The sequence below is a fragment of the Bacillus sp. AFS037270 genome (assembly GCF_002585305.1).
In genome coordinates this window covers 57672-115342 of record NZ_NUNF01000024.1, presented here as the reverse complement: position 1 = coordinate 115342, position 57671 = coordinate 57672, and the positions used below count along the sequence as shown (strand labels likewise).

Annotated in this window: 45 protein-coding genes and 1 pseudogene (2 of these 46 cut by a window edge); 6 read left to right on the top strand and 40 right to left on the bottom strand. The window is 39.3% G+C overall.

Annotation, left to right across the window (positions count from 1 at the left end; all coding sequences use genetic code 11):
• The 18 genes from COD92_RS12860 to COD92_RS12775 form a co-directional block, all read right to left on the bottom strand.
• A protein-coding gene (locus COD92_RS12860) for an ArsR/SmtB family transcription factor (RefSeq protein WP_098531817.1) crosses the window boundary here: on the bottom strand, window positions 1-484 show its 5' portion. The gene continues 455 nt to the left of window position 1, outside the view; 484 of the gene's 939 nt are visible here — the first part of the coding sequence; the start codon lies at window positions 482-484; its stop codon lies beyond the left edge, outside the window.
• Between the two features lie 151 nt (window positions 485-635).
• Window positions 636-1484 (bottom strand): MBL fold metallo-hydrolase, encoded by an 849-nt coding sequence (locus tag COD92_RS12855; protein ID WP_098531816.1) that lies wholly within the window; start codon window positions 1482-1484, stop codon window positions 636-638.
• Window positions 1485-1528: 44 nt separating this feature from the next.
• A complete protein-coding gene (locus tag COD92_RS12850) occupies window positions 1529-2503 on the bottom strand; it encodes an aldo/keto reductase family protein (RefSeq protein WP_098531815.1) in 975 nt (324 codons plus the stop codon).
• A gap of 29 nt (window positions 2504-2532) precedes the next feature.
• The gene (locus COD92_RS12845; protein WP_098531814.1) at window positions 2533-3900 is read right to left on the bottom strand and encodes an MATE family efflux transporter; all 1368 of its coding nucleotides are present in this window, start codon (window positions 3898-3900) and stop codon (window positions 2533-2535) included.
• A gap of 145 nt (window positions 3901-4045) precedes the next feature.
• On the bottom strand, window positions 4046-5011 hold the full coding sequence (locus tag COD92_RS12840; RefSeq protein WP_098531813.1) for a glycoside hydrolase family 43 protein: 966 nt from the start codon (window positions 5009-5011) through the stop codon (window positions 4046-4048).
• Between the two features lie 34 nt (window positions 5012-5045).
• Complete coding sequence (locus COD92_RS12835) at window positions 5046-5999, bottom strand: glycoside hydrolase family 43 protein (RefSeq protein ID WP_098531812.1); 954 nt, start codon at window positions 5997-5999, stop codon at window positions 5046-5048.
• Between the two features lie 24 nt (window positions 6000-6023).
• Window positions 6024-7265, bottom strand: coding sequence for a sn-glycerol-1-phosphate dehydrogenase (locus COD92_RS12830; protein WP_098531811.1), 1242 nt, complete (start codon window positions 7263-7265; stop codon window positions 6024-6026).
• Between the two features lie 37 nt (window positions 7266-7302).
• On the bottom strand, window positions 7303-8355 hold the full coding sequence (locus COD92_RS12825) for an aldose epimerase family protein (RefSeq protein ID WP_098531851.1): 1053 nt from the start codon (window positions 8353-8355) through the stop codon (window positions 7303-7305).
• A gap of 113 nt (window positions 8356-8468) precedes the next feature.
• Window positions 8469-9980, bottom strand: coding sequence for an arabinosylfuranosidase ArfA (arfA, locus tag COD92_RS12820; protein WP_098531810.1), 1512 nt, complete (start codon window positions 9978-9980; stop codon window positions 8469-8471).
• Window positions 9981-10044: 64 nt separating this feature from the next.
• Entirely contained in the window at window positions 10045-10317 is a 273-nt protein-coding gene (locus tag COD92_RS12815; protein WP_142950580.1) for a DUF6171 family protein, read from the bottom strand.
• A gap of 22 nt (window positions 10318-10339) precedes the next feature.
• Window positions 10340-11827 carry an alpha-N-arabinofuranosidase gene (locus COD92_RS12810; RefSeq protein WP_098531808.1) on the bottom strand — a complete coding sequence of 496 codons (1488 nt, stop codon included), beginning with the start codon at window positions 11825-11827 and terminating at the stop codon, window positions 10340-10342.
• 146 nt (window positions 11828-11973) lie between these two features.
• Window positions 11974-13455 (bottom strand): L-arabinose isomerase, encoded by a 1482-nt coding sequence (araA, locus tag COD92_RS12805; protein ID WP_098531807.1) that lies wholly within the window; start codon window positions 13453-13455, stop codon window positions 11974-11976.
• A 111-nt stretch (window positions 13456-13566) separates the two neighbouring features.
• Window positions 13567-14262 (bottom strand): L-ribulose-5-phosphate 4-epimerase, encoded by a 696-nt coding sequence (gene araD, locus COD92_RS12800; RefSeq protein ID WP_098531806.1) that lies wholly within the window; start codon window positions 14260-14262, stop codon window positions 13567-13569.
• Window positions 14263-14536: 274 nt separating this feature from the next.
• A complete protein-coding gene (locus COD92_RS12795) occupies window positions 14537-16135 on the bottom strand; it encodes a xylulokinase (protein ID WP_098531805.1) in 1599 nt (532 codons plus the stop codon).
• A 212-nt stretch (window positions 16136-16347) separates the two neighbouring features.
• Window positions 16348-17814: an arabinan endo-1,5-alpha-L-arabinosidase gene (locus tag COD92_RS12790; RefSeq protein ID WP_098531804.1), complete on the bottom strand. Its 1467-nt coding sequence runs from the start codon at window positions 17812-17814 to the stop codon at window positions 16348-16350.
• A gap of 149 nt (window positions 17815-17963) precedes the next feature.
• The gene (locus COD92_RS12785) at window positions 17964-18806 is read right to left on the bottom strand and encodes a carbohydrate ABC transporter permease (RefSeq protein WP_098531850.1); all 843 of its coding nucleotides are present in this window, start codon (window positions 18804-18806) and stop codon (window positions 17964-17966) included.
• A gap of 81 nt (window positions 18807-18887) precedes the next feature.
• Entirely contained in the window at window positions 18888-19778 is an 891-nt protein-coding gene (locus tag COD92_RS12780) for a carbohydrate ABC transporter permease (protein ID WP_098531803.1), read from the bottom strand.
• A 142-nt stretch (window positions 19779-19920) separates the two neighbouring features.
• A complete protein-coding gene (locus COD92_RS12775; protein ID WP_255286731.1) occupies window positions 19921-21279 on the bottom strand; it encodes an ABC transporter substrate-binding protein in 1359 nt (452 codons plus the stop codon).
• Window positions 21280-21918: 639 nt separating this feature from the next.
• On the opposite strand from COD92_RS12775, the gene COD92_RS12770 reads away from it, so the two are divergent.
• On the top strand, window positions 21919-23049 hold the full coding sequence (locus COD92_RS12770; protein ID WP_098531802.1) for a GntR family transcriptional regulator: 1131 nt from the start codon (window positions 21919-21921) through the stop codon (window positions 23047-23049).
• Window positions 23050-23279: 230 nt separating this feature from the next.
• Here COD92_RS12770 and COD92_RS12765 read toward each other — a convergent pair whose 3' ends face one another.
• Window positions 23280-24386 carry a GerAB/ArcD/ProY family transporter gene (locus COD92_RS12765; protein WP_176541296.1) on the bottom strand — a complete coding sequence of 369 codons (1107 nt, stop codon included), beginning with the start codon at window positions 24384-24386 and terminating at the stop codon, window positions 23280-23282.
• 142 nt (window positions 24387-24528) lie between these two features.
• Here COD92_RS12765 and COD92_RS12760 point away from each other — a divergent pair, with 142 nt between their 5' ends.
• The 3 genes from COD92_RS12760 to COD92_RS12750 all read left to right on the top strand — a co-directional run bounded on the left by COD92_RS12760 (window position 24529) and on the right by COD92_RS12750 (window position 28256).
• Window positions 24529-26133, top strand: coding sequence for a spore germination protein (locus COD92_RS12760; RefSeq protein ID WP_098531800.1), 1605 nt, complete (start codon window positions 24529-24531; stop codon window positions 26131-26133).
• Between the two features lie 32 nt (window positions 26134-26165).
• On the top strand, window positions 26166-27338 hold the full coding sequence (locus tag COD92_RS12755) for a Ger(x)C family spore germination protein (RefSeq protein WP_098531799.1): 1173 nt from the start codon (window positions 26166-26168) through the stop codon (window positions 27336-27338).
• 318 nt (window positions 27339-27656) lie between these two features.
• Window positions 27657-28256: a YesL family protein gene (locus COD92_RS12750; protein ID WP_098531798.1), complete on the top strand. Its 600-nt coding sequence runs from the start codon at window positions 27657-27659 to the stop codon at window positions 28254-28256.
• Window positions 28257-28422: 166 nt separating this feature from the next.
• Here COD92_RS12750 and COD92_RS12745 read toward each other — a convergent pair whose 3' ends face one another.
• From COD92_RS12745 to COD92_RS12735, 3 genes are all read right to left on the bottom strand, one after another.
• On the bottom strand, window positions 28423-30396 hold the full coding sequence (locus COD92_RS12745) for a glycoside hydrolase family 127 protein (RefSeq protein ID WP_098531797.1): 1974 nt from the start codon (window positions 30394-30396) through the stop codon (window positions 28423-28425).
• Window positions 30397-30592: 196 nt separating this feature from the next.
• The gene (locus tag COD92_RS12740; protein ID WP_098531796.1) at window positions 30593-31873 is read right to left on the bottom strand and encodes a glycoside hydrolase family 27 protein; all 1281 of its coding nucleotides are present in this window, start codon (window positions 31871-31873) and stop codon (window positions 30593-30595) included.
• Window positions 31874-31992: 119 nt separating this feature from the next.
• Window positions 31993-32871, bottom strand: coding sequence for an AraC family transcriptional regulator (locus tag COD92_RS12735; protein ID WP_098531795.1), 879 nt, complete (start codon window positions 32869-32871; stop codon window positions 31993-31995).
• Window positions 32872-33124: 253 nt separating this feature from the next.
• On the opposite strand from COD92_RS12735, the gene COD92_RS12730 reads away from it, so the two are divergent.
• Window positions 33125-34540, top strand: coding sequence for a HEAT repeat domain-containing protein (locus tag COD92_RS12730; RefSeq protein ID WP_098531794.1), 1416 nt, complete (start codon window positions 33125-33127; stop codon window positions 34538-34540).
• A 28-nt stretch (window positions 34541-34568) separates the two neighbouring features.
• On the opposite strand, the gene COD92_RS12725 is transcribed toward COD92_RS12730, so the two are convergent.
• The 13 genes and pseudogenes from COD92_RS12725 to COD92_RS12670 all read right to left on the bottom strand — a co-directional run bounded on the left by COD92_RS12725 (window position 34569) and on the right by COD92_RS12670 (window position 50141).
• Window positions 34569-35399 (bottom strand): AraC family transcriptional regulator, encoded by an 831-nt coding sequence (locus COD92_RS12725; RefSeq protein WP_176541295.1) that lies wholly within the window; start codon window positions 35397-35399, stop codon window positions 34569-34571.
• 170 nt (window positions 35400-35569) lie between these two features.
• Window positions 35570-36505: a fumarylacetoacetate hydrolase family protein gene (locus tag COD92_RS12720; RefSeq protein WP_098531792.1), complete on the bottom strand. Its 936-nt coding sequence runs from the start codon at window positions 36503-36505 to the stop codon at window positions 35570-35572.
• Between the two features lie 46 nt (window positions 36506-36551).
• Window positions 36552-37322, bottom strand: coding sequence for an SDR family NAD(P)-dependent oxidoreductase (locus tag COD92_RS12715; protein ID WP_098531791.1), 771 nt, complete (start codon window positions 37320-37322; stop codon window positions 36552-36554).
• 38 nt (window positions 37323-37360) lie between these two features.
• On the bottom strand, window positions 37361-38155 hold the full coding sequence (locus tag COD92_RS12710) for an SDR family NAD(P)-dependent oxidoreductase (protein ID WP_098531790.1): 795 nt from the start codon (window positions 38153-38155) through the stop codon (window positions 37361-37363).
• A gap of 18 nt (window positions 38156-38173) precedes the next feature.
• Window positions 38174-39337, bottom strand: coding sequence for a UxaA family hydrolase (locus tag COD92_RS12705; protein ID WP_098531789.1), 1164 nt, complete (start codon window positions 39335-39337; stop codon window positions 38174-38176).
• Window positions 39331-39666, bottom strand: coding sequence for a UxaA family hydrolase (locus tag COD92_RS12700; RefSeq protein WP_176541294.1), 336 nt, complete (start codon window positions 39664-39666; stop codon window positions 39331-39333). The genes COD92_RS12705 and COD92_RS12700 overlap by 7 nt, the downstream gene beginning before the upstream one ends.
• 251 nt (window positions 39667-39917) lie before the next feature.
• A complete protein-coding gene (locus COD92_RS33605) occupies window positions 39918-40220 on the bottom strand; it encodes a glycoside hydrolase family 95-like protein (RefSeq protein ID WP_480254377.1) in 303 nt (100 codons plus the stop codon).
• Window positions 40221-40274: 54 nt separating this feature from the next.
• Window positions 40275-42292: pseudogene (locus tag COD92_RS33600) on the bottom strand (glycoside hydrolase family 95 protein); the annotation flags it as partial.
• 101 nt (window positions 42293-42393) lie between these two features.
• The gene (locus COD92_RS12690; protein WP_098531847.1) at window positions 42394-42822 is read right to left on the bottom strand and encodes an RbsD/FucU family protein; all 429 of its coding nucleotides are present in this window, start codon (window positions 42820-42822) and stop codon (window positions 42394-42396) included.
• 152 nt (window positions 42823-42974) lie between these two features.
• A complete protein-coding gene (locus tag COD92_RS12685) occupies window positions 42975-44903 on the bottom strand; it encodes a beta-L-arabinofuranosidase domain-containing protein (RefSeq protein WP_098531788.1) in 1929 nt (642 codons plus the stop codon).
• Window positions 44904-45160: 257 nt separating this feature from the next.
• The gene (gene melA, locus COD92_RS12680) at window positions 45161-46489 is read right to left on the bottom strand and encodes an alpha-glucosidase/alpha-galactosidase (RefSeq protein ID WP_098531787.1); all 1329 of its coding nucleotides are present in this window, start codon (window positions 46487-46489) and stop codon (window positions 45161-45163) included.
• A gap of 75 nt (window positions 46490-46564) precedes the next feature.
• The gene (locus tag COD92_RS12675; RefSeq protein WP_098531786.1) at window positions 46565-48871 is read right to left on the bottom strand and encodes a glycoside hydrolase family 95 protein; all 2307 of its coding nucleotides are present in this window, start codon (window positions 48869-48871) and stop codon (window positions 46565-46567) included.
• Window positions 48872-48959: 88 nt separating this feature from the next.
• Window positions 48960-50141, bottom strand: coding sequence for a serine hydrolase domain-containing protein (locus COD92_RS12670; protein ID WP_098531785.1), 1182 nt, complete (start codon window positions 50139-50141; stop codon window positions 48960-48962).
• A 371-nt stretch (window positions 50142-50512) separates the two neighbouring features.
• Here COD92_RS12670 and COD92_RS12665 point away from each other — a divergent pair, with 371 nt between their 5' ends.
• A complete protein-coding gene (locus COD92_RS12665) occupies window positions 50513-51541 on the top strand; it encodes a LacI family DNA-binding transcriptional regulator (protein ID WP_098531784.1) in 1029 nt (342 codons plus the stop codon).
• 414 nt (window positions 51542-51955) lie between these two features.
• Here the strand turns inward: COD92_RS12665 and COD92_RS33335 are convergent, their stop codons facing one another.
• The 5 genes from COD92_RS33335 to COD92_RS12645 all read right to left on the bottom strand — a co-directional run.
• Window positions 51956-53485 carry a TIM-barrel domain-containing protein gene (locus COD92_RS33335; RefSeq protein WP_368731451.1) on the bottom strand — a complete coding sequence of 510 codons (1530 nt, stop codon included), beginning with the start codon at window positions 53483-53485 and terminating at the stop codon, window positions 51956-51958.
• 41 nt (window positions 53486-53526) lie between these two features.
• Entirely contained in the window at window positions 53527-54378 is an 852-nt protein-coding gene (locus COD92_RS33330; protein ID WP_368731450.1) for a DUF4968 domain-containing protein, read from the bottom strand.
• A gap of 181 nt (window positions 54379-54559) precedes the next feature.
• Window positions 54560-56200 carry a type 2 periplasmic-binding domain-containing protein gene (locus COD92_RS12655; protein ID WP_098531783.1) on the bottom strand — a complete coding sequence of 547 codons (1641 nt, stop codon included), beginning with the start codon at window positions 56198-56200 and terminating at the stop codon, window positions 54560-54562.
• Between the two features lie 28 nt (window positions 56201-56228).
• A complete protein-coding gene (locus COD92_RS12650) occupies window positions 56229-57125 on the bottom strand; it encodes a carbohydrate ABC transporter permease (protein WP_480253646.1) in 897 nt (298 codons plus the stop codon).
• 32 nt (window positions 57126-57157) lie between these two features.
• Window positions 57158-57671, bottom strand: the 3' portion of a protein-coding gene (locus COD92_RS12645) for an ABC transporter permease (protein ID WP_255286734.1). It continues 422 nt past the right edge of the window; 514 of the gene's 936 nt are visible here — the last part of the coding sequence; the start codon falls outside the window, past its right edge — the gene reads right to left on this strand; the stop codon is at window positions 57158-57160.

Sequence of the window (57671 nt, the reverse complement as noted above, 5' to 3'; positions counted from 1 at the left end):
GCAAGAAGTTAGGCAGCTTATATTCCACATACCCTTTCCCAAACCACAAAATCTTGGCACTCATTCGGTCAGGATAGAGAAAATACCTTGGATCATCAAATTCTCCGATAATCGTGTCAGTGGTTGCAATTCCACAGGTTGGTTCGATGGAAAAATCAGTATAGTGACCAACTGACACTTCTGTTTCGTGAAATTTCTTTAGTTCACGTTCCTTTGATGGAAATAGTACTTCCATTTTTTCAGTCACAAGATAGCACTTTTTTTGTAATCCACCTTTACCAGAGACTAATTCCGACTGGATGATTCCCGCTTTCTCTAATTTCTTTACATGCATGGTCATGATGGCGCTGGTGAGTTCTAAGCTTTGCGCGAGTTCCTTTACATTTCGAGGCTGTTCCGCCAAAAGGTGAATAATTTTCATTCTTACCTTACTTGCAAGCGCTTCAAAAACAGGAAGTGATTGTTCAGATATGTCTAAATTCATGTAGTAATTCCACCTTAATAATCATTAATAAATTTATTAATAATTATAACATTACTACTAATTTCCTATATTTTCAATATAGGACGCGAAATTTATTTAGTTAATCTAATGAAAAAAATCATGCAAATGCCTGCATGCCCTTTTATGAAAATTATTTATGATAAATAAATCTTTCGCCTGGAACCATCATGTGGAATTTTTGGTTAGGGTAGTGATGAAACAAGTAATCCACAAAATAAGCAGGATTCTCTCGATTATTCGGAAACATATCGTAATGAATCGGAACAATCAAGTCTACCCCAACAGCTGCCGAAAAGTCTGCTGCTTCTCTGAAACTCATATTTCCAATAATTCCTCGTGAAGTGCGGAAATAGTCTCCGCCATTGATTGGCAAGAAAGCAACATGTGGTTTAAATTCTTTAACCTTTTCAATCAGTTCAGGTGTCACTACTGTATCCCCGCTGTGAAATAGACGAATTCCGTTGACCTCTATGAAATACCCTAAAAATGTATGATTTCCTAACGAATCCGTTTCGTATTCCGTATGAGCCGCAGGAATGGGTGTAATTTCAAATCCTTTAATAGTAAAGGATTCACCATCTTTAGCGGCGTGTATATATTTTTTTCCCACATGTTCTTGAACTAACGAGATGAGCGGTGTTGGGATTGCAAACATGGAGTCAGAACCTCTTGCAATCTCTTTAATGCTTAATAGATCTAAATGATCATCATGTCCATGTGTAACTAAAACACCGTCTAAATTTCTGAGCATTCCCGGGTCAACAACCGATGGAAAAGCTCTCTTAAATTCAGTCTTCGGGTCCCGTTCTTCAATACTTCTGCTTAAATAAGGATCGATACAAAGGAGCCCATTCTCTTCTGTTCCCTTTAAGAGGATACCGGCTTGACCTAAATTCCAAAAGGAAACAGATTCTCCGTAAATCTTTGTCTTCCTTACCTCATTCATTAATTCTTCTCCACTTTTATAAATAGCTTCCATAGATTCCACCTTTTTTCTATTAAAATAGTTTAATACAATGTCATCTACCTTAACGGAGCAAAATCTTTTACCTTTTCAAGTATGTTTTCGATCTCGTCCAATACATCCTGTGTTAATACTAAATCAACTGCTTTTACATTCTCCTCCACTTGCTGTGGACGGCTGGCCCCAATAATAGCCGAACTAATACTAGGATGACGAAGAATCCAGGCGAGTGCCAGCTGACTTAATGTTACACCTAACTCTTCAGCCACGCCATGCAATTGCTGTACACATTCTAGAACATCATTTCTGAAATAACTATTAATGACCCAGTTAGTCGAATCATTTGCTGCCCGGCTGTCTTCAGGCTTTTCTGTATTAGGTTTATACTTTCCTGTTAAAACCCCTTGGGCTAACGGTGAAAAGACAATTTGTCCAATACCTTTTTCCGTACAAACCGGCAGGACTTCCTTTTCTATATATCTCTCCAACATGTTATAGATTGGCTGATTTGAGATAATCGGCCGTAAGTGATTGGCCTTACCGATTCCCACAGCATTTTCAATTTGTGCAGCACTCCATTCACTGACGCCTGCATATAATATTTTCCCTTGCCTAATTAAATCATCTAAAGCATATAGTGTTTCCTCAACTGGTACCTCTGGATCAAAGCGATGACATTGGTACAAATCAATATAGTCTAGGCCGAGCCGCTTGAGACTGGCATCACATTGTTCAACGATATGCTTCCTTGATAGACCGCGCTCATTTGGCCGATCCCCCATTGGGAAGAATAGTTTTGTGGCGACTACATAACTGCTCCGAGGGATTACTTTTAGTGCTTCACCAAGGACCTCTTCTGCCTTCCCCCCTTCGTAAGCATTTGCCGTATCAAAAAAATTAATACCTAGTTCATATGCTTTATGGATGCAGTCATGTGCCGTATTGTCAGTGACAGCCTTCCCATATGTTAACCAGCTTCCTAAACCAATTTCACTAACCTTTAATCCGCTGTTTCCAAGTCTGCGATATTTCATTATTTAAATCCCCTTCACTTTCATTAATATTAACGGGCTGTTGCCGTTTTCGAATTAACAACCAATACTTTTTTCTCCCATGCCCGGCTTCTCCATCTGAAATACATGACAATGCCTCTTTCCCATTCATCGACGATAAAGGCAATCCAAATTCCAGCCAAGCCTAATCCCAAATGAATCCCTAAAAAATAGGAAATGGGTACAGCAACCCCCCACATGGATAGCACGCCTATTTTTACTGAAAACGCGGCATCACCGGTTGCGCGGAGTGAGTTTACGACCAAGATGTTAAAGGTCCGGCCCGGTTCAAGTATCAAACACAATAGCAATAACTTACCACCCGTATGGATAATTTCTTTATCATTCGTAAAGATGCGCATAATATCTTCTCTAAAAATAGCAACTAAAATTGAGATGAAAATGGTAATAACAAAGCTGTATTTTAAACTTTTCAGTAATTGACGATAGGCACCTTCAAAATCTCCTGCTCCTACTCTATATCCGATGAGAATTTGCGTTCCCTGCCCCATCGCTAATCCAAATAACATGATGAACGACATGATATTCCAGGTATACACTCGAGTGGAAAGAGCGGCTGCTCCAATAATCGCGGTAATAGCAGTCATCGCCATCTGGCTCGTATTATAGCTAATTTGTTCACTGGCAGCTGGTATGCCAATTTTTAAAATTTTTTTAATTTGCGATATTTGGAAGTTAAAATAATCTTCTTTTTTTATAGCTATTGGAAGCCTTCTATACATAAGGATAAATGCAATAAGTAGAGCAGCAGCCCGGCTTAATGCAGTTGAAATTGCAACACCCTTAACTCCCAGCACCGGGAATCCAAATAATCCAAAAATAACAATACTATTGCCCGCTAAGTGAATCACATTCATCATCACAGAGACAAACATGGCCTCTCTTGTAAAGCCGTGTGCTCTTAAGATAGAGGAAACTGTAACGAGGACAGCTTGCAAAAACAGGGTCCCGCCCACAATAGATAAATATTCATAACCTATTTCTGCAATATCCGGTTTAAGATGGAACATTGCTAAAAGCGGCCCCTTAAATATGACCATTAACAAACTAACAACTAATCCGATGACTAGATTAATAGATATGGATATAGCTGATGCTTGCTTTGCGTCTTTTCTCATTCCCGCACCTAAATATTGTGAAACTAGAACCGCCGTTCCTGTTGCAGTAAAACTGAAGATTAGTATCGTAAAAAAGACAAGCTGATTGGCAACACCAACAGATGCTACCACGTGATCAGAAATATGCGAGAGCATAATGGTGTCGGTACTGCCCATAATCGTTTGCAAGAATAACTCTATGAAAATAGGCCATGTGATAGTTCTTAAGCTCATGTTTCTTTGATCAATTGAAGTTGCCATTTTCCTGTCCACCTTATTAATTTCACATCATAAAAGCTCTAAGCCAATACCAGCCGGCCTCTTCATTACGTTCGCTTTATTTACAGAAAAAGATTCATATCAAGAAAAGATATGAACCTATTCTGCTAATTATTATTAGATTTAACTAACTAGGAAAACCTAGGTTTGGAGTACCGTCCGGATTCCAGGTAAACTCTTTCGCACAAGTGTGGCGGTTTGGATCATATAGTGGATCTCCAACAATTTCTGTATAGTTTCTTACGTGATAGACAAGAATATCCTTGCTTCCATCTTTAGAGACTGTGAAGCTGTTATGTCCTGGACCGTATTGGCCAGCTTCATAATTGGTTTTAAATACCGGTGCTTCCGATTTACTCCATGAATTTGGGTCCATCACATCACTTGATTCTTCCGCAGTCAAAAGGCCCATGCAATAATTCTCATCCGTTGCACTTCCGGAATAGGAAATAAAGATTTTACCATTTTTCTTAAGTACAGCTGGCCCTTCATTTACCCAGAATCCAATCGTTTCCCAATCATATGCCGGTTTAGCAATCATCACTTGCGGCCCTTTAATCGTCCATGGGTTTTCTAATGGGGCAATGTATAGATTAGAATTACCTCTGATGTTAGGGTCCTTTTGAGCCCAGACAAGATATTGCTGTCCTTTATGCTCGAATGTTGTTGCATCTAATGCAAATGATTCCCAATCTGTTTTAATTTGTCCCTTTTCCTCCCATGTACCTTCTAACGGATTAGCTGATTTGTTTTCAATCACAAACATGCGATGTTGAAAAAGTCCATCGATTATTTCTTTTGATGGTGCCGCAGCATAATAAATGTACCAACTGCCATTAATATAGTGAATTTCTGGTGCCCAAATCAGAGCACTCAATGGTCCTGTTTCATGCTTTTTCCAAGCGGTAACAGGTTCTGCATCAGCTATACCCTGGATGGTTTTTGAACGTCTAACCTCGATACGATCATATTCAGGAACAGATGCGGTAAAGTAATAATATCCATCCGTATGTTTATAGATCCATGGATCCGCTCTCTGCTCGATAATCAGATCCTGTGCTGTTTTTGCCTCTTCGACTGTTACTTTTACCATCGTAATCTTCCTTCCAAAAGATGTGAGCTATTCATTATTTTTTTGCATCGGCGACTGGGACACCAAAATTCGGTGTTCCATCTTCATTCCAAGTAAACACTTGAGCTCGAGTATGACGGTTTGGATCCCATAACGGGTCGCCCTCAATATCCCGATAGTTACGCGCATGATAGATAAGAATATCTTGGCTTCCGTCTTCTGATACTGTGAAACTGTTATGTCCCGGTCCGTATTGACTGTTTTCTAGATTTGTTTGAAATACAGGTGTTTCTGATTTTTTCCATGATGCAGGGTCTAATAAATCACTATTTTCATCAGCAGAAAGGAGACCCATACAATAATTGTAATCTGTGGCACTTGCAGAATAGGAAATGAAGATCTTTCCATTTCTCTTTAAGACTGCTGCTCCTTCGTTTACTAAGAAGCCAATGGTTTCCCACTCATACTTAGGATTTGTGATCATCACTTGTGGTCCTTCAATCGTCCAAGGATTGACCATTTTTGCGATGTAAAGGTTGGAGTTGCCAACAATTTCAGGGTCTCTTTGGGCCCATACATAATATCTTTTCCCCTTATGCTCAAATGTCGTAGCATCAAGAGAGAAAGACTCCCAGTCCGTTTTTACTTGACCCTTTTCTACCCAAGTTCCTTCCAGAGGGTTCTCGAAATCATTTTCAATAACATACATCCGATGGTCAAAAATCTCATCTGCCCTTGCAGCCGCATAGTAGATGTACCATTTTCCGTCAATGTAATGAATCTCAGGTGCCCAAATGTTTGCGCTCATTGGGCCTTCTTCATGTTTTCTCCAGGCAACGACTGGTTCTGCTTCAGCCAACCCCTGTATGGTTGCAGCCCTTCTGACTTCAATCCGGTCATATTCAGGAACAGACGCTGTGAAATAGTAGTAACCATCTGTATGTTTATATACCCATGGATCAGCACGCTGCTCGACAATGGGATTATTTAATGTTTCAATCTTAGGCATATTGTAATCACCTTTCTCTTTCATTTATCTCACTACTTCTTGATGATTGACTTTGATTACCTCATTTAGAAACTTTAACGCTGTAAAACGATTTCTTAAATGGTGGGCTTCGGTTAAACTTCTCATGATAAGGTCTCCGTCAATTCCCAGTTGGCTTGGTAGTATTTCTCCTCCAACTTTTTCGATAAGTTCACGCAGTTGAGAAGCTTTTGGAATAGCCGCGTATACCGCTTTAATTTCTTCAATGTTCTCTTTAATATTTCTAACGATACAATAGTCTTCAACTGTTTTTATCGTATCATCTAATTTTCTCAGTACAGAGATGGCTGGGATAAATTCTCTTTCATATACATCTGCTAGGAGCGCAACCGCCACCCCCACCTTGGCCCCGTGAAGGACTTGCGGGCGGTTTTGTCTTAAGAATTCCATCTCCCAATAGTGTGAGAGGTGATGCTCCCCTCCTGAAGCTGGATGAGATTGGCCAAATAGTAACATCGCTAATCCAGATTGAATAAGTGCTTCAATTAAAATGCGGATACCTTCTTCATCAGCGGCGGCAATTTTATCCGCTTTTTCAACACATAATTGAAGAGCCTCTCTCGTAATGTTTGCAACAAGGGGACAATATGGTTCACCATAAGTAAGATGCCCAAATTTCCAATCCGCAAGGGATGTATATTTGGCTAACATATCCCCAAATCCTGCCGCGATCATTTTCTTAGGCGCATCCCGTAGTATGCCTAAATCAGCAAATACAGCAATAGGCGCCATCATTTGAAAGGTTTTCTTCATCCCTCTCACAATTATTGGTGCTCCCATAGAGGTAAATCCATCAACAGAAGGAGCAGTAGGAATAGAAATGAACGGAATTTTCATTTTAGTACTTGTAAAGCGAGCAATATCGTGGATCGTCCCGGATCCTACCGCTAAAATGACTTCAGTATCTTGTGACGTTTCCAACTTTGCTTGTACTAAAGACTTTTCGTCTGCTACTACATTATTATTCTCGTCAGGCTGCAGCAAACAGGTAGAATAGACAACCTTTGTTGTTGATAAATGCTTGGATAGCTCTTCCCCAGCAGCACGAAAAGTCTGCTCGTCTGCAATGATAACTGCTTTTTTAAATGCTTTCTTTTCCAAATAAGCAGCGGCTTCCCCTAATACATTGTTCCCTACTAAAATGGTCTCAATCGGAATCTGATTATGATGATTGCCGCAGTCACAACTATTAGCTAGACTCATAATTTCAGTTATTATTTTTTCCATTATCGTTCCTCCTGCTCCTCCAACTATCCAAACCTATTTATTTAGCTGCAACACCGAATTTATACTTTGTCACAGATGTGTACTCTCGGTCTTTTTCTAAGACCCAGGAAGGAAAGTTAGGGTGGTGGATGGCATCTGGCAACCCTTGCGTTTCTAAACAAATGCCAAGGTATTTACGGGATGGAACACCGTAAATCTCACCTTCTGATTTCATTTGGTTTCCAGAATAGACAACGACTCCTGGCTCATCGGTTTCAATGGTCAATGTACGGCCGCTCTCAGAATCTGTAAGAATAATTTCTTGGTCATGGTTGGTTGATAGTAAAAAGGGATGATCATATCCTTGGCCTGCTAATTGATTTTGCGGATGATTGGATTCAACCCCCGATTGAATCAAACTTTCACTAGTAAAATCAAACGGTGTCCCAAGAACGTCCAGCAGCTCTCCGGTTGGAAGCAATTCATCATTTAATTCTAGGAACTTATCACTTTTAATCGATAGTGAATGATTGAGAATATCCCTTTTAATATTTCCACTTAGGTTAAAATAAGAATGATTGGTCATATTTAATAATGTCTTTTCATCCGAAATTCCTGAATAGTGGATGGTTAGTTCATTCTGATTATTGAGTGTATAAGTTACCTTTATATTTAAATTTCCTGGGTAACCCTCTTCACCATCAGGGCTCAGGTATGCAAATTGAACACTTACTTCTTCGTCATTCTCTTTTATTGAAGCATTCCAAATCACTTTATCGAACCCTTTATTCCCTCCATGGAGATGGTTGTTGTTTTCATTTTTTGCGAGGGTATAGGTTTTTCCGTCAAGTTCAAACGATCCGCCCTTTATGCGGCCTGCTACACGTCCGACAACTGTACCGAAGAAATAACTGCCACTTACATATTCTGCTAATGTATCATATCCCAAAACAATATTTTCAAAATTCCCGTTCTGATCGGAAGTAATGATTTTAGTAATAATACAACCATAATTAATACAAGTAAGCTCCATACCATGGTCGTTAACGAGTGTATAAGAATTAATCGTTTGATTGTTTAATTCACCAAACTTTTCTTGGATAACCTTCATATTAATCCTGCCTTTCATTCCTGTGTGATCGCTTAAGGGCATATCATTCAAATAAAAAATAGTCCATATCCTCTTAGTCTAGTTAACTAAAAAGATATGGAATATAAAGAGAATTACTTACGTTTCGCTAAACGGATTACATTCCAAGAAAGCTTGGGAAGAATAGCCGTTACGCCGCCATTCTCGGTCTTAGCATTTCCATTTGAATGAGGAGCTACAGGTGTTCCCTTAGCTGAATTCGTTTGCTTAATATCGTCATTTTCTAGGACAATATGCTCGACTACTTCGTAGCCTTCAAAATTACGGATATCCACTTCTAGGTCTAAGCCTTCTTGAAGGTGACGGTTTACTGCAAAGATGGTTAATGTTTCTTCTCCTTCATTGTAGACAGCTGTTGACTCTAAATATGGAACATCCGTGAAATCCTTGCTATCATATTTAGGACTTGAAATGATAGGATTTAGCGAAACTCCACGGCCAAATACAGATGTATGCATGTATGGATAGAAAATCGTTTGCTTCCATGCAGGTCCGTTATCTTCAGTCATAATTGGCGCAATAACGTTTACCAATTGTGCAAGGCAGGCAATTTTCACACGGTCCGCATGCTTTAGCAATGTAATCAGCATACAGCCTACTAATAGAGCATCTTCAAAGTTATAAATATCTTCTAATTGTGGTGGTGCAATGCTCCATGGTTCAATTCTTTTATCCTGCTCATTGCTGTGATACCAAACGTTCCACTCGTCAAAAGATAGATTAATATTCTTTTTGCCGCGTTTTTTCGCTTTAATGTAGTCAGCAATAGAAATGACAGATTTAATAAAATCATCCATTTCTAAGGAAAGGGCTAAATAGTTTGAAATGTCATTGTCACGGTTGCCATAATATTGGTGCAGAGAAATAAACTCAACATGATCATAGGTATGATCAAGAACAGTAGCTTCCCAATCTGCAAATGTAGGCATATTTCTGTTTGAGCTTCCACAGGCAACAAGCTCGATTGAAGGGTCCACCCACTTCATAACTTTTGCAGCTTCTTGGGCAAGACGGCCATATTCAGCAGCAGTCTTGTGACCAATCTGCCACGGACCATCCATTTCGTTCCCTAAACACCAGGTCTTAATGTTATAAGGATCTTTTACTCCATGGGAAATTCGTAAATCACTATAGTAAGAGCCGCCAGGATGGTTACAATACTCTACTAAATTTCGAGCAGCATCAATGCCGCGTGTTCCAAGGTTAACGGCCATGTTTACATCCGCGTTTACAAGCTGGGCCCATTTCATGAACTCATTCGTACCCATTTCGTTTGTTTCCGTTGTACGCCAGGCTAATTCTAACCGACGCGGGCGGCTTTCAACTGGTCCCACGCCATCTTCCCAATTGTATCCGGATACAAAGTTTCCGCCTGGATAACGAACAAGCGGTACTTGCAGTTCTTTTACCATTTCAATCACATCTTGACGGAAGCCATTTTCATCTGCTTGAGGATGACCTGGTTCATAAATACCGCCATAAACGGCACGTCCTAAATGTTCGATAAAAGAACCGTAAATACGATTATCGATCTCAGATACTTTAAAATCCTTTTCTAAAATCATTTTTGCCCTTTGATTGGACATGTTCATTCTTCCTCCCCTGTCATCTTAATAGTCTTATCAACGAGACAACTACTATAAATACTAGTTAACTGACTTTATCCCATTTTGGTTTACCTGCAAATGGACAGCTTTTGTTTTTAAACTTGGCCCGGTAGCGGACGATACATCCGCTATGTGCACAAGTGGTACCATATTGCAGGGAAGGACAGCTCTCACAAGTCTTTAATCTTGCTAGATAGACCTCGTCAGAAACAATAACAGTTGGGTTCTCTTCAGCTTCTTTGACTAATTCTTGAATGATCTCTTCCGTTACGATTACACTCTCCACGCAGCCCTTGCACAGACTTTTCTGATTCACTGTCATTCCCCGCCTTCTTCTTTTATTCAATAACTAATGTCACAACAGACATAGCTGGAAGTTTGATGGCCAATTTATTATTTTCAACAGCTACACCTGTGAATTCAACTGGTTTAACAACATCCGGTTGTTCAAATGTGTTATGAGCATTCATCGTGTCCGCAGTGATAATGGTGCCTGACACCTTTGTATTCGCTGCATTAATACCGCGCAGGTCTAAATCTAATTCAGCCCCGTTTTGGTGATCGATATTACATAAGCTTACATGGATTTTGCCTTCTGCATTTTTCGATGCAGATACTGTTACCTGCGGCAATGTTTCACCATTATACTCATAAGTTCCAAATGAAGAATCAACAGCTAAAACTTCTGCATCCTGGTGAACCTTGTACATATCAAATACATGATACGTTGGAGTAAGAATCATCTTCTCGCCTTCAGTCAGAATCATGGCTTGTAATACGTTAACCGTTTGAGCAATATTTGTCATTTGAACACGGTCCGCATGGTTATGGAAAATGTTGAAGTGTAAGCCAGCCACTAATGCATCACGAATCGTATTTTGCTGGTATAAAAATCCTGGGTTTGTACCTGGCTCAACATCAAACCATGTCCCCCACTCATCAATGATCATGCCAATGCGTTTTTGTGGATCATACTTATCCATAATCGTACTGTGTTTAGTAATTAACTCATCCATATGAAGAGCTTTTTTCATCGTAATGAACCATTCATCTTCTGGGAAATCAATGGCAGAGCCTTTTCCTAACCAGAAGTCTCCTGGAATGGTGTAATAGTGAAGGCTTAGTCCATCCATTAACCAGTGGGCATTTTTCATTAACACTTCTGTCCAGTTATAGTCATCGACATTCGCGCCGCCGGCAATTTTATAAACTTTGTTATTTCCATAGTTTCTTACATAGGTTTGGTATCTGCGATATAGATCAGCATAATATTCAGGACGCATGTTTCCGCCGCAGCCCCAGTTTTCGTTACCAACACCAAAATACTTTAATTTCCATGGCTCTTCACGGCCATTTTCACTGCGCCAGTTGGCCATTGGTGATTCGCCTTCAAAGGTCATGTATTCAACCCACTCTGACATTTCTTGAACCGTTCCGCTTCCAACGTTTCCGCAAATATATGGCTCACACTCTAGTAATTCACATAGAAGCATAAATTCGTGTGTACCAAAATGGTTGTTTTCTACGACACCGCCCCAGTGAGTATTAACCATTCGTTTGCGGTTTTCCCTAGGACCAATACCGTCTTTCCAGTGATATTCATCGGCAAAACAGCCGCCCGGCCAGCGAAGGACTGGAACCTTAATGTTTTTTAATGCAGCTAATACGTCATTCCGAATACCTTTTGTATTTGGGATTGAAGAATCCTCACCAACCCAAATCCCTTCATAAATACATCTTCCAAGGTGCTCTGCAAAATGACCATAGATATTTTTATTAATTTTTCCTTTTTGGATATCTGCGTTGATTATTACATTATTCCCCATCAATAAACGCCTCCATTTTTTGAATGTTAAAAACCAAATTACAAGAAATCTTATAGACGATCGTTAATCTTATTAATAGGGCTATTATGTCATAATAGCCCAGATCATTTTTATGAATGGTAATCCATGGTTTCTTCCGTCATCTATTAACGAAAGATAACGTCATTCCAACGGATTTCGTTATTGAAAGCGTGAGTGTTTGTATCATTATTGATTACTAGGAACTCAATTCCAGCTAGTTCAGCAAAGTCTCTAAGCTGTTCAGTTGTTACCTTATAAGAGAAGCCTGTATGGTGCGCACCGCCAGCCTGGATCCAGTTTTCAACCGCTTGGCTTAAAGATGGCTGAGTCTTCCATAATACGCGGGCAACAGGAAGCTTTGGCATTTCCTTTTCTAACTTGACCGCATCTACTTCATTTACAAGTAGACGGAAACGATGTCCAAGGTCAACGATGGTTGCATTCAATGCTGAGCAGCCGCCTTTTCCATCAAATACAATTCGGGCAGGGTCTTCTTTACCACCGATTCCAAGTGGATGAACCTCGATTTTCGGACGAGTGGCAGCGATGGTTGGGCAAACTTCAAGCATGTGAGAACCAAGAACCATTTCATTCCCTGGCTCAAAATGATACGTATAATCTTCCATGAAAGAAGTTCCTTCATTACCAGCAATAATTTTCATCAATCTAACAAGCGCCGCTGTTTTCCAGTCACCTTCACCTGCAAAACCATAGCCTTGTTCCATTAAACGCTGTACTGCTAAACCAGGAAGCTGACGGATGCCATGTAAATCTTCAAAAGTAGTCGTGAATGCAGCATAACCACCTTCTGTTAAGAATGCTTTCATGCCAAGTTCAATTCTAGCCTGATAACGGATGGAATCACGAACTGGACCATCTGTAAGTCCTTCTGGAGTAATATCATATTGCTCCTCGTATTCAGCCATTAACTGGTCAATTTCTTGTTCTGTTACATCATTCATGCGTTGAACGAGGTCACCCACTCCGTAACCGTTTACTGTCCAGCCAAACTTGATTTGCGCTTCTACCTTATCACCCTCTGTTACCGCTACTTCGCGCATATTGTCACCAAATCTTGCAACTTTAAGAGATTTGCTTTCCTGGAATGCAGCTGCTGTTCTCATCCAGCTGCCAACACGCTCTCTTACTTCTTGGTTTTCCCAATGACCAACAACAACTTTACGCTTTACTTTCATACGTGCTGCGATGAAACCATGCTCACGGTCACCGTGGGCTGCTTGGTTTAAGTTCATGAAATCCATATCGATTGAATCCCAAGGGATATCACGATTAAATTGTGTAGCTAAATGTAGATAAGGCTTTTGAAGAGAAGAAAGGCCTGCAATCCACATTTTTGATGGTGAGAATGTGTGCATCCAAGTAATGATACCTGCACAATTTTCATCGGCATTAGCTTCGAGGATCAATTTGCGGATAGAATCTGAATCCTTTACTACTGATTTAAAAATTAATTTATAAGGTACAGCAGATTCTAATCCATTAACAATCGTTTTTGAGTTTTCTTCAACCTGACGAAGAACATCTTCTCCGTATAATAATTGACTTCCTGTTACAAACCAGAATTCATATGCTTTTGTAGTTAACACTGTAATTCCTCCTAAGTATAGATATTAATTTAGTAATTTATTAAATTTGTACTCTGCAGCCAGTCATCCGTACAAGTTATCTAAGATTTCGGCATTTAGTATTCTATTAGACTACTTCTGTCCGTAATATGCGTTAGCACCATGCTTTCGAAGATAATGTTTATCCAGCAAGAATTGGTCGATCGGCTTAATTTGCGGGTTAAGCGTAAATGTATTTAACGCCATCTTGGCTACTTCTTCTAAAACAACCGCATTATGAACGGCTTGGTCTGCATTTTTCCCCCAAGCAAATGGAGCATGACCTGATAATAAAATTCCTGGCATTGCAACAGGGTCAAGTCCTTCTTTTTCAAAGGTCTCAATTATCACATTGCCTGTTTCAAGCTCATATCCACGATCAATTTCCACTTGGGAAAGGGTACGTGTACAAGGAATCTCTCCATAAAAATAATCCGCATGTGTCGTCCCAAGTGCTGGAATTGGACGTCCTGCCTGCGCCCAGCTTGTAGCACCTGGGGAGTGAGTATGAACAATTCCTCCAATTTGCGAGAATGCCCGATACAATGCAAGATGTGTTGGTGTATCAGAAGAAGGTCTTAAGCTCCCTTCCACGATGTTTCCGTCTAAATCTAGTACAACAAGATCATCGATTTTCAGCTCATTGTACGGAACACCACTTGGCTTAATTACAACCAGGCCTGTTTCACGGTCAATTCCGCTCACATTTCCCCAAGTAAACGTAACCAATCCATGTTCTGGAAGCGCTAAGTTAGCTTCCAGAACCTCTCTTTTCAAACGTTCTAACATACGGTTTCTTCCTCCTTATTCTCTAATAAGAATACGTTTACAAATCTAATAAAAATTTTTTTAATCTAAAAATAATTAATAGCTCTAATTCAGTCATTCTATTGAAATGAATTTATTATACGTACAAGATATTTAATAAGGGTGACAACCTTATTATTAATTCCTATAAGTTATGCGAACAACTTTAACTTGTACGTATAACCTTGATTTGATTTTACCATTTATTTGTTTTTTTTCAATGGTATTTTTATAATTAATTTACGTTTTTTAATATTTACTTTAGATTGGCTATTGCTGCTCTTTCGATTGCAAGTCCGTTGATATAACGCTTCATAAACTGCTCAAATCCCTCAACATCCTTTGGAACAGGAGACACAGTCGTACCAGCTCTTTCTGAAAATACTTTGTGGCTTAAATACTCTTCCAACGTTTCATTATCGGATTTGTTTATCATATAAGATGCAAGCAGGGCGATCCCCCATGCTCCGCCCTCTCCTGCAGTTTCCATAACGGAAACAGGAACATCGAGAGCAGCAGCCATGATGTTCTGTCCAACACCTTTTGTCTTAAACAGGCCGCCATGACCTAGGATTACATCTAGTTCCACTTCTTCTTGTTTAAGAAGAATATCCATACCAATTTTCAGCGCTCCCAATGCTGTATATAAATGTACACGCATGAAATTAGCCAGGTTGAAATTGCTATCAGAAGAACGGACAAACAATGGACGACCTTCTTCAAAGCGGGTAATGTGTTCACCGGAAAGATAACCATATGCAAGTAAGCCGCCGCAATCCGGGTCCCCTTGAAGGGCCAAATTATATAGAGTTCCGTACAATTTATTCATGTCAACATCCATACCCATTGCTTTTGAAAATTCTTCAAACAATCTGACCCATGCATTCAAGTCTGAAGAACAATTGTTGGAATGAGCCATTGCTACCAGGTTACCTGTAGGTGTGGTCACAAGGTCAATCTCGGTATAAACTTTGGAGAGTTCTTTTTCCAGTACAACCATTGCAAATACAGACGTTCCGGCTGAGACATTACCTGTACGCTTCGCTACGCTGTTTGTTGCGACCATGCCTGTTCCCGCATCACCTTCCGGCGGACAAAGTGGAATACCACCCTTTAGTTCTCCTGTAACATCCAGAAGCTTCGCCCCTTCTTCTGTAAGTACACCAGCGTTTTCACCCGCTACCAATACCTTAGGAAGAATATCTTCAAGTTTCCAAGGCAGATTATGAGGTGCAATCAATTCATTGAATTGTTTGATCATGGTCTGATTATAGCTCTTCGTATTCAAGTCAATTGGAAATACACCGGATGCTTCACCAACTCCCAGAACCTTTTCTCCTGTCAGTTTCCAATGGATATAACCAGCTAGAGTGGTCTGGAAGCTAATGTCAGCAATATGTTTTTCCTGATTCAAGATCGCTTGATACAGATGAGCTATACTCCATCTTTGAGGAATGTGGTAGTTAAACAGTTCGGTCAGTATTTTCGAAGCCTGTTCAGTAATATTGTTACGCCAAGTGCGGAAAGGGACCAGAAGCTCTCCATCTTTGTCGAAAGCCATATAGCCATGCATCATCGCACTAAAACCGATTGCTCCTACTGTTTGTAGGGTAACTCCATATTGCTGTTTTACATCCTTAGCCATTTTTTGATAGCTGTCTTGTATACCCTTCCAAATATCCTCAATGCTATAAGTCCAAATATTGTTCACATAGCTGTTTTCCCAGTCATGGCTGCCAGATGCGATCGGTGCATTATCTTCTCCAATGAGAACTGCTTTAATTCGGGTTGAACCTAGTTCAATACCAAGTACTGTATTACCACTTTGAATGGCATTTTTCACATCATAACTCATGTAATTTCCCCCCTATTTTATAGAAACCTCTTTAATTTGGTTGATAGAAATTATCCAGTTCATTTCAAGCATTAGTTTTGCTGCCATGATACCATTATTAGTTATCCTTACAACTCACTTAATCATCCGAACTTGTACGTATAACTCAATTTAAATTTTACCATCTATGAATTTTTTTTCAATGCCTTTTTATATTAATTTAATAGTTTTGACTATTTATTTATTATTTTCTTTCCCCAAATAACGGTACCTTCCTGATTCATTCCTGTGAAAACCAAAGTACCCCTCCAGTTCTCCCAATCCCAGGCCGGAATCACCTTTACAGTAAAATTCCAATAGTCTTTAGGCGCAACCCCGGGATCATATATGAACAACTGTAATGTGTTCTTTCCTGTCAATTTCCAATGGCTTTTCCCTTTGCCATTCATAATTTCCCCATTTGTGAGTAATTGGAGCTTTGTCGAACCTTCCATAGTATCATCAAAGCGATTCAAAACAATCTGCTGCCATTCTCCAATTAAATTGGACTCGCTCACTTTTTGCTCGGTTTCGCCTGCATATCGCTCAGGAGAAACAACCGGCCAGCCATCATCGGTCCAGACCATTTTTCTTACATGCAGATGCGACCAATACTTATCCTCTCCGGCTCTAGCATTGTGAATTAGATAATAGTTTTCTCCATCTTGAAGTAATCCATTATGTCCTGTTCCCAGCCAGCCTGGATCTTTTCCGAAAGAATAAGCTGCTACGATTTTATTTCCGGTATTAAAGGAGTCGTCACTCGGGTCAATCATGTCCTTGTGGTTATAGTCTAAAAAAGGTCCTGTGATGTTTTTAGAACGGGCAACCCTCACATTATACGTGTCTTCTAACCAATCATAAGAAACAGTTAAATAATAGTAACCCGTTTTTTTGTTATAGATTATTTCTGGACCTTCAATTCCAGCATTCATGTCCTTCCTTTGGGCGAGCAAGGTTCCTTGATCATTAGGATTTACTAATTTACCGGTATTTTTATCGACCTTTGTAATAAAGATCCCGCCAAAATAGGATCCATACACCATCCACGGCTGGCCATTTTTATCAATGGTTATGTCTGGATCGATCGCATTAACGGTATTTCCGTCGCCTTCTTTCGATTTAAAGACTGCTCCTTCATCCTTCCAGGGACCTTCAATTTTGTCGCTCGTCGCTAGGCCAATATAAGAATTCCTTTTCCCTACCTCAGAAACAGAATAATATAAATAGTATTTTCCATTCATTTGAATGACGTTTGGCGCCCAAAATGTTGTTCCATGCGTCCAGTCCCACGCCTCTTCAGAAACTTGATCAAATACACGGCCAACGAATTGCCAATGAATTAAATCCTTCGATTTCCTGATTTGAATCCCAGGAGTTGGCGGTGATCCTACCATATAATCAGTAGAAAACACATAATACCAGCCATCCGCTTTAATAATGGCCCCATCATGGGTGAAATTAGTCGTCCACTTTTTTTCATCATAAAGAACATCCGAGTTAACATTTTTAATCGGAGTTTTTGCCGGTGCTGAAGGCAGCTTTATTCCTGTAAAATCATTTTCCTTTGGCTGGTAGTGTCTAAACCCGAAGATTGCTGCCGGGATGATGATTACAGTTAACAACACCCCCATTAGGATCACTTTGGTTTTAGTTTTCATTCATATTCTCCCGGTCGATAAAACGACATTAGTATTTTTTGAGATAAGAAAAGGCACTTATCAAAACAAGTAGATAATAAGTGCCTTTAGTTAATTTTCTATTAAACTGTGAATGTTCATTATAAATGCACTAGCAATAATTTAATTGGTCAACCTTTTACACCGGAAATCGCAATTGATTCGATGATTTGTTTTTGGAAGATAATGAATACAATTAGCATCGGCAATAACGCTACCATAGATGCCGCCATAATCAGCGGGTAGTCACTTTGAATCGCGTATGATGCATTAAAGTTTGCAATAACTAGCTGCAATGTTTGTTTTTCTGGTGAGTTCAAATAAAGAATTGGACCTAAGTAATCATTCCAGATTCCCATGAACCATAGAATTAACTGGGCAGCTACCGCTGGTTTGATTAATGGGAAGATAATCTTATAAAAGATTTGGAAATAAGAGCATCCATCAATTTTTGCCGCTTCGATGATTGAATTTGGAATGCTCGTTAGGAATTGCCGTAAAAAGAAAATCATAAATATGTTACCAAACAATCCAGGGATAATTAATGGTAACAGGCTATCAACCCAGCCAATTTTTGAAAACATAATAAATTGCGGGATCATAAGAACAGGATACGGAATCATAACGGAAGCAAACAGCATGATGAAAATCTTATTCTTTCCAGCGAATTGTAATTTTGAAAAAGCAAACGCTGCTAAGCTGGATGTGAATGTTCCGATTACCGTAACTGTCACAGCTACAATTAAACTATTTCCGATACCAGATAAGAGCGGGCCCATATCCCAGATTTCGGCGTATTTACTAAAAGAAATTGTCTCAGGAATCCATACTGGCGGTAAAGCAAAGACATCTTCTTTTGATTTAAGGGATGTGGAAAACATCCATAATAACGGAGCTACCATGAAGATTGCCCCAATACTTAGTAAGGCAAAAACTAATATATTGGTAATTCTATTTTTCTTTTTCTCAGACATGGGTTCTGCTTTAACCGACTTTTTTGCCATTGCAACTTCCATTTTTCAAGCCCCTTTCTATAAACTCTTTTATTCCCGTTGTTAATCCAAATCAAAAGAATTTTTCTCGTTGATCTTAAACTGGATTAAAGTAACAATAAAGATGAAAAGTCCCAGTACCAAGGCCATTGCAGATGCATAACCTAATTGGAAGTTACCAAATGCTTTTTGCCAGATGTAGAATACAACCGATGCGGAGCTATATTCAGGACCACCTGTTGGGGTCATAACGTTAATTTCCGTAAAGATTTGAGCACCGCCAATAATATTTGTAACGATAATAAAGAAGGTTACTGGTTTTACCATTGGCAAAGTGATGTACCAAAAAGATTTTAAAGCATTTGCACCATCTAATTTAGCTGCTTCATAAAAGGATTTAGGAACACTCTGAAGTGCTGCCAAATACAATAACATCGTATAGCCTAGACCTTTCCATACTGCCATAATAATTAAGGCAGGTTTAACTGTGCCTGTATTTTGCAGCCAGTTTGGACCCTTAATACCAAATAGATCTAAAAATTGGTTAACTAAACCATAATCGCCATTGTAAGCCCACTGCCATAAAATCGAAATCGCAGCAAGTGAAGAAATAACCGGAATATAATAGAGAACTCGGAAGGTATTTGTTCCAGGGATCCCTCTATTTAAAGCTAAAGCAAGCAATAGTGCTAATACAATGCCAATCGGAATTCCCAGCATCATAAAGATGGTATTATACATAGACTTATAGAAATATTCATCTTGAAATAAATTCTTAAAGTTTTCTAGTCCGATAAAATTCATCTGTCCTAAGCCGTTCCAATCCGTAAACGCCCCGTAGATCGAATATAATAAAGGAACCAAAGCAAATATGAGGAATCCTAAAACCGGTGCCGCAATAAATAAATAGGCGTATCTTTGTTCCGTGCGATACAGCTTGGATGTTGTTTTCATCTTTCCCCACCCTTTCACATGTCTTGTCGAGACATCTCCCTTTCTCTAAATTTCTTATAACTAAAAAAGTTAGATAAAAGGAATAAATGGTGCTAGCAAACTTCCTCAAACTAGCCCCATTTACACTATGTCAAAAACGATATTATTTCTTTGCAGATTGTTTTTCTTGTTGAATAGCTGCGTCTAATAATTTTTGCATTTTTGGCTGTTCTTCTTTTACATACTGAGCAGCTGTTTTCTTGCCATCAAGTACAGGCTGAATGTTTTTAAAGAATTCATCATACCATTCACTAGTATAAGTGAACTCTCCTGGGAAGCTGCGGCCATAATCATTGATAATATCTAAGAATTCTTGCTTGTTTGCTGGCTTAATAGAAGTATTAGCAGCCCACTCTTCAGCAACTTTCACGCTGTTTGGAAGCTGGATTTGTGCATCAACTAATGCTTGTTGTCCTTCTTGGTCAGCAGATAGATAGGTAGCTAGTTCAGCTGCTGCTTTAGCATTTTTAGTAGTAGCTCCTACACCAATTCCAAGTGAACCGATCCATGCAGCAGTTTTTCCAGTAGAACCAACTGGCCATGGAATTAAATCATATTCAAACGGTAATGTTGCATATGTTGCCATATCCCAAGGACCTACAGGGAAGAATGCTAATTGACCTTTCATCCATCTTTGGTATGTGTCAAGTGTTTGTGCTTCAGAGATAGATGGAGTCACTTTGTATTTGGTTTGCTGATCTGCAAACCATTGTAATGCTTCAATAAATTTAGGATCATCGATCGTTACTTTTGTATGTGTTTTATCAATGAAATCTGCACCGTTGCTCCAAACGATTGGCTGTAACGACCATTGTACATTAAATCCTGTACCGTATTGATCAACTTTACCGTCACCGTTTGTATCTTTTGTTAACTGTTTTGCTACATCGATAAATTGGTCTAAAGTATATGGCTTATCTTTGTCAGGAAGTGGAATTCCTGCTTTTTCAAACATTGTTTTATTGTAGCCTAGTGCGAATCCGCTGATATCCTTTGGCAAACCGTAGATTGCGCCTTGGCCAAGTTCTTTGCCATCAAAACGGTATTTATTAATACCCTTTTCCCACATATCACTTAACTTAACATCTTTTGAACCTTCAACATATTTCGTGATATCTAGTAAGATTCCAGAGTTTACATATGCTTTAACTTGAGCTGGGTTATAGAAGAAAACATCCGGAATTTTGTGTCCTGCAATCGCAGCTTTTAATTTTGTATCGTATTGGTCAGGAGCGACAGAGACAACAGTTACTTTTACATTTGGATGTGACTCTTCATATTTCTTAACAGTCGATTTATAGGCTTCTAATTCTTTAGGTTGACCGCGGAACATAAAAGTAAGTTCTGTTTTGCCGCCGTCTTTACCTCCACTAGATTGATTTCCACATCCTGTAAGGATGGAACCAACCACCAAAATCGCTAGCAACAAAAGTGCGCTTAATTTTTTAGATGCTTTAAACAAGTAAATCCCTCCAATTAAATTGATTTAAAAATTGTGTAAAAATTAAAACCATTGGAAGCGTAATCACTTTTCAATAAAAAATAAAGTGTTAATGTTAGTAAACTAGTTAACTCTTTAATTTAGATGTACGGACATGTAAAAGTGATTAGATATGAACCCCTCCTAAAAAGCCCCTCTTTATTAAGATTATAAGTCTTAAGTATGATATTTTATAAGGCTTTTTTTATCGATTTTTGTAAAACCGTGAAAGCGTATTCCTTATATTTCAAATATTAATATACCTGTTCGTACATGTCAATCATTTTTCTATTAATTTTTATTTTTTGTACGTACGTGTCAAATGGTTGATTTATAAGCTTTTTATACGATAATAATCGATCTGCTTAGATTCTTTCAACAAAGCGCCAGATGAAATTCTTTTCAATGAACATTAGACTCATGATTTTTCGTGTTTATTAGTCACTTTTCTAATGGATTCGACACTAATTAACTTCTTTTATTAAAATTTTTATTATACTCGAAAAGATAAATAAAAATTTTTCATAGTTTTTTTTAATTATTTTTGTTACGATAATGTTATAAAACTGTTGTACGTATAAGTTGAAGGTTTTTCATACAAGTTGAAAGAAGGTGATATCAATGGCCCAGAAGACGAAATATAATATGGTAAAGGAAAAAATAACAGAATGGATCACAAGTGGGAAGGTACAACCTGGAGAAAAGATTTATTCTGAAAATGAACTGGTTAAAATGTTTGGGGTCAGCAGACATACCGTCCGTCAAGCCGTTGGGGATTTAGTACATGAAGGATGGCTTTACCGAGAACAAGGAGCAGGTACTTTTTGCTCGAATAAGATGTTACAACCAAATGTAGAATCTGAAATGATTTCTCCTATTAAAAGTTTAAATACAAATGGGAAAAATATTGGAGTTATTACAACATATATTTCTGATTATATTTTTCCATCTATTATCAAAGGAATTGAATCCTATTTAACAGCACAAGGCTATTCGCTAACGTTTGCTTGCACGGATAACGATGTAGAGAAAGAAAAACAATGCCTGCAAACGATGCTGAGCCGGAATATTGATGGTCTAATCGTAGAACCGACTAGAAGTAGCAATTATAACCCTAACATTCATTACTACTTACAATTAGAACAAAATAATATTCCCTATCTAATGATTAACCAGTTCTATTCTCAGCTGATGCCTCCACACATCATCATGAATGATGAACACGGCGGTTTTATTGCTACTGAACATTTAATCAATCTAGGCCACGAGAAAATAATTGGCCTTTTCAAAACGGATGACCTTCAGGGAGTCAATCGGATGCAAGGGTTTATCCGCGCATTTAGGGAACATAACCTCCCGTTTTTCCCGGATATGGTTATTACCTATACAACAGAACAAAAGGATAATAATCTAGTGGAGCAATTACAGCAATTTTTCACGACAGATGATAAGCCAACGGCAATTGTTTGTTATAATGACCAGTTAGCATTGCAGGTTTTATTCATGTTAAGAGGAATGGGCTTAAGCGTTCCTGAGGATGTTTCCATTGTCGGATACGACGACTCTTCCTTGGCGGAAGCTACAGATGTCAAACTAACATCCGTTACGCATCCGAAAATGGATATGGGGATTGAAGCGGCAAAATGGATTGTTTCTGCAGTAGAGAAACGAGGCAGCATTGAGCACTCAACCATTTATGAACCTGAACTGGTCGTCCGAAACTCTACCTCAGCATTAGATAAAAACCAATAAATTTAAAAGAAAGACACNNGTGTCTTTCTTTTAAATTTAAAATTTGTGCAATATCCTACTAGCTACTCCTTACGAACATCTTTCCTTTTTTTTCTTATCCACGTTATGATAGATAAAATAAAAGAAAGGCAAAAGAGGAATGTATAAAATACCCAAGGATCATCAATAACTACTTTTGACTGCCACGGCCAGAGATATTTCTCCATACATATGTTCAGCTCCTAATGCACCTACAATCCACTTCTAACTATTGATTTATTTGAAAATTTCCTGCGAATACAGGCCACGATTAATAAGAGAAAGGGAATAATAATCCACCATATTAAACCCATATATCCTAAATTTTTTATAGAATACCAATGTTCTGAAGTGCTCCTTGATATGGTTAATCCTAAAATAAATACGATCATCGATATAGGCATTACCAATACCCTGCTGTCACGCAGGTACAACAATAGCTGCACCCCCCGAATGACACCATAAAGTTGTAACGACACTTTAAAGAACGCCGTTCCCACAAAATACAATATTCCCAATGCATCAAGGTTTTCAAGAAAATCTGCAACAGATATAACTTTGACTAACCGGTACAGGGGGTAGGTACTAGTTGAAAAGGTACCCTCACCAAAGGTAAGAACAGCTAGTCCATCAAAAGCGGCAAGGAGGAATCCGTACAAAACAGAAGCTAAGAGAGTGGGTTTTATTATACGTTTCGAATCTATAACTAAGGTCCAGATCATCGCGAATTCAAGGGTTTCCGAAAATGACTGCTGGATCCCGTTCGGCCATACCGCTTTCCAAATACGTCCCCATCCTTCCCCTAAAACCGGCTGTAAATGCTTGATATCAATTATATCCGAGGCGAAAATTAAGACGATCTCTATTAAAAATAAAACTAAGATGACTGGTAAAATCAATTCGGCAAGCCGGGCTAGAACCTCAATCCCACTATACAAAGCATAAGAGATGGCAATCATAAACACAGCAAGTATGACCCAATTAGGAGTTCCAGGCAAAATGGTGGTGGGGATAAGATCCTTTATATCACCAAGTGTTCGTCCTGCGTTATATAAAAAATGAAGCATATAGAACCAAGCAAGGGGAACACCGATCCATTGGCCAAACTGGGCAGGAAACCATTCAACAAGAGTCAATCCCGGCTGAAGACGCATTAACATGAGATACATAATAATGAGGCATGTCCCAATCACCGTGCATATTAAAGTAGATAACCAAGCATCACTACCTGCTGCAGAAGAAAATCCAAATATTACCGAGGTACCAATCTGAAATACTAGTGTAAGCATAAATAATTGGCTAATTGAGATTCTCTCCATGGTTTCCCACCACCTGACCCATTTTTTGTTAAATCCGCTCAGTATTAACATAAACAAAATTTTTCCATCTATCCGCGAGATTTATTTTTATATCTGGTTAAAATAAGAAAAAAATTTAACCACTAGGGGGTGAGTTTTTAAGATGGGATTCATGAGCTGGTTTGGGAAGAAAACCTTCAATTCAAAACAAAGCCAAAACCCACAGTCATCTAACCATGAAAAAGATTTCTACGACCAACAGCTTAAAGGCAATGTTCACAATAATTTAGAGCAGTTGAAAACGATTTTTGAACGATCTTCGGATATTGTTTTTCGTGAATTTCAGCTGGCTGGGATACAAAATGGAGTTCTTATTTTTTTGGATGGCTTGGTTGATAATCAGATCATTGATTCCGACGTTATAAAACCCTTATTGAACGTGGGGAATAATGGGACGCTTCCGTACACGAAAATACCTTTGAAAGAGATGGAGTCTTTTCTTCGGGATCCACTGATTTATGTTTCACAAATAAGTATAGGGAAAACTATGAAGGAAATAGTGGATCACATTTTAAGTGGTGACACTATTCTATTATTGGATGGTATAAATCAAGCTCTTTTTATTAGTGCTCAAGCATGGGAAATGAGATCCGTCGAAGAACCAGCAACCGAAGCGGTGATTAGGGGGCCTAGGGAAGGATTTACTGAAAATCTGCGAACCAACACCAGTCTGATTCGCAGACGGTTAAAAACGCCTCAGCTTAAAATGGAATCCATGACCGTGGGGCGGTTATCTAAGACAAAAATGGTGATTACCTATTTGGAGGGAATTGCCGAGCACTCGCTCTTAGCGGAGGTAAAGGAAAGACTCAATCAAATCGATATCGATGCAATTTTAGAAAGTGGCTATATCGAGGAACTAATTCAGGACAACCCCTATTCTGTTTTTCCCCAAGTAAACAATACGGAACGCCCGGATAAAATAGTGGCAAATTTATTGGAAGGGAAAATCGGGATTCTTATCGATAATACCCCTTTTGCCTTAATTGTTCCGGTTAGTTTTTTTGAAATGCTCCAATCGAGCGAGGATTATTATCAGCATTATATGGTTTCGACGGTAATCCGATGGCTTCGCTTGTTTATGTTAGCTGGTGCTTTGCTTTTGCCATCACTTTATATTGCCATTACGTCATATCATCAAGAAATGCTTCCTACAACCTTATTACTTAGTGTGGCTTCGAGCAGGGAAACTGTTCCGTTTCCCGCTATAGTAGAAGCTTTCATAATGGAAGTCTCCTTTGAGGCATTGCGGGAAGCCGGTGTACGCCTGCCGCGGCCAGTTGGACAAGCTGTAAGTATTGTTGGCGCCCTTGTAATTGGACAGGCAGCAGTACAAGCAGGAATTGTATCAGCTTCAATGGTTATTATCGTTTCCATAACAGGGATATCTTCATTTATTTTTCCAGTATTTAGTCAGGGAATCGCCATTCGTTTGCTTCGATTTCCGATGATGATCTGCGCAGGAACGCTCGGTTTGTACGGTATCTTGGTAGCTAGTTTAATTCTTTTAATCCATATGACCCGGCTTCGCTCGTTCGGTGTTCCTTATTTGTCTCCAGTTGCACCTTTGGATTTCTCGAGTCTCAAAGATACTTATGTACGTGCCCCTTGGTGGAAAATGATAGACCGTTCCGATCAGACAGGGAAAAAGAATCGTAAACGAATGAATCATTTAATGCGTCCACGGCCGCCTAAACCGAGGAACTAGCTCGAGTGAGTGTTTCGGAAAGGGAAACAATTATGAAAAAACTAGGAATCCTAGTAATAAACTGTATGATTATATTCGTGCTGACCGGCTGTTGGAGCCGGATTGAGATCAATGATATCACGATCGTTACAGCTACTGCCATCGACAAGATGAATGATGGGAAAATTCGTGTTTCACTTCAAGTAGCGATCCCTAAACAGCTTGGACCTGTTGGAGCCGGCGGTTCCGTAGGTAGCAATGGTTCGACCGTTATCATTTCCGAGACAGGAGAAAGTATGATGGATGCAATCAGGAGACTTCAAGAAAAATTGCCTCGCCGGATTTTCTTTTCTCATAACAGGATTTTAATTATTGGAGAAAAGGCTGCCAAGGATGGGGTTTATCAAATTTTGGATTACATATCGAGAGTTAGGGAGGCACGTATGCGCAGCTTTATTTTGTTTTCAAAGGGAGAGGCCGCATCCATTTTGAGACTGACTCCGGTCATTGAACGATACTCTTCAGAAGCCATTCGGGAACAAGAGAAAACAGGGGTGGGAGCAAAAATAATGATAAAGGATTTTTTCAATATGCTTACGACCGAAGGCATCTCCCCTGTCGCGGCTGAAGTAGCCATACGATCAGAAGAAAAGGGTAGGAACAGTTCTAAAGAGACTGCCGCCATAGTTGGATCGGCTGTATTTCATAAAGATAAATTGGTGGGGTGGATCAATGATAAGGATACCCGGGGAGTGCTGTGGATTCGTAATGAGATGGTGAAAGGGAACATTACCGTTTCGATACCAAAAGAAAAGGGAGGAGGAAAAATCAGTGCTGAGTTAAAAAAAGGCCGGACAAAAGTTAAACCAATCCTTGTACAAAGCAATGTAAAAATGAATGTGAATATTCAAGCACAAGTTGAAGTGTTTGAAAATAGTTCCAAATTGGATTTAGGTAACCCTAAAGTTTTACAATATGTTCAAACCTTACTGGAAAAAGATGTCGAAAAAAGGTGTGAATTAGCACTTTTTAAAGCACAAAAACAGTATCGTACTGATATATTTGGGTTTGGAAATGCGGTCTATCGCAACCATCCAAAAGCATGGAAAGAACAACATAAAAATAAGTGGACTGAGGAATTTCCAAACCTTGAAGTTAGCGTAAACCCCCACGTTTCCATCGTTAGAACAGGGTTATCCGTCAAGTCCCCAGAGATGAAAGATTGATAAAAAACCATCTATAAATTATCGCTTTTCCTAATAACTAAGCGGCGTTAGCCCTGACTTCTATAGGGCTAACACCGTTTAGTCTTTTTTGTATACAAGTCTACTTCTTCTATAAGATTTTTTCAAAAAAGTTGTACGGTCCACTTCCACAATAATCCGTTTTCATATAAAATTAAATAATAGAAAGGAAGAAAAATAGTAAACTCACAGTTCCAACTGGCCAGAAAAAATGGCAAATATAATATCACTTCTTTTATAATTACTCTCATGCTATTTTAATGGTACTACAAAAAATTATGGGAATTTGGTGAAAATACAATGTTCAGATATGACGGTAAATTCTTTCGCGTACTTGAAGTAGTTTCAGCGTTCTTTCAGTTAAATATTCTATGGTTGTTACTTTGTATCCCTGTAATAACGATTTTTCCTGCTACAGTCGCGATGTACTGTGTTACCCGGCAATGGATTTTGCATAAGGACTTTAGTGTTTTTAGGTCGTTCTTTCAATATTTTAAGGACAATTTCAAACAAAGTTTTGGTCTAGGAATTCTATGGATTGTCTTTTGCGGCCTATTTTCTATAGATTTTATGCTGTTAAAAAATGTTGGTTCTTTCCAGTATATTTTGTTTCCAGTTTTGTTATTAATGGGCTTTTTAATTCTCTTCACCTCAATTTTTATCTTTCCAACAATCGCTAATTATAATGTGAACTGGTTAAATGCAATCAAAAATTCACTATTCTTTTCCATTAGGTATTTACTGACTACTCTTACAGCAATCCTTTATATTGGATTAATGGCACTTATTCTTTTTAAATGGCCGATAACCTTTTTATTTATTTTTAGTCTTGGTGCCTACAGTATTTACTTTCTATGTCACCGAGTATTTACTAAAATCCACTTGGTTAAATCTTCTTAAATACTTGTATGGACAAGTATAGCAATTTTAATTTTTCATAAAAAGAGGGTGCCTCCAAAAGTATTAGTTTTGGAGGCACCCTCTTTTATATTAGAAAGTCGTCCGGTTGACATCATTTAGTCACCACAGCCTGACCGAGAAAGCAAAGTGTTTTAAGCTCTATATTCTAAAGAGTTTCTTGTTCGTTAATCCATACTTGCATTCCCCCTAATCCACGGTTAGCCCAAGCAAAGTAAGGGATAAACTTAATAGATACTGATTCCGTTTCTAGATGGATGTTTGGTTTATACAATGCCTCTCCCCAGTTTTCTGTTTTCCGTTTTATCGCCTCTCCAGTAATCACCTTCATCCCGCCAAAGAGGTTTTCATCCTCTTCAATTTCAAGACTTCGATCTGAAGGTAATAAAATTTGATGGAGATTTTGTCCATTGTCTGCTTCTTCCAAGCAATAAACCAGCGGGCCTCTTTGAAGGGCAACTTTTCCAGCAGTATGGCGTACAAGTGGATGTCCTTTCATACGTACAACCGGCATAGAAAGAACCAAATTGATTTGGTCACCAGTTTTCCAGGTACCCTTTATCATGGCATATCCGTCGACCATAAGTGCAGAAACCGACTGCAGTTCACCATTTATGGAGATTTCTGCATTCTCACACCAATCTGGGATACGCAGTGCAAGAGTAAGTTCAGTTTCTTGATTCGCCTTAAAGGTAAATTGAATGTTGCCGCTCCAAGGATAATTTGTTTCTTGTTCCAAGATTAGACGCCGGTTATCGTCCAGCTCAATTTCTGCCTGACCACTTATATATAAATGAGTGTAGACTGTATTTTCACGAACGGTATAAATATATTGACCTAGGGAAGCAAGCAGCCTGGCTACATTGGGCGGGCAGCAGGCGCAGCCAAACCATCTTTGACGAGTAGGTTTAACATGGTGGTAAATATGATTAGACCTGCAGGCATGTGGCTCAACTTCAAGTGGATTCACATAGAAAAAGCTTTTTCCATCGTGCCCCATACCTGCTAGTACGGTATTGTATAATGCTCTTTCCATTACATCAGCATATTGACTATTTGGCTCTACCTGCAACATTCGCTGTGCAAAGAAAATTAACCCAATAGAAGCACAAGTCTCCGCATAAACCGTATCATTTGGAAGGTCATAATCAGTTGAAAAGGCTTCACCATGACTTTGCGAACCAATTCCGCCGGTGATATACATATTCTTTGAAACCATGTTGTTCCAAAGCCTTTTACTAGCTTCATACATTTCCCGATTACCAGTTTCAGCAGCCAAATGTGCCATTCCCGTACACATATATACGAATCGGACTGCGTGGCCAACAGCCTTATCTTGTTCACTAACAGGCTTATGTGCTTGGCTGTATTCCTTATTTCGAATCATCCAAGAATCTGGCCAATGATGGGTACCACCTCTTTTTTCGAACTCCTCTTCATAAAAATGTGGCTTTCTCCCTCTTTCTTCTAAGAAATACTGACTTAATCTCAAGTATTTATCATTTGAAGTTACTTCGTATAGTTTTATCAGTGCCAATTCAATTTCTTGATGTCCGTCATAACCACGAAGTTTTCCAGGTTCTGTGCCAAAAACATCATCTATATGATCAGCAAATTTAATGACCACATCTAGTAGTTTTCTTTTTCCAGTTGCTTGATAATATGCGACAGCAGCTTCAATCATATGACCTGCACAATATAATTCGTGGCATTCACTAAGGTTCGTCCACCGTTTCCCTGGTTCTTTCAAGGTATAATAGGTGTTTAAATATCCATCCTCCAATTGAGCTTTTGTAATAATATCAATGATTCCATCTGCGATTTTTTCAAGCTCTTCGTCTCTTTCTGCCGAAAGCAGGTATCCAACGGCTTCCAGCCACTTAGCCACATCACTATCTTGGAAGACCATCCCATGGAATTCTCCCTCTTCTTCTCCAGCTGCGATTTTAAAATTTTTTATCGCGCTGCTTGGATCTGCATCTGCAATTCGGTCATTAAGGGCGTCCCATTGATAGGGAACAACCACATCCCGAACTAATTTGATGTAATAAGACCAGAATGGATCATTAATCTGAACCTTGTTTAGTGGCAAAGTTTTAGTTTTCAAAACAACCTTTTCCATTTTACTCCTCCTAGATTAATATTTACTATATTTTTCATAATGATAGATTTACTAATACTAGAATGTATTCCGATTTATGATTATTCTGGAAAGATACAAAAAATTAGGCTACCTTTCTCCAAAGAATTTGGGATGATGACAGCCTAAAATGGTGTTTATATATTTCTTATTTCACTAGGTTAGCTCTTGAAAATTATTAATATAACTTTATTAGGATGGAGCCGTGCGGTGGCAGCGTTTGTATAATTCCATCTGTAATCTCTCCAAGCTCTTCTTGGCTCCACACATTTCTAGCTCTTTTCTTAGCGGAAAGCCCCAATTGTTCTAATGTAACCTCAACTTCAGCTGCAACATCTGTTGCATTAAACAACGCTGCATAAGTATTATTCTCCTGATCCTTTGCCGTCCAGACGATTTTATCATCCTTACGATAGACTAGGCGATTGCTGTGGCTATTCTGATTTAATTCAAGTACTTCCTTATTTGTAAGCAATGCAAGGGTCCATTCATCATTATCCCTTAGCTCTCCGCCAAACATAAGCGGTGAACGGAAAATAGACCAAAGGGTCATCATCGTAACTTGTTCGTCTTTTGTGAATCGGGTCCAGCGGTCTGCACCGCCTCCATCAACGGAACGGATGCCAATATGCCCTAATGGAAGCATGTCACAGTCTGGCCAATGGCCTGCCCCCGTATATTCGTTCCACTTTTCACATCGCTCAAACATGCCATATAAGAGATTCCAGTGATCCCAGAAATCATCCGTCATTCTCCACATATTGGCATTTTCTTTTAGGTCTACCGCATACTCCAATGGAGCTGGGCCTGGGGACAGGCTAAGCACCATATCTCTCCCACAGTTTTCAATTGCCTTACTAATCAATCTGATTTCATCTAAATGGGTGTCATACAGCCGTGATGCAGCGATATCATCCACTTTTACAAAATCTACTCCCCATTCAGCATACATTTGAAACAAAGAATTATAATATTCCTGTGCCCCAACTTTCCCGGCATCCACCCCGTACATATCCGTATTCCATGGACAAATCGAATTTGGATGAGCAATATCTCTTGCTCTAGCCTTGGTCCCTAGTATTGGTGTATTGCCATGGACAGCCTGACGCGGAATCCCACGCATAATGTGAATCCCAAATTTTAAACCAAGGTTATGTACATATTCGGCTAAGGCTTTAAAGCCATTACCGTCGGCAGCAGAAGGAAACCGATTGGCTGCAGGAATTAACCGTGAATATTCATCCATTTCCAGCGGAACAAATGGACGATAAATGGAGGAATTTGCCCCTGGTTCATACCATTGAATATCAACAACGACATATTCCCAACCATATGGTTTTAGAAACTCTGCCATATAATCAGCATTTCCCTTTACTTCCTCTTCCCTTACCGCGGCTCCATAGCAATCCCAGCTGTTCCAGCCTAATGGAGGAGTTTTTGCAAATGTATGATGTCTCATCTTCTCATTCCCTTTCTATTAATTTATTGCTCCTTAAATTAATAATAAGGAATTGTGACATCTACATCTACGATAACATTTTGCCCTTTATTGTAAAATATTGCTCCCATTTCACCACTTCAATCAAACCTGAGCTCATTTAAGTAAGCCAGATCTTTGCCTAGGCGAAACTCCCCTGGGGAAAAACCAATCCACTCACGGAATACCTTAATAAAGTAGCTGCCATTGGAATATCCGATTTTTCTTGCAATCTCTTCTATAGTTAAATTCGTATTACGTAGGAGCTTGACCGCCTTTTCCATCCGGACTTTTGTTAAATACTCCATAGGTGACAGTCCAGTTGTTTTTTTAAAAAGACGGGTAAAATGATATTTGGACAGTTCTACTCTATTTGCCAGTTCCTCAAGACTTTGCAGGGAAACGTAATCTTCTTCTAAAAAACGGACGGCTTGAACTACTTTTTCAGGCCAGATTTCTTTTTCCTTTTTATAGGCTGTACTATACCGGAACAGCTCCATAATAAATTGATAAACAATAGAAGAAGCACGAAAACCATCGGTTATCTGATTCTTGCTTGCGGCGAAATAGGCACTTTTCAAAAAAATAATAGGCGGGCTGTCCTCTGGAATCTTGGGAACCTTGCCGATTAACTTGATAAGTTCTGTCCATTCTTTTTGTATATTTATAGGTCTTAATAAAATAAAATAAAATTCCCAGTTTTCACTGTTAGCTGGTAAATAATATCGGTGATTACTTGGGATTTCTACCATAAACGCCGATCCTGCATCGACCCGATGAACCTCACCATCTATCTCAATATTTCCAAATCCTGAAATGGTATATTGGAACAAAAGAAGCGGGCCGTCTTTTCGTTTTAAACCATCCCAATCATACGAAGAGTCAGTTATATTCTGATAACCAACAGCAAATAGCTGGTAGAAGGAACTATTTAGAGTATCTAAGAAACGAAAGCCATATACCCCATATTTATTAGACATAAAGAACCCCTTGAAAAAAGTAATGGTTTTGAAATCAATCATTTTAATTTATCAGTATCAAAAATATAACAACGCGTCTTTTAGTAGTCAATATAGTTTGAATATTTGTAAGACGCGGTTTATTAATTAATAAAGTGCTATAAAAACCTTAGTATTGTCTATATCCAGATGAATAATCTCTATGTTCTTTCTTATAGCCTGATTTTATAATAATTTTGTAGATTTAATCTGATGTTAAAAGGAGGCTATAAAAATGACAGGACAAAACGAACCACTTTTATTAACAGACGAGCAGATGAGGAAGTTTATTACAGAGGGATTTCTCCTATTAAATACTGATTTTACTGAGGAGTTTCATCAAAGGTTAAACGAGCAGCTATTAAATGTTTACAATGAGGAAGGTAATCCGGGAAACAACATATTACCTAGAGTAACAGAGCTGCAAAGAGTATTTGAACATCCTATCATTACTGGAGCCCTCACAAGCGTACTTGGACCAGATTATATGCTGCATGCCCATAGACATGGACATTATAACGCATCAGAAACAGCAGGTGATTGGCATAAAGATAGCTACTGGGGATATAATCGGATGCGCAATCACCATCCATGGTGGGCAATGATTATGTACTTTCCTCAGGATACACCTGCTGAATTAGGACCGACAGGAATTTTACCTGGAACACAAAATTATGATACTCGAGTTTTTGAAGGAGACGAATTGGACCAGGAGATATTAGCGAGTGGCCAAGCAGGAACATTTGCATTAATTCATTATGATATTTGGCATAGAGCAACTCCCAATAGACTTGGTAAGCCCCGTTTTATGTTAAAATTTGAATTTATGCGCACGGTGGCTCCTACATCACCAAGCTGGAACAATGTAGACAGTTCATGGAAATTACCCGAATCCACAAACACACTACTTGCCCAGCATGATGTGATGTGGGAAGAAACATGGAATTGGTTATCAGGCAAACTTGGAAGCATTTCCGAGACACGAGCTTTCGATTCTAATGTAATAGAAGAAAAATTAATGGATTTAGAGCATCCGTATGAACCAACAGCCCTGAATGCAGCTTATGACCTTGCTTCTTATGGGAGTAAAGGTGTGAATGCCCTGTTATCGGCACTTCATCATAATAATAGTAATGTCTCAAGACTTGCGGCATACGGCTTATCCATATCAGGTTCAGATGCAATACCAGGTTTAATCTCTGCATTGAGCAGCAGCCGTACTTCAACGGTTATTCGTGCTATTTTTGCACTAAGTGAACATAGACATTTGGCTGAAGAAGCAGTTCCTGCTTTGATTCCATTATTAGATCATTCTTCTGCTCTTATCCGCAGGTCGGTTGCCGAAGCACTCGGAATGATCATTATTCCTGATAAAGAGGTCGTCTCTGGATTAATTAAGTGTCTACAAGATTCTGACACTCAAGTACGCTTTATGGCTGGTCTTTCCCTCACAAGGTTAGGTGCTCTAGCAGACGCAGCAGTTCCTCACTTAGAGATAGCCTTACAAGATGAAAACAGATACGTTCGAGCTCATGCGGCTGAGGCGCTTCGGTATATTGGTACAGAAAGTGCCAACAAAGCCTTACTCAATTTCTTATTTAACTCGCGATGGTGCCCGACCACCACACCGGTTAATACATTCTATCCATAAAATTTAAAATTTTAAATTTTGGTTGGTTTTAACTGGATTTAGATGCTAAACTTCGAAAAGCAGTTGGAGATAATCCAGTTAATTCCTTGAACATGCGTGAAAAATAAGAAAGTTCCATTCCTAAAGAATCTGAAATAGTAGAAATAGTAAGTTCACTAATAACCAGCAGCTCTTTCGCTTTCTCGATACGCCTTCTATTAATATACTGGATTGGCGAATGACCAGTGAATTCTTTAAAAACCGAAATAAAATAATTTGGATGGAAATTTGCTATTTGTGCTAGATCCTCTACTGTTGTATTTCCATCCAAATGCTCTTCTATATAGGTTAGAATGGTATCCATTTTTTCAAAAGTGGGGGATTTGTCCATTTTGAATTGAATATGTTGACTTTCTTCAATAAAAATCGCAATGATTTCTAGTATTATAGAATGAACCCTGAAATCACTTGATAATTCATTACTGTTCCAATTTGAAATGAGTTGCTGCCATTTATCTTCGATTTTAGACTTAGGTAACTGTATAAAAACTGGCGTCTTCATGAGTTGAAATAAATGAATATCCCCAATTTTAGCTGTGAAATGACACCAATACTTCTCAAATGTATTATCACTTATTGTTCCATAAGATTGAATCGACCCCGATGGAAGTAAATAAAGTTCACCCGGTTTAGGATAATACACTTCATCATTAACTTTGACGTATCCCTCTCCTTCTATAACGTAATATAACTTATTAAAATCGGTAGTGTAATTATCTTCATTCCATGATCTAGGAACCTTCGAATAAGCAGCTGCCGAAACATCCAGTCGAACATTAGCAAGACTTTTTCCTAAAAACCCGCAGTTTTCTGCTGTCATATTATCTACCACTCCATTTAACCCTTTGTAAAACTGAAATAAAAGATGATCTCCCTTAAATAAAATGAAGATCATCCTTATATAAAACTCTTTAATATTTTCCTCTTTTCAGGGTGTTCGATTTCAATTACATTCAAATTTCTAATCAGCTAATTAACAACTTGATCCTATTATCCCTTTACTGTCTCTTTCTTCTGGTTCTTTTGATTTGCGGCTATCACTTCTTCAACAAATCTATTAGTAAGTGCCCCTAACTTCTCAATCTCAACCGTTACAATATCCTCTGGTTTCAGATAGTTTTGTTTGTCCTCTGGGTATCCTAAGACAACTCCTTCAGGGGTTCCTGTTAAAATCAAATCTCCTGGTTCAAGTGTCATATGTTCAGAAATATAACTAATAATCTCAGCCACAGTAAAAATCATATCAGAGGTATTAGAATTTTGACGAATTTCTCCATTAACAATGGTTGTTAAGTTTAAATTTTGCGGGTCGTCTATTTCATCAGCTGATACCAAGTACGGGCCTACTGGACTGAAGTCGTCACAGCTCTTGCCAAGCAGCCATTGAGGTGTACGCATCTGCAAGTCACGAGCCGACAAGTCATTGACTGTACAGTAACCGAAAACGTAGTCTAAGGCATCCTCCTGTAATATGTATTTTGCCCTTTTACCAATTACTACGCCCAACTCTACTTCGTAATCTAGTTTATTTGTGACTTTTGGAACGGCAATATTACAGTTATGGCCTGTTAATGTATTATTAAATTTGTTAAAAAGAATAGGAACCTCTGGATAAGGTGCGTTTGTTTCATCCGCATGCTTACGATAGTTTAAACCAACACATATAATTTTATTAGGCGCTGTTACACAAGGTCCCCAGGTAATCTCACTATCATTTAATAGATAAGCGGATTGATCCTTAACTTCTTCTAAAAAAAGCTGCAAAGCTTTCAGAGATTCAGTACCTCCATGAATCACCTCCATTATGCTTGTTGGGACTGAACTATCCGGGTTGGCACCTTGTGCGGCTTCAATATTGATAATACCTTCCGTTATTTTTACACCTAATTTGTATTCGCTGCCTTTTTTAAAAGTTACTAGTTTCATTTCTTCTCAACCTTTCAATTAAAATATAATATGGCCGTAAAAAACGTTATCCAAGCTTTCCGTTAACGACTCCTCCGTCAATCATAAATGGTGTTCCCATCATAAACTTCGACTCTTCAGAAGCTAGGTATAATGCTGCAAATGCAACATCAATCGGTTTCCCTAAATCTCCTCCCAATTGCCTGCGCTTTATAGATTGGACTGCTTCCTCAGGATTTGGATCTTTGGATAGATAATCTTCGACAAAGGGTGTAAAAATGGTTCCCGGCATTAGGGCATTTACGCGGATATTATATTTTGCATAATCCACTTGGATTGATTTTGTTAGTGCTAATATCGCCCCTTTTGTTGTTGCGTAGGATGCCCTGTTAGCAAGTCCTATTTCTGCAATACATGAAGACATATTAATAATGGAGCCAGATTGTTGTTTCATCATGTGTGGCACTACATATTTTGTCACCAAAAATACACCATTGATATTTACGTTCATTACTCTATTCCATGTTTCTAAATCAATATCATGCAGCTGACCAACACCGCTGATTCCAGCATTATTGAACAAAACGTCAATTCGCCCATAATAATCAATCACCTGGTCAACCATTGCCTTAACATTCTCAGGATTGGTAACATCTGCTTGAATAAAAATAGCTTCCCCATTATTCTCACAAATTTGTCGAACCGTTTCTTGCCCTGATTCCTCGTTGAAATCATTGACAACAACATGCGCACCTTCTTTTGCAAATAGCAGAGCGGTTTCTTTTCCAATACCTGATCCGGCCCCTGTAATTAAACAAACTTTATTTTTTAGTCTCATCTATACACCTCTTTATTTGAAAGGATTTACACAATGTATTAATGCTCCATATGGTCTTCGGGTTGTGCTGCCTTTACGGTTAATCCTCCATCTACCATTAGAAGATGTCCATTGATTTGAACGGCTTCATCAGACGCTAAAAAGACAACCGCATCACCTATTTGTCTGGCAGTACCTAAACGCTTCATCGGATTTGCATCGACTTCTTTTTGATAGATTGCTGGATTAGCCAAGTATTCTGTGCACATGTCTGTATCAACAGTACTTGGTCCTATAGAATTAACATTGATGTTATATTTCCCTAATTCTATCGCTAACGCTTTGGTTAATTGGTGTGCTGCTGCCTTTGATGAAATATAATGTGGAATAACAGGACTAGTTACAACCAGACTTGCCGTTGAAGTGATATTGATGATTTTCCCATATCTTCTTTCAATCATTTTCGAAGCAACTTTCTGTGAAGTGAGGAATATTGATTTAACATTTGTATTATAGGTTCGATCCCAAGTCTCTTCTGTTAACTTCATAAATGGTTCAAATGGAGCAATACCGGCGTTATTGACAAGAATATCAATCTCGCCTAATGCCGCTGAAACTAAATCTATCATTTCATCTACTTGTTGCTTATGGCTGACATCCGCTTGGACAATCATCGCCCGCTGGCCCATTTCCTCTACTTGTCTTTTAATGTCTAAAGCTTTTTCTTTGGAGTTTTCTGATGCATAATTAATCGCCACATCCGCGCCTTCTTCTGCCAAACGTATGACTATTGCTGCACCAATCCCCCTGCTTCCTCCTGTCACAAGTGCTACTTTTCCAGTTAAGCGAGCCATATCCAATCCCCCTTATTCTTAAAGACTTATGCCAATTCGGTTAATACTAAATTCACGATGGCCTAATATTTCAGCTTTCGTTAACTTACCGGAGGCCACCTCAATGATTTCCGTAAAAATTTCATTTCCTGCGTCTTCTAAGGTTTTAGAGCCTTCAAGCACTGAACTTACATCAATGTCGATGTTATCCGCCATTCTCTTAGCCATCGTTCCATTTCCACAAATTTTAATCACCGGTACGATAGGGTTTCCCGTGGGTGTCCCGCGTCCGGTAGTAAAACATACAAGCTGGACTCCGGCTGCAGCCATACCTGATACAAGTTCAATATCATTACCTGGGGAATCCATAAAATAAAAACCCTTTTTATTTGGTACTGGCGCAGCATAATCGAAAACATCTAGTAATGGTGAGCTTCCGGCCTTACTGATACAGCCCAGTGACTTTTCCTCAATACTCGATAGGCCGCCAGCAATATTCCCTGGACTGGGATTTCCACCTCTCATATCTTCACCAATACGATTAATTTCTTCTTCAAAGCGTTCTATAACATGATAGAGTTTTCTTTCGACTTCTTTTGAGACGGCTCGTTCTGCAAGAAGGTGTTCAGCCCCGATAATTTCGGTTGTTTCTCCCATCACAATGGTGCCGCCATGTTCAATAATTTGGTCGGCCCCTTTACCGAGTGCTGGATTACTGCAGAGACCTGAAGTGGAGTCCGATCCGCCACATTTCACTCCTACAATCAGTTCTGACAACGGAACAGGCTCATCTTCCATTTGTTGAAGGGAGATCGATAATTTCCGGGCTATTTCAGTACCCTTTTCAATTGCTTTTATCGATCCACCCACATCTTGGATATCAATCCACTCAACAGGCTTCCCCGTTTCCTCTATTTCTTTTTTTATCCGAACAGGGTCCATTACTTCACAGCCCAAACTTACAATTAATACCGCTCCAACATTTGGATTTTTCCCCATTCCAACTAATACATTATGTGTTTGCTCTTTATCCATTCCAACCTGACTGCAACCATGTTGGTGTGGTATTGCCACACTATCTGGGACTTTCTGTTCAATCCGGTTTACTACTTGATTTGCACAAATGACTGTTGGTAGTAAAAGTAAATGATTTCTTATCCCCACTTGACCGTCAGGACGGCGATAACCCCTAATCATTACCATTGAACATTCTCCTTGCCATTTTGTTGATCGCCTCTTCCACGAATTCCCTCAATATTATGTACATGAACATGTTCACCAATCAAAATATCTTTAGTGGCTCTTCCAATCGACTCTCCATACTTGTAAACGATTTCACTATTTTGAATGGTTTTAAAAGCCATTTTATGGCCAAAATTTAAATCTTGTATACACATAATTTTGTATTTTTCTGTCTGTAACAGAAAGCTAATCTGTTCACCCTTTTTTATATCTCTAAGAACGGTCACAACATTATCTTTGGGATGCATGACGATCCCTTCCATATTTGAGACAAAAGTTTTATCGGCCATAATTACCCCCTATTATTTAACTGATATTGGAATGAAACTAAAACAATAATATTCACATTTTTATCATTGGGTTATCGATAACAAAAATATAACACTACCAATCAAACCAGTCAATTAGTTTCGAATATTTTAAATAATCAATATTCCCCCAAAAAAGGCAATACAATCATTTTTTCAAATGATCATATTTGCCTTTCCTATTAATTTTAAACGCTCAGAATTGTTCAAGCGATTCCTATGCATTTAATAAATTAAAATCTTTTAATCGTATAATTTTTGCCGGCTTGTGTATCGAATGAAATCCTGTTAGTAGCCGTTTTCTCAACAGGAATGATTTGTCCATCTACAGTTACTTCTATTGATGGTCCGATCACCAAATGGCAAGGTCCACCTAAATGGGAGTAAATTTCGGCACTCTCCAATTCATTGTTTTCCCACTTAAGATTCATTTTAAATCCTCCGCGGGCCCGTAACCCCTTAACATACCCATTTGACCAGACAGAAGGTAGAGCAGGCAGCAATTGGATTTTATCGGTATGTGACTGTACCAGCATTTCGGCAAGTCCCGCTGTAAATCCAAAATTTCCATCAATTTGAAATGGAGGATGTGCATCAAAAAGATTTGCATAAACGCCGCCCTTATGAAAGTTGGTATCCTCCTCGTTCACGAGCTGAAGGAGATTGGAAATTAACTTATGAGCTTTATCACCATCTTTAAATCGGGCCCACAAACAAATTTTCCAGGCCAAGCTCCATCCTGTACCGTCATCTCCTCTCCTTACAAGAGATTTCCTGGCAGCATGAAACCATTCATTTCCTTCCGAATCGGTAAGCTGTCGTCCAGGATAAATTCCAAAAAGATGCGAAACATGACGGTGGTTCTTATCTTCATCTTCCCAATCATTTGCCCATTCTTGAAGCTGTCCATATCGGCCGATTTGCATTGGGTATAATTTTTCACGTGCGGCCATTATTTCATTGCGAAACTCTTCATCCATTTCCAATACTTCAGAGGCCTCGATACAATTGGTGAATAAATCCCAAATCAAAGACATGTCCATTGTGGTTGCCATACTGACCGCGGCCAGCTTTCCTTCTGGTGTCACAAATTTGTGTTCCGGCGAAGTGGAGGGAGCTGTAACCAAATTTACATTCCCATCTTCAATCAGCCAATCCAGGCAGAAAAGGGCCGCCTCTTTCATAATTGGATAGGCCTTTTCCCGAAGATAGGAATTATTCTTCCCAAAAGCAAAATGCTCCCACAAATGCTGAGTTAACCATACTCCTCCCAAAGGCCAGAAAGCCCATACTGGATCTCCATGTCCATAATCCCCAACCGGAGCGCTGTGACGCCATAAATCTGCATTATGATGGGATGTCCAACCTCTGCATCTGTAATTCACAGAAGCCGTCTCCTTGCCGTTTTCGGCCAATTCTTCAATATAGTCCAAGAGAGGTTCATGGCATTCGGAAAGATTACATGTTTCTGCAGGCCAATAATTCATCTCCGTATTAATATTTATCGTGAAGTTGCTGCTCCAAGGCGGCGAACCTCACGATTCCATATCCCTTGAAGATTGGCCGGCTGTGAACCTGGCCTTGAGCTTGCAATCATTAAGTAGCGGCCATAATGAAACAGTAATTCCACCAGCTTTGGATCATTTGCGCCATATTTCAAAATCCATTGATCTGTTGGCAAGTTTTCCGGTGCAACTGCAGGTCCCAAATCCAGTTCAACACGCTCAAATAATGACTTATAGTCTTCAATATGGGAATGTTCTAATTCTTCAAAGGATTTTGACATAGCTGCCTCCAGAAATGACTTTGCTGCTAAAGAAGGATTTTTCCCCTCCTTGCCTGGAGATTTATCATAGCCGTTAAAACTCGTCGCTGCACTAAAATATAGTGTTACGGTGGTGGCTGCAGTTACGTGAAGGCCATTATGATCAATATGAACTGAACCATCTTCGGCATTTGCACCTACGCGCGCTTCAAATTTCATGGCATCCGTCGACTCCGGGTCTCCATATACGATAGGATGATCCGTATGATAATAAGAAGGATCAACATGTTCCGGGCAGATGCCGTTAAGTACAAACTGATCTTGATCGGGAGCAGTCTTAAATTTCAATGAACTCCCCAGACTTACTGAAAAATTCAAGCAGCCAGGTTTACTGGTCTTAAGTCGAATGGCGATAATTTGATCTGGAAAGGAGGCGAACATTTCACGTGTATAGTGCACATCTCCAATCCTATATTCCACAAGGCCGGTTCCTGTTTTCAAATCTAGACTCCGCTCAAATGAATGAACAGTTTCTCCATGATTAAATTGCAGGTACAAATCGCCAAACGGCATATAGGATTGCGTGTAGGGGCCCATCATCTCCCTACATAATTTATCTGCTTCTGTATACTTCCCATCGAATATCAGTCTGCGGACCTCGGGAAGCAGTTCTTTTGCCTTTGGATTATTAAAATCTTTGGGAGCTCCTGACCATAAGGTATCCTCATTTAATTGCAAATGTTCCTTCTCTATTCCGCCAAAAATCATGGCACCAAGACGTCCATTACCAATCGGAAGTGCTTCGTTCCACGATTTAGCCGGCCTACTATATCGTAGCTTCATATTTGATTCTTTCCTATTAACATTTGATTAATGAAATCTAGGTATTTGAAGATGACATGATTGATAAAAAACAGTTATGAATTGAACTTTTGCCTATTAAACTATAAAGCAATCCCTTTTTTCAAAATAATATTTGCATATTGGGCTTTTTCGCTTGTGGCCACAACGGCAAATGACTTTTTTGTCCGTTCATAAAAAGCAAACCGATCCATATATTCAAAGGGAATGGACTTTCCCAAATGTTTTTCAACAATACCTTCGTACTCTTCCCAAATGGTTTGCTGAACCGAATCGCCAGGTACAACAGCCATTAACGCAACCGGATGGTCTACATACATATCAAGAGGGAAAAACTTTAGGATCGCTTCCAATAGCTCCGGTATTCCATGGCCATCACAACGAATGAGCTGTCTGGCATGGCTGGCAGCGGGGTAGTGGCCATCTGCCAAAACAATCTCATCTCCGTGGCCCATTTCCATTAATGCCTTCATTAAATCCGGCGAAATTATTGATGGGATTCCTTTTAGCATAATAATCACACTCGATTCTGATAATTTTTTATAAATAAATTTATTGTTAAAATCTGTGAGAACTACGGGACATTTAAACCACCCAACCAATTATGTCCATTCTAGCTTCGTAAAACTGTCCAACACATCCATTTATGGAAGAATAGTATTAATTACTCCTCGCTCCAATCTTTCCGTTTTCGAATCGGAAAATAGATAGTGTAAGTTTCATCCGTGACATCCGGCAGCGGAATAAAGCGGATGCTTCTCTCCTGGTTGATGGTTTTGTATGAACCATCCCGCCAAAAACTGTGATGCCGTTCATTGTGCGGAACCAGAATGGTTTCTGGTCGATCCGGATCTCCCTCCAGCAATCGTTCTTCATCAACCAAACCGGCTAATACCGTCGGCCCATCCATAAATGACACAGTATCAGGCTGATCTGGCAATGGCAATGACGTGACCTCCTTCGGAAATACAATGGTAACTGTGTCGTTATTCCAGACCTTACGGATTCGGACAAAGGACAGCGACTGGTCCGATATAGGGTTCGGTTCTCCGTTCACCAATATGACAGGTTGTCCCATCACCCACCAAGGAATCCGGAGTTTCACGTCAAATTCAGCTGGTTGGTCACATTTTATCTGAAGCTCATAGACGTACCGGTTCGGCCTGTCTGTTGGTATCTGCGGGAGGTGAAGTTGCTGGATAAAACCGAGTCCTTCATCATTAAACGTCTGCATTACCATTGAACCGGTCTGTGAACGCTGGGACAGCAGCACTTGCACATTCGTTTCCCCAAAACACCAAGCAGTTTGGGAAGGTATAAACTGGCTTACCACTAAACCGCTCGGGTCTTCGTGGAAAATGGCGTGATCATAGGAAGCATGTGCCTGAACCAGGGTGCCATGACAGCACCAGAAATGATTCGTCGCACTTCCCCACGTTTTCGTACTACCAGGGCCCATTTCTAAAAAGTAGGAAACCATTCCGGTCTGTTTGTTTTGTTGGGCCAATACTCCATTCAGGAGATTCCGCTCCCAAAAATCGGCGTACTTGGCCTCTCCAGTCCAGCGGTACAGCACCAGTGCCAGACGCATCATATTGTAAACAACACAATGTTCTTGGGCGGATCCGAGTCTTGCAGCCAACTTTTGCGGTGGCGTCCAAACCTCCCCGTCAGAACATCCTCCCGTACAATAGGTGCCACGCGTTTCTACGGCCGCTTCCCAGAAGGCGATTGTCACGTCTCTCCACCTTTTTTCGCCCGTCACTTCCCAAGCTCTAGCCGCACCCAGTATTTCAGGGATTTGCGTATTCGCATGTTTGTTGGTTAGGACATCCTCCCCACACAAGAGCGCATCAAACAGTCTCGGCCGGTCATACCTGTACATTAACTCCCGGTGCTTCTCATCGCCCGTTTCACTATATAGATTTGCCCACGCCTCCAGCATTCCGCCAGTCTCATAATCAAGGATAAAGTCCATCTGCTCGCGGCTAAACGAGTCCGTCCAACGATGAAACCAATCTGCAAAACGGATGGAGATTGATAGTGCTTCCTGCAAATTCATGAGCCTGTAAACATCATACAACCCCATAAAAAGCTTGTGGATGGTGTACTGGGGAGCCCAAACCTTCCTCCCGGCTGCAATGCGATCCATGAATGTTTTTGGAAAGGCCGCTATCCATTCCCCGCCATTTGCTTCTTGACAACGGGCGAGTTCCTTCACAATAAAAGTGGTTTTCGCCCGAAGCTGCTCATCCCCAGTCTGCGCATACACATTGGCGGCTGCCGATAACCAGTGGCCAAGAAAGTGTCCCCGAAGCTCGCTAGTTGGCGATTCCCATCCCCAGTGCCATGTGGATGGAAGATCCTGGACAATATCCGGGTCAACGGATGTGCTCGCGCTGCCACTGTAGCTCCACAGCCCTGCTTCCAGATAGTACGTTCTGAGCAGGTTGGCCGAGCTTAAGCTCATCAGGTATTTTACGTTTAAATCAAACCGGGCCGTAAAAGGACTGCTTAGCAACTTGGTGGTACCAGGCTTCAATGGTTGAAAAATCTGGTCTATAATGTTGCCAGCTGTATATAAAGTGGACATTAGGCTAAAGCCTCCTCTATCAAGATTGTATGAACATCGCAATTTATGAAAATGGTACACAAAACAAGTCTATAACCCCTTTTGAAGAAGGATGCAAACTACAGAATTTGGTTTTTCCAAACGACATGAAACGTGGTCAGCTCCTACTTTGACAGGAATATTCTGATCCGAAAACACATGAGTAATCTCGTACTTTAAGTCCATAATGAAGACACTTGAAAATAATCAAGTGCCTTTTTTCTATTTACATTAACAACTTATATGGTTAATCCTATCGTTTCTTCCTTTTGAAATGCTGGAATCCATTCTCCATGGGCGTCAATTAAATCATCAACCAGCGATACAATTTCGTCGATTGACAATTCCGCAGCCGTATGTGGATCGAGCAAGGCAGCTTGGTAAATATACTCCCGCTTCCGTGTAATGGCAGCTTCTATTGTTAATAACTGAGTATTAATATTGGTACGGTTTAAAGCGGCGAGCTGCTCTGGAAGGTCTCCGACATACGCTGGGGTGATACCGCTTCGATCGGCAATACAAGGAACTTCTACACAAGCTTTTTCAGGTAGATTGCTGATGAGTCGCCCTGTATTTAGGACATTACCGCCGAATTTGAATGGAATATTTGTTTCGACAGCCTCGATTATTCTTGAACCATATTCTTTAGAACGAACATGTTCCAATTTCTTATTATTTACTAACTCTTCTCTCATGGTTTCCCAGTTCTTTATTTGCGCTTCACAACGACGAGGATATTCATCAAGTGGAATATTATATTTCTCAATCAGTTCCGGGTATTTGGATTTGATAAAGTATGGATGATATTCCGCGTTATGTTCAGAAGATTCCGTTACATAATAGCCAAACTTATCCATTAACTCAAATCGTACCATATCGCTATGCTGTGTTTTTTGCTTTTCCTTCGCCCTTCTTTTAATTTCAGGATAAAGATCCACACCATTTCTTTTTACTTCTAATAGCCAGGCCATATGGTTAATTCCGGCAATCTTTTCTTGAACCCCTTCCGAATCCATGCTCAATGATTTTAATAGTTCTTTAGTGCAAACTTGAACACTGTGGCACAAGCCGATTGTTTTAATTTTGGTGTAACGATTCATAACACCGGTTAAAACAGCCATAGGGTTTGTATAATTTAAGAAGAGGGCATCAGAGCATACCTCTTCCATGTCACTTGCAAAATCAAGCATGACTGGAATAGTTCGAAGACTACGAAAGATTCCACCAATGCCGACTGTATCGGCAATTGTCTGCCGTAAACCGTATTTTTTCGGTATTTCAAAATCTATCACCGTGCTTGGCCTATAACCGCCTACTTGAATGGCATTAATGACGTATTTTGCGTCCTTAAGAGCTTCCTTACGATTGGTATAAGCTTTAATCTGGATATTTTTATTCAAGCTTTCTTTCAAATTTCTTAACATATTCTCGGAATCTCTTAAACGCTGTCCATCGATATCGAATAGGGCGAACTCAAAGCCCTCCAACGCAGGAACAAGCATACAATCACCAAGGACGTTTTTGGCAAAAACGGTGCTTCCTGCACCGAGAAAAGTTATTTTAGACATTTCTTATCCTCCCTAAATATTATTAGTTAATAAAATCAACAATAAAGACAGCTTTTTTAACTTCGAAATCAATTGTCAAACTGACCTAATTGGATCACAAACTAATGTATAAATTCCATCCTGTACTGTATCAAATCGAATGATTCCTTCATTCAAAGTTGTATATTGGATAAAATCATTTGCTGCACCTTTAAGTGTAATAGGCTGATTCAACTTTAACTTACACGGTTTTCCGTTTAATGATTTGATTTTTGCTTTTACAATGCGATAATCCTTCCACTCCATACCTACCTCGAATCCGCCTCTCGCCCGTAACCCGCAAACATGCCCATCCTTCCATGCTTTAGGCAACGCCGGGAGCAAATGAACGGCATCATCATGACTTTGTACTAGCATTTCTGCAATGGCAGCCGTACCTCCAAAATTGCCATCGATTTGGAAAGGAGGGTGATCATCGAATAAATTAGGCAGAGTCGATTGCCGAAGTAAAGCTAATAGATTTGAATAGGCCTGTTCTCCATCCTCTAATCTGGCCCATAAATTGATCAACCAGGCACGGCTCCAGCCTGTGTGACCTCCCCCATGTTCCAAGCGCCTTTCGATTGTTCGTCTTGCTGCGGAAGCCAGTTCCGGCGTTCGCTGAACGGTGATTTGGTTTCCTGGGTGCAGTGCGAATAGATGGGATATATGCCGATGCCCAGGCTCCTTCTCCTCATAGTCCTCTAGCCACTCCTGTATTTGTCCGTATTTTCCGATCTTTGGTTGAGGGATGCGCTGCAATACTTCAAATAATTGCCCCCTAAATTCCTCGTCTATCGAAAGAATCTCACTCGCTTTCATACAACAATTAAAGAGTGCATCTAAAATCTGATTGTCCATGGAAGGCCCCATGCACAATGTCCCTGATTCGCCATTCGGTAAAATATAAGTATTTTCCGGAGAAGAAGATGGACAGGTAACAAGATACCCTTCTTTTGTTTTTATTAAAAAGTCCAAGAAAAATCGTACCGATTCTTTAATTGTTTCATAGCTCTTCTCCAAGAAAATGACATCACCAGTAAATTGATAGTGTTCCCATAAATGCAGGCAAAGCCAAGCTGCTCCCATTGGCCAATAAGAGGCTGGCAGATAGATATCCTGTGGAGCGGTGTCTGCCCATATATCCGTGTTGTGGTGTGCTACAAACCCCCCGCAGCCGTACATCATTTTGGCTGTCCGGCGTCCAGGCTCTCTCATTCTTTCAATTAAATCGAATAATGGCTCGTGACATTCAGACAAATTACACGTTTCTGCAGGCCAATAGTTCATCTCCGTATTAATATTGATTGTAAATTTGCTGTCCCAAGGAGGCCGCATACTATAATTCCATATCCCTTGCAAATTGGCAGGTAGTGATCCCGGCCGACTGCTTGAAATAAGCAAATACCTGCCAAACTGAAAATAGAGTGCCAGAAGACCATTATCCTCATATCCTCCTTTGAGACGTTTTAATCTTTGATCAGTTGGCAACCGATGATTTTGATCACTAGATGTATCAAATAGGTTTAAACTTACTCTGCTATAAAGTTCCGTATAGTCCTTTATATGAGTACTTTTTAAAAGCCCGTAATCCATATGTACTACTTGCTCAATCGCACTAAAACAGGCTAATTCCGGATCACTGTGATGAAAACTGGTATCAGCAGCCAAAAATATTGTGACTTCATCAGCAGCGTTGACCAGTAAATGTTCACCAATGGTATTCACATTGCCACCCTTGGCGTTCACAGAAAGAACAACTCGAAAATCAGATCCATTTTTACCGCCGCAATTGCCCCTCATAACAAGGCTATTGCCTCTTATCGCCCTAACCTCTTCCATAAGTCGGCTTCCATCCCTCGTTAGTCTGGCTGAAAAAGATATCGAGGCTGACTTACTGGCTGTAAGGCGAATGATAATGAGGTCAGAAGGATAGCTTGAAAAAATCTCTCTTTGAAACTTTACTCCATGGCAGTTGTATTCAAGCTTAACAATTCCCTTTTCCAAATCAAGTTCACGTCTGTAATCACTTGCCTCTTGGTGATCAAAGTCTAAAAAAAGATCGCCCATCCCCATATAATGCCTTTGCGTCTCAGGAATACCCGAAAGCGCCATGCTCGCCAATTTTTCCGCTTCCACTAGTCTTCCGTTTTGAAGCAATTCCCTTATCTTGGCCAGATTTTCCAGTGCATCCGGGTTATTCCGGTCCCTTGGGCCGCCATACCAAACGGATTCCTCGTTCAACTGGATTTGTTCAATAGCTGTTTTTCCATAAATCATTGCACCAAGACGACCGTTACCGATGGGTAACGCCTCATTCCAGTCTTTTGCAGGTCGATCAAACCATATCATGTTATCGGACATCATAAACCCTCCTTTTGCCATTTTCCATTTCCTTTTCATTTATTAACAACGCAATCTTTCTATAGTAGCCAACATAAAGATAGCGTTTTCATTTACAGTATGAACCTAGTAAAATATTACGAAGCTTTCTGGTGAGGGCAGTTGTACCCGCATCTGTTTTCTGGATCATGAATAAGAAGGTAACATCGTCCTTTGGACAATTACAAAAATAGGCCCCCAGCCAACCATCCCAGCCATATTCACCAAGACTGCCAAGGCCCCCAGCCTTACTGCAATCGGTCATTACACGCATCAAGTTTCCATAGCTGTGTCCACTTAGTGTAAACCAATTGTCAAAGCCTTTCTGCTGCGCAGCATTCAAGGTTCCTGACGTTAAATATTTGACAGTTTTTGGTCTTAGAATCTGAACCCCATTCAAACTTCCTTCATTCATCAGCATTTTAGCGAATCTTGCATAATCATCAATAGTAGAAACCAATCCTGCTCCCCCGGATTCAAAAGCTGGTTCTCTATCCATCTTATTTATGATGCCTAAATGGTTCCCTGTATAAAGCAATAATTCACCCTTTCCATTGTCTGCATAGGCGTTAACAAGTCGGAATCTTTTTTCTTCCGGTACCCAAAATCCAGTATCCTGCATGTCAAGTGGTCCAAATATCTCCTTCTGTAAAAATTCTCCAAAACGTTTGCCGCTAACCACTTCTACCACCGCTCCCAGTACATCAGCAGAGATCCCATACTGCCAATTCGATCCCGGCTGAAAGGCAAGGGCACATTTTCCAAGTTTATTCATCGCTTCCACCGTACCCATTGGGGAATCACTGAATAACCGGTTATCGATTTCCTGAAACAAAGCCTCTGTCTCCCTACCGGCTCTGTTCACTCCTCCATATACTAATCCTGAGGTCATGGACAGTAAATCTGTCAGTGTGACTTCACGTTCTGTTGGAACCAGCCTATCACCTTCACACACCATCTGATATTTAAAGCCATCGAGAAATTGACTTACAGGTTCATATAAATCAATTTCCCCCCGTTCTAAGAGAATCATCACCGCGGCAGCAGTAACAGGCTTACTCATGGAATATAATCTGAAAATGGAATCTCTTCTAATTGGAAGCCCCGCTTCTCTATCAGCCAAACCATCTTCATGGTAAAAGATTTCTTTACCGCCTTTTATCACCATTACATTTCCACCGGCTATTTCATTTTTTTCTATACTATTTGTTAATATTTTTTTTACTTGATCCACGGCTCCTACACCCAACATTTTCCATACTCTCCTAATCTATTTGTTTCTGCATAAAGTACGAAAAGCATCGCTGTTTTCATCAACTTGTACCTATGTTTATTCTCTCAATGACTATATTTAATTGTTGTAAAAGTCATAACATTCCAAAATGATATCGGTAACAAAAATTTAACACACTGGCATTCTTACGTCAATTTCTTTTTAAAAATAAATACAATGAAGATTTTAGTAATTTAATTAAGGTAAAATCTACCAAAATTTTCCCATAATGAACGGATGGAACCTTCCTGCAATAAACTTTGTTACCGATAACACTTTTTTCTTGATATATTTATTGTAATCATCTAAAATTTAAGTTAGAATATTCTTTTTGTGGATAGGAGGTAAATATGGTTACCATTTATGATATTGCAAAGAAAGCCAATGTTTCAGCAATGACTGTCTCAAGGGTTATTAATAAATCAGAAAAAATCAGTGAAGAAACACGAAAAAAAGTTGAAACGGTTATTAAAGAATTAAATTATATTCCCAATAATTCTGCCAGGAATCTAATAACTAAAAAAACAAAAATTTTATCTCTTATGATCACCGATATTGGCAACCCCTTTTTCACAAGCGTTGCACGCGGGGCGGAAGATAAAGCCATGCAAATGGGCTATCAGCTTCTTCTATGTAATAGCGATGAGAATTTTGAAAAAGAATCCAAGTATATGGATATGCTTATTTCAACCGGGTCAGATGGTGTACTGATTGCTCCAGCAAATGATAACTCTAAAAAAAATATGAAGAAACTAACCAAACATGGTATACCTTTTGTATTAATCGATCGCAATATTCCTGATATAGACTGCGATCAAGTTCTGAGCGACAATGAAGCAACCACCCGTAGGTTAATTGAGCATTTAATTAAACAAGGGCATCAAAAAATTGCCATTATAAATGGTCCTTTAGTTGTGTCGACTGCTCGTGAAAGACAACAATCCTATATTGATACGTTAAAGATACATGGAATATCAGTTAACAACCATTTAATTAAGGAAAGCCAATTCCGGGACAGTGATGTAACAAATTCCATTCAAGAGCTTCTAAATTTACCAGAGCAAGAACGCCCAACAGCTATTTTTGCAACAAATAACTTTATTGGAATGAATACGATGAAAATTCTTTACAAACACAATATAAAAGTCCCAGAAGAAATGGCCGTTGTGTCATATGATGTACCAAATTATACGGAAAATGAATCAATATTAACCGTTGCAGAACAACAGGCATACAATTTCGGGTATATTGGCATACAGTTATTAATCGAACGAATTGAAGGAGCAGCACCTGAAAAAGCAAGAAAAATTGTCCTGCCCTCTGAAATACATTTGCGAACCTCTTCTCTCCATCAACGTGATAAAGGAAGAAAATCTTAGCTCCCCAAACGAAGGAACTTTTTTTGTTAAGAAAAAGAAATGGAAGATGTTTAATATGATACCTATAGATAGGACACCTGAAAATGAGTGTTTCATCGATAGGTATTTTTTATATACTTAATTTTTAAAGTATGGGGGACTAGGTGAATACAATGAGCAAAGTTTAAGATCAAATGCGCCATAGAAATATATGGTTTACTATTATAATTATCGTTATCAATGGAATTAAAGAAAGATGACCCCTATTTCAGAATAGGGATCACCTTTTTAGTATCTTATCGCTTTTTTTCATGTGTCCTTGACAGGGGTCCCAGATTACTTGACTAAGGTTCAAAAGTAGGTTCAAACTCCCCTTTTGCTATCTGTGCAGTAACGTTCTGATTCCTCTAACTTTAAAAACCTATTAGTCTTATATTAAAAGTTAATGATCATCTGTTTTCCGTTGTAAATAATTCTCTTTTGAGTACAAGTAGTGAAAGCCGCTCTACCGGTAATAACGGTGATCAATAATTCCATGGAACTCTTCATTTCGGGATAAGATCCTTGGCGTTCATCTATTACAAGTCGATTTTTTTCGTCTTCCCAGCGAATAATTATTGTTGCAAATTCCCCCTTTACATAGTTGTAATTGTCACCTTCATCTTCATACATCATAAAACTTCCGTCTTGCCCCTTATAAACTCTCAATTCTAAAGGTTCTGTTGATTCTTCTGAACTGTATTGGATATCTGGTCCAATAGGAATAATAGAACCGGCACGTACATATAAAGGCATTGTTTCAAGTTCTGCTGGAGCCTCAATTGTTTGACCGCCGCTCATCCATTGGTCTGTCCAGAAATCATACCAATCTGAACCAAAAGGCAAATATACAAGACGTTTTTTCGCAGCACCTTCAATCTTAACCGAACCGCTTTTATAATACATTGGTTCTGTTATGGGATTAACTAAGAATGCTGGCCCAAACATATATTGGTCTTTGATATTATACGTTTTTGGATCATTTCTGAAATCAAATGCCAAGGCTCGCATCATCGTATAATCCTGATGAGTCACCCAACCAGCGACTGAATATATATAAGGTAACAATCTATATCGAAGCTTGATAAATTTTACCAGCGTATCATAATACAACGTGCCAGGCTCTCCAAATCTCCAAACCTCTCTTGGTGTGTCTGTACCATGAGAGCGGAACATCGGTAAAAATGTACCATATTGCAGCCATCGAACGTAAAGCTCGCGGTATCCTAAATCGTCACAACCATCTTGATAATCTCCATTCCAAAACCACTGTTCCTTTTTGGAAACAAAGAATCCTCCTATATCCACTGTCCAGTAGGGCATGCCAGTCATACAGAAATTTAATCCATCAGCGATTTGGTTTCGCAATGTTTTCCAATTGGCAGCAACATCTCCAGACCAAGTTATCGTCCCATACTTTTGCTGGCCTGCATAAGCAGATCGTGTTAGGTTTACAACCCGTTTCGTTTCGGTTGTCTTCCGCTGACCTTCATAAATGCCCTTTGAATGAAGAAGCGAATAGGCATTAATATAACCTGGGTCCAAGTATTTCTTTGATTCTTCTGTGTTGATTCGAAGTCGTTCTTCCGGTTCAGGTTTCACTTCCCCATTCCAATCAGCCTCAAAAGGTTCTGTACAGTCACACCACCATGCATCGATGCCATGGGAAAACAACCCCTCATTTGCCTGTTTCCAATACAAATTGCGTGCTTCTTGGCGAAATGCATCATATGTCGCTTGATTCCCTAGAAGATAACCCTTTTGCTTCATTTCAACATGATTTGGACCATCGTTATTCATAATCGGCCAAATGGAAACCATCAGTTTTGCATTAAGCTCGTGAATATCACGCATCATTTGTGCGGGATTTAGAAAACGTTCGGGATCAAAGGATTTCTGCCCCCACAGTTCACCTGTCCAAGACATCCAATCCAGTACAATACAATCGAGAGGAATTTGTCGTCTCCTTATTCCTTTACAATAGAGATTAACTCTTCTTGAGATTTATACCTTTCCTTAGATTGCACATATCCGAATGACCATTTTGGTAAAAGAGGTGCCTTTCCTGTAATATGACGGAAACATCTCACAATTTGATCAAAATCAGGTCCATATATAAAGTAATAGTCCATCTCGCTATCTGTATCCGTCCATATATATGAACCATGCAAGTCATCATGAAATGTCATCAACGAATAGCTATCCACAACCACTCCGTACCCTTTCGTTGAGACCAAAACAGGAACCACTGCTTTCATGTTTTGCTGGTAAAGATATTGATAAGTGCCCCTTAAATTTAAAACACCTTCCTCGTGTGAACCAAGACCATAGAGTGCTTCATCATCTGCCCATTCGAATTCAAGTTTGGTATGATAAGCCGTTCGATCCACAACATGTTTTGCTGGAATGGCTTTAGCACGAGCACCATCTACATTTTGTGAATTCTGAATCTCCGTATTTTCATCAAAAACAGATTTTACCACTTCAACCGGTACAAGTGTTTTCCCACCACGTTCCGGTTCCTTTGCTAAAATCTTACCCGACGAGTCGGTATATGTAAATGCAGCTGTATGTTTATTAATGTGAATCTGTACATTGCACGTTGAAAACACGATCACATTTTCTGTTTCCTTTACGGAAAAAACAACATGTTCTTTCGCATTTGGTCCAACCATGAAGCTTTTCTTCAAGCCGAATTCCTTCCCCAATGTATAACGGATACGAATAATTGAGTTGGTATAGGGAATGACTTCCATCAAACCATTTGTGCATTTGATTACCAAATGATCCACTTGTTTTTTATAGTGCACAACCTCCATGTTGCAACCACCTTTTCACAATATTATTCAATACCTTCCGACAACTAATAATGGTATCGTCTACTTACTTGTTAGCGATAAAACATTCTAAAGATTCAATTTAAAAAAATACCTCAGTCCTAAACCTTTTTTGGACCGAGGTATTTTACTTTTTTTAAAATTACGAACAATTCTTCATGTTCTACTTTTCAGATTTATCATATGCTTGTTGCATTATTTTTAAATAACGTTTAAGGTTTAATTTATCAAACCCTTTGACATAGGATTCCCAGTCTGTATCCAAGTTCATTTCCCCTGTTACAAACTTCAAAAGGCTCTGATTAACATAATTTTGAATATTTGTTTCTAACATGGCTACTTCATCTGCATCGGATGGATCCATCCAAACGGACCATGCTGGGTAAACATCATCTGGCTGCGTACCCTCATACAAATGGGTTGCATCTTGAAGTCGGCGTTCATACCCTTCCGGTGTAAATACTTGAGTCGATTGGATTTGCCCATTTCTAAAAGAACTGGAAGAACCGAATTCTGCGATTGGACCCCATCCATTATTGTGAGTTTTTTCACCGTCTTTCAGGGGTATCGACGCGAAAAGCGGTTTAGCACTTTTTTCAATCGCAACATCACCATCTTTTGGCTTTCTCCAGTCCACACCCTCTTTACCAAATTGACCCCTTATATTTCCATCCGCTGTAAACAAGTAGTCTATGATCTTAATGGCTGCGATTTGATCTTCCTTCGACGCTTTATTAGTAAGTACAAAGTCAGCTCCAGGAGTAACAGGGTAATTATAAGTGGCATAAGCAGAATTTGGACCTTGCAGTGGCGCGAGTGCTACATAATTATCTGAATACAAACGTTTTTGATCAGAAACAAACTCACCCGGGTGTGTAGCTGTTCCAGCACCAAGAATTTCTGCTGAGGCATTATCCCCCAGTTTTTGGTATGCATCATTATTCTGGGTGAATGCACCTGGATCAAGTAATCCATCCTTGTATAAAGAACGAATGTATTCTAATCCCTGCTTCCATTCCTTCTTGTCAGCCGCAAAGTCAACCTTTCCATTATTTAACAGAAGCCTTTTTTTACCATCATCATAAATAAAGCCGTTCATTAGAAATGGAATAACATTAGTATCAGGGATACCTACTGCCCCACTTAGCGGGACTTCATCTTTTTTACCGTTACCATTCGGGTCCTGGTTTTTAAAAGCTTCAAGTACATTTTTAAAATCTTCTGTTGTTTTTGGCATTGGCAAATTCAACTTTTTCAACCATTCATTATTTATCCACATTTTATATGGCCATGTACAATGGTAACACTCATTCAAGTGTGAAATACCATAGATATTTCCATCAGGTGAAACCGTCATTGCCTTAAATTGTTTATTGGTATCAAGCGTTTTTTGAATATTTGGAGCATATTTTTTAATCAAGTCATTTAGTGGGATAAGAACACCCTGTTTTCCATATTTTATCAAATCATTTGTAGAGAAATGATCCACCCAAGGAACCAACATATAGGCGTCTGGATAATCACCGCTGGCTAAGGAGATTTGGCGTTTTTGACTAGCTGATGTAGCATCATAGGTCGTTGTCTGCCAATTAATCTTAACATTGAATTTTTTTTCTACTTCCTTTGTGAAAAAATTTGTACTTAATTTAGTATTACCTACCCCTTGAGGAGCAAAAATTGACAATTCCCCTTCACCATCTTTTGATTTACCTGACGATGTTGTTTCTGTTTTGTCGGTACAGCCTGCTAAAAATGTTGCAAGTACTACAAATAGAAGCATTGCCAAAATACCTGCTTTTTTCATAACTACCTCTCCCCTTATGTTTAAAAATTTAGCCCTTTACTGAGCCAATTAAGACACCCTTCATAAAGTGACGCTGTACAAATGGATAAATAATAAGAACTGGAAGACTGGCTACTACAATTAATGAATATTTCATCAAATCAGCGAGTTGTTTCATATCCATCAATTTTTGTGCATCAATCGATGCAGATGAAGTTGTATTTAAAATAAGGATATTACGTAAAACAACCTGAAGTGGGAATAATGCTTCAGATTTCAAATAAAGCATGGCATCAAAATAAGAATTCCATTGAAAAATCGCATACATTAAAACTAATACGGCAATAATAGGTTTTGATAGCGGCAGAACAACTGACCATAAAAATCTTAGGTCGCTGCAACCATCCATCTCGCTTGCTTCCACGATTTCTTCAGGAATACTTGTCCTAAAAAAAGTTACAGCAATAATGACCTGCCAAACAGCAATAGCCTTTGGAATGATTAAAGCCCATCGGGTATCCAACATATGTAGGTTTTTAACTACAAGATATTCGGGAATTAATCCACCTGAAAATAACATTGTAAATAAGATAAAAATCATCAAAAAATTACGACCATAGAAAGACTTTCTAGAAAGCGGATAAGCAAACAACACTGTCAAAGTGACACTAACGATCGTGCCAAAAAAGGTATAGAATAGGGAATTAGCATAACCAACTAAGACCTGTGAATTGCTAAATATAGCTTTATAGCCTTCTAACGAAAAATCAACCGGCCATAGCCAAACCTTACCAGACGAAACAGCTAGCGGACTACTAAGTGATGAACTAACAATATATATCAATGGATACAGAACGATTACTACTACAAAGATTAAAAAAGTATAAATAATGGTAAGGAACACTTTGTCACCGAAAGACTCTTTTATTGAATTTGCTTTTGCCACTAAAAACACACCCTCCTATTCTTGCAAAATCATTACCATAAACTATTTCCTGAAATTCGTTTCGCAAATAAATTTGCCAATAAAAGAAGTATTAAGTTTACTACAGAGTTAAAAAGTCCTATCGCTCCTGCAAAACTGTAGTTTGCATTTAGAAGCCCCATTTTGTAGACGTAGGTTGAAAGCACCTCTGATGTATCTAAATTGAGCGGATTTTGCATTAAAAATATTTTTTCAAAACCAACTCCCATAACGTTTCCAACTGTTAAAATTAAAATAATCGTAATAGCCGGCATAATCCCTGGCAGATCAACATGGATAATTTTTTGCAGTCTTGATGCACCATCTATTTTTGCCGCTTCATATAGTGAAGTATCAATACCCGAAAGAGCGGCTAGATATATTACGGCTGAATAACCTGTAAATTGCCAAACATCCGACCAAACATATATGGAACGGAATAAACCAGGGTCTCCCATAAAATTAATGGAATGAAGCCCAATTGCTTCTAAGATGTGATTAAAAATTCCAAGCCTTGGTGATGTCAAC

Excerpts from the sequence above, each read along its gene's own strand:
- COD92_RS12855 (WP_098531816.1), bottom strand. The coding sequence starts at position 1,484 with ATGGAAGCTATTTATAAAAGTGGAGAAGAATTAATGAATGAGGTAAGG.
- COD92_RS12850 (WP_098531815.1), bottom strand. The coding sequence starts at position 2,503 with ATGAAATATCGCAGACTTGGAAACAGCGGATTAAAGGTTAGTGAAATT.
- COD92_RS12845 (WP_098531814.1), bottom strand. The coding sequence starts at position 3,900 with ATGGCAACTTCAATTGATCAAAGAAACATGAGCTTAAGAACTATCACA.
- COD92_RS12840 (WP_098531813.1), bottom strand. The coding sequence starts at position 5,011 with ATGGTAAAAGTAACAGTCGAAGAGGCAAAAACAGCACAGGATCTGATT.
- COD92_RS12835 (WP_098531812.1), bottom strand. The coding sequence starts at position 5,999 with ATGCCTAAGATTGAAACATTAAATAATCCCATTGTCGAGCAGCGTGCT.
- COD92_RS12830 (WP_098531811.1), bottom strand. The coding sequence starts at position 7,265 with ATGGAAAAAATAATAACTGAAATTATGAGTCTAGCTAATAGTTGTGAC.
- COD92_RS12825 (WP_098531851.1), bottom strand. The coding sequence starts at position 8,355 with ATGAAGGTTATCCAAGAAAAGTTTGGTGAATTAAACAATCAAACGATT.
- arfA (WP_098531810.1), bottom strand. The coding sequence starts at position 9,980 with ATGTCCAATCAAAGGGCAAAAATGATTTTAGAAAAGGATTTTAAAGTA.
- COD92_RS12810 (WP_098531808.1), bottom strand. The coding sequence starts at position 11,827 with ATGGGGAATAATGTAATAATCAACGCAGATATCCAAAAAGGAAAAATT.
- araD (WP_098531806.1), bottom strand. The coding sequence starts at position 14,262 with ATGTTAGAACGTTTGAAAAGAGAGGTTCTGGAAGCTAACTTAGCGCTT.
- COD92_RS12795 (WP_098531805.1), bottom strand. The coding sequence starts at position 16,135 with ATGAGTTATGATGTGAAAAATGCCATTCAAAGTGGTAATACAGTACTT.
- COD92_RS12790 (WP_098531804.1), bottom strand. The coding sequence starts at position 17,814 with ATGAAAACTAAAACCAAAGTGATCCTAATGGGGGTGTTGTTAACTGTA.
- COD92_RS12785 (WP_098531850.1), bottom strand. The coding sequence starts at position 18,806 with ATGTCTGAGAAAAAGAAAAATAGAATTACCAATATATTAGTTTTTGCC.
- COD92_RS12780 (WP_098531803.1), bottom strand. The coding sequence starts at position 19,778 with ATGAAAACAACATCCAAGCTGTATCGCACGGAACAAAGATACGCCTAT.
- COD92_RS12770 (WP_098531802.1), top strand. The coding sequence starts at position 21,919 with ATGGCCCAGAAGACGAAATATAATATGGTAAAGGAAAAAATAACAGAA.
- COD92_RS12765 (WP_176541296.1), bottom strand. The coding sequence starts at position 24,386 with ATGGAGAGAATCTCAATTAGCCAATTATTTATGCTTACACTAGTATTT.
- COD92_RS12760 (WP_098531800.1), top strand. The coding sequence starts at position 24,529 with ATGGGATTCATGAGCTGGTTTGGGAAGAAAACCTTCAATTCAAAACAA.
- COD92_RS12755 (WP_098531799.1), top strand. The coding sequence starts at position 26,166 with ATGAAAAAACTAGGAATCCTAGTAATAAACTGTATGATTATATTCGTG.
- COD92_RS12750 (WP_098531798.1), top strand. The coding sequence starts at position 27,657 with ATGTTCAGATATGACGGTAAATTCTTTCGCGTACTTGAAGTAGTTTCA.
- COD92_RS12745 (WP_098531797.1), bottom strand. The coding sequence starts at position 30,396 with ATGGAAAAGGTTGTTTTGAAAACTAAAACTTTGCCACTAAACAAGGTT.
- COD92_RS12740 (WP_098531796.1), bottom strand. The coding sequence starts at position 31,873 with ATGAGACATCATACATTTGCAAAAACTCCTCCATTAGGCTGGAACAGC.
- COD92_RS12735 (WP_098531795.1), bottom strand. The coding sequence starts at position 32,871 with ATGTCTAATAAATATGGGGTATATGGCTTTCGTTTCTTAGATACTCTA.
- COD92_RS12730 (WP_098531794.1), top strand. The coding sequence starts at position 33,125 with ATGACAGGACAAAACGAACCACTTTTATTAACAGACGAGCAGATGAGG.
- COD92_RS12725 (WP_176541295.1), bottom strand. The coding sequence starts at position 35,399 with ATGACAGCAGAAAACTGCGGGTTTTTAGGAAAAAGTCTTGCTAATGTT.
- COD92_RS12720 (WP_098531792.1), bottom strand. The coding sequence starts at position 36,505 with ATGAAACTAGTAACTTTTAAAAAAGGCAGCGAATACAAATTAGGTGTA.
- COD92_RS12715 (WP_098531791.1), bottom strand. The coding sequence starts at position 37,322 with ATGAGACTAAAAAATAAAGTTTGTTTAATTACAGGGGCCGGATCAGGT.
- COD92_RS12710 (WP_098531790.1), bottom strand. The coding sequence starts at position 38,155 with ATGGCTCGCTTAACTGGAAAAGTAGCACTTGTGACAGGAGGAAGCAGG.
- COD92_RS12705 (WP_098531789.1), bottom strand. The coding sequence starts at position 39,337 with ATGGTAATGATTAGGGGTTATCGCCGTCCTGACGGTCAAGTGGGGATA.
- COD92_RS12700 (WP_176541294.1), bottom strand. The coding sequence starts at position 39,666 with ATGGCCGATAAAACTTTTGTCTCAAATATGGAAGGGATCGTCATGCAT.
- COD92_RS33605 (WP_480254377.1), bottom strand. The coding sequence starts at position 40,220 with ATGCTGGTACAGTCACATACCGATAAAATCCAATTGCTGCCTGCTCTA.
- COD92_RS12690 (WP_098531847.1), bottom strand. The coding sequence starts at position 42,822 with ATGCTAAAAGGAATCCCATCAATAATTTCGCCGGATTTAATGAAGGCA.
- COD92_RS12685 (WP_098531788.1), bottom strand. The coding sequence starts at position 44,903 with ATGTCCACTTTATATACAGCTGGCAACATTATAGACCAGATTTTTCAA.
- melA (WP_098531787.1), bottom strand. The coding sequence starts at position 46,489 with ATGTCTAAAATAACTTTTCTCGGTGCAGGAAGCACCGTTTTTGCCAAA.
- COD92_RS12675 (WP_098531786.1), bottom strand. The coding sequence starts at position 48,871 with ATGTCCGATAACATGATATGGTTTGATCGACCTGCAAAAGACTGGAAT.
- COD92_RS12670 (WP_098531785.1), bottom strand. The coding sequence starts at position 50,141 with ATGTTGGGTGTAGGAGCCGTGGATCAAGTAAAAAAAATATTAACAAAT.
- COD92_RS12665 (WP_098531784.1), top strand. The coding sequence starts at position 50,513 with ATGGTTACCATTTATGATATTGCAAAGAAAGCCAATGTTTCAGCAATG.
- COD92_RS33335 (WP_368731451.1), bottom strand. The coding sequence starts at position 53,485 with ATGTCTTGGACAGGTGAACTGTGGGGGCAGAAATCCTTTGATCCCGAA.
- COD92_RS33330 (WP_368731450.1), bottom strand. The coding sequence starts at position 54,378 with ATGGAGGTTGTGCACTATAAAAAACAAGTGGATCATTTGGTAATCAAA.
- COD92_RS12655 (WP_098531783.1), bottom strand. The coding sequence starts at position 56,200 with ATGAAAAAAGCAGGTATTTTGGCAATGCTTCTATTTGTAGTACTTGCA.